This window comes from Enterococcus sp. 1001283B150225_161107_E12 (genome assembly GCF_015556925.1).
In the GTDB taxonomy this organism is placed as follows: Bacteria; Bacillota; Bacilli; order Lactobacillales; family Enterococcaceae; genus Enterococcus_B; species Enterococcus_B mundtii.
Genome location: NZ_JADNNI010000006.1, coordinates 1 through 57,671, shown reverse-complemented (window position 1 = coordinate 57,671; position 57,671 = coordinate 1). Strand labels below are relative to the sequence as shown.

Here is a 57,671-nt window from a genome sequence, read left to right as displayed (position 1 = left end):
TGCTAGCTATGCTTTATTGACACATCTGATTGCACATGAAACTGGATTGGAAGTTGGTGAATTTATCCATACTTTAGGCGATGCGCATCTTTACTCCAATCACGTAGAGCAAATGAAAGAACAATTGTCTCGTGAAGTTCGTCCATTTCCGAAGCTAGTATTGAATACAGAAAAAAACTCTGTGTTTGATTTTGAAATGGATGATATCAAAGTTGAAGGATATGAGCCGCATCCTTCAATAAAGGCACCTATCGCGGTCTAAGAAAGGATGAGAAAATGTTCGCTGCAATCTGGGCACAAGATGAAAATGGCCTGATCGGAAAAGAAGATAGACTTCCTTGGCATTTGCCGAATGATTTGAAATTTTTTAAGCAAATGACTGAAGCGAATGTATTGATCATGGGACGAAAAACATTTATGGGGATGGGCGGTAAGCCACTACCTAATCGTAAAACGATTGTTTTGACAAGAGACCGTGAGTTTACAGCCGAGGGCGTAATAGTGATGCATGATGTCAATGAAGTATTAGCGTATGAAAAAGAAGCAGATGGAATTTTATTTGTTGCTGGAGGGTCAGCAATCTATGAAGAATTTTTACCTTACTGCACGATTTTGTATCGTACGGTGATCCATCATTCTTTCGAAGGAGATACGTATTTTCCTGCTGTAGACTGGCAAGCATGGTCATTGATCAATATCAGTCCGGGAGAAATAGATGAAAAAAATAGTTATGCACATCAGTTTGAGACGTATAAACGTAAAGAAGAACACACAACCGAAGAGATATAATGTCTCGTTGAATCTATAGATTTAAAGCGGAAGAAACCGAAACGGATTTTTTTATCATTTAGGTTTCTTCCGCTTATTTTGTCGTTCCATCAAAAAAAGTAGAGCAGATAAAGAAAACTGAATAGAATCATGTTATCATAACAAACAATTTATTTTAAACTTGTTTATAACTGAATTTGATGAAAAAACAGAAGTTCTTTGGTATACTGAAAGTGGACCTGCCTGAAAAATGCTAGGCACTTTGTGAAAGAAAGAGTGTGAAATAATGACAAACGTAAAAATAGTAACAGATTCTTCTTGTACAATGGAAAAAGCAGTACGAGATCATTTGAATATTCATGTTATGCCATTATCAATTATGATCGATGGCGTTGTATATCCTGATGACGATCAACTAGGCGGAGAGAAATTCATGGAAATGATGGCTAAATCAAAAGCATTACCTAAAACAAGTCAACCGCCGATCGGCGAATTCATTTCAACGTATGATGAATTAGGCCAAGATGGTAGTGAAGTGATTTCCATCCATATGACGAAAGGGTTAAGTGGAACGGTTGAAGCTGCAAGACAAGCAAGCAACCTAACGAAAACAAACGTCACAGTCATTGATAGTGATACGACTGACCAAGGTTTATCTTTCCAAGTGATTCGTGCGGCTGAAATGGCCAAAGAAGGTAAATCAGCAGAAGAGATCCTTGCTGAAATCGAGAAGATCAAAAATAATACAAAACTTTATATCGGTATCTCCACATTGGATAACTTAGTAAAAGGTGGAAGAATCAGTCGTGCAACTGGTTTACTATCAAGTATGTTGAACATTCGTGTGGTGATGAACTTCGCTCACTCAGAGCTGATTCCTGTGACAAAAGGTCGTGGGAAAAAGACTTTCGACAAGTGGTTCGATAGCTTGAAGAAAGAATTGAAGGCTCTACCGAACGTTCGCCAGATCGGTATCTCACATGCAGGTGCGACAGAGCTTGCTCGAGAGTTTGAAGAAGGCTTGAAACAATTGTTTCCCGATATGGACATCCCAGTATTGCATACAAATCCAGTGATTGCTACCCATACAGGGGAAAATGCTTTTGCAATCATGTATTATACCGATTGATGAATGTAAAATAAGAAATAGAAAGACAGATAATGTGAAGACCAATAGACGTGTTCTTTGTGATCTGTCTTTTTATTCGTGCAAGTGCTACTAGCGTAAGGAAGTGAGGAGGAAAAGACATTTTGAGATGCTCCACTTCCTTTAGCAGATGAGAAACAGCCTCTTTCTTTTTTTCAGAAAAGGGCTATTTTTTTAATCGGAATTTTGGTAATATAAGAAACAATCATGGTCTAGAGGTGAAACAATGAAACGAATGAAACAACAGTGGTTGATTGTTTTGATCCCTTTATTCACTGCAGTTTTTCTCTTTGTCGGACTCTCTTTGAGTGTGCCGAAAGCACAGCCTTTGTTAAAACCGGCAGCGTCGGTTACTTCTGAAAGCAATCAAAAAGAAAAGTTACACTATGTAGCAATTGGCGATTCATTAACTGAAGGAGTAGGCGACCAGACGAAACAAGGTGGTTTTGTTCCGTTAGTCGCAAATGACATAAAAGACAGATATGGTTTGACAGCCATTGAAATTGAAAACTACGGTGTAAATGGCGAACGAAGTGATCAAATATTAAAAAGATTGAAAAAAAATGAAGAAATCCAAAAGAATATCGAAACCGCAGACATTATTACATTGACTGTTGGTGGGAATGATTTAATGAAAGTGATCCAAAATAATCTTTTTGGTATCAGTATTCGTTCATTCAATAAACCAATCAAGAATTATCAAGAAAATGTCCAAGCAATCATTGAAGAGATACGAGGGTTAAATAAAGAGGTACCTATCTATATTTTAGGGATCTACAATCCATTTTATTTGAACTTCCCTGAGATCACGGATATGCAAACGATTGTGGATAACTGGAATGAAGGAACACAGCAAGTAGTAAATGAAGCAGAAAATAGCTATTTTATCCCGATCAATGATCTATTGTACCAAGGATTAAATCAAGAGGTCGGAATTACTGAAGCTTCTGATCAGTCAACTTCTAGTGATAGTTCGAACGGGACGAAAAATAATGTGTTATATGAAGAAGATCATTTTCATCCTAATAACTTAGGCTATCAATTGATGGCTAATGCTGTGAGAGATCAATTGATCGAAACGCATGAAAAATGGCTGGTCAAGGAGGGAAACAAGGATGGATAAACGAAGTTCAACAGTTGAAAAAAACAAAAGGCATAACTATTGGAAATACGCCTTTCTGATTTTATTAGGCCTGATCATTGGTTCGACGATTTTCTTAGGTACGCGGATATTCGCCAATCGTGAACCTGATTTGCCAGAAGTACCAGCGATTACAGAAAGACAAGGCGACCCGGTATTGACGATCAATACTCAAAAAGAAAAAGTCAACCAACTGATCAGCTTTTTCTTGACAGATTTCCAAGAAGGACAAGATATCAAGTATAAATTTTATTTAGAAAATGAAGCATTGCTTAATGGTACGTTTGAAGTGTTAGGATTCCCTATCGACTTTTACTTGTATTTTGATCCGTATGTAATGGAAAATGGCAATGTTCAGTTAAAAGCAAAAAGTCTATCGATCGGTACATTGAATCTGCCGATTAGAGATGTGATGAACATGATCAAGCGAAATTACAAACTACCTGAATGGATCGAGATCAATACAGAGGATTTAACGATCATGTTACGATTAGATCAATTCCGTATGCAAAATGGAATGTACATCAAAGCGGACAAAATTGATTTAGTCAACGACGATATTCGCTTTAGTTTGTATTTACCAAAAGATTCCTCGACGACGGAAGAAACGACCGAATCTAGTACTAATTAAGTGATATCTCGAGAGTAAGGGAGGAATCAATGATGGAACGAGCAATATTTGCAGGAGGATGTTTTTGGTGTATGATCCAGCCTTTTGATACATTACCAGGCATCCACACGATCATGTCCGGTTATACTGGTGGGCATGTACCAAATCCAACGTACGAACAAGTGAAGGCCAAAACAACAGGACATACTGAAGCAGTAGAAATCTTGTATGATCCTGAATTGATCTCATACGAAGCATTACTTGAGCTTTATTGGCAACAAACGGACCCTACAGACGCTTTTGGTCAATTTGAAGATCGAGGCGATAATTACCGACCTGTGATTTTTTATACTACAGAAGAACAACGTCAAAAAGCTGAAAAAAGCAAACAACAACTTGCAGCAAGTGGTCGCTTTATTGACCCTATCGTTACGACGATCGAGCCAGCGGAGACCTTTTATTTAGCAGAAGATGAGCATCAAGATTACTACAAAAAAAATCCTGAGAACTTTGAGCGTAATCATGCGCGTCGTGCAGCATTTATTGCTGCCAATTGGGAGGGAAATCAATGAATCGCAGCTTCTATCACTATCTGATGACTCTTCGTGGAGGGAAATCTTCTGATGCGTTATCAACTTTTGCAACCGAAGCTGGAAAAGATATCCAGTTTCCGAAACATAGTACAAGTTATGAAGAAATTTCTGATTATTTAGAAATGAATGTTGATTATTTGCCCTCTATGGATATCTTTGATACGGCTTGGGATCATTATTTAGAGAATAATCATCTCGCCTGATCAATGGAATTTGGTATGAAGAGTATGACTTAAAAAAAGACGAGACAAGTACTGCTTTGGCAATATTTTTGAATAGCCCTATTTGGTCGAGTGATTTTGGACTATTCAATTATTTCTAAAACATAGTACGTTTGTCCGTCTTTTTTCGCACCTATCTGTAAATGATCATTGAACCATTCGCTTTTTCTGTAGTTATTCTATATAATGAGGGTAATAGGTTAAGATTTTACGAGGGATGGATTGATGGGCTTTGACAAAAAAGCAGCTTTATATTGACCGTTTTTGGTTATTTATTAAATTTTTACTTTGTTCCATAGTGATTGCATTTATTTTACGAGGATTTATATTGATCCCAGTACCAGTGGAAGGGAACTCGATGGAGAATGTCCTTAAACAAGGGGATATGGTCGTTATGGAAAAATTCTCTGAAATCAGACGATTTGATGTGGTCGTTTTCCAACTTTCAGATGGAACCATCTATATCAAAAGAGTCATTGGTTTACCGGGAGAAACCATTAGTTATGAAAAGGATCAACTAAAAATCAACGACCAACTAATCGAAGAACCTTATTTAAGTAAAAATATCCGTTCGGACCACGAAAATGCACCTTATACTACCGATTTTACCTTGGAAGAGTTGACAGGATATACAGAATTACCTGAAGATAGCTATTTTGTTTTGGGGGATAATCGCCGTGTGTCAAAAGATAGTCGTTCATTTGGAACAATATCTAGAGATGAAATTTTAGGAAAAGCGAGATTTGTGTATTACCCATTGAATGAAATCAAATGGATCAGATAAAATAAAAGAAAAGAAGACTCTCCAATAACTATATGTTGGAAAGTCTTCTTTTTTGATTATATTTTCATCCACATTGGTTCCAATGTATTTCCATCAGGATCTTGTACTTCAAGAGAATACATTTCTTCTTCCGGTATTCCCATATCGACTGTATGGTAGCTACCACCATTTTCTTTTGCAATTTCACCAAAACGTTTGACTTCAGCAGCATTTGCTAAACTAAAAGCAATCAGTGCACCGCTCATTTTTTTTGTGTCAGCGATTTCTTTGTCTTTTAAGAATTTTTTGTAAAAGTCATGTGTCAAGAGCATCACCCAAAATGTGTCATCCCAAACCATCGCGCTTGCTTCTTCAGTCGAAAATTCTTTATTTTGTTTGAATCCTAATTTTGTATAGAATTCGACCGAGCGACCAACATCTTGCACAGGGAAATTGACAAAAACCATTGTGTTCATCTTGCTACAGCTCCTTTTTAATTTTCCTCTATCATGCGCTCGTCGGTAAGCGTTGTCAAAGTATTTAACTTGGGGAAGAATTTTTTATTTTATTGGACGTATCCGCTAAAAGTATAATCAACAGTACTATAAAATTCGTAATAAAATCTTGAACTTTGATCTGTCATACTAAGAGTACTAGAAATCGTAGAGCCAGCTGGAACGAAGTGTGTTTTTAAGACGGCATGATTGGCAGAATTTCTCATTCGAATTTCTAAGGTTCCGCGACCTTGATTGTGGAAGGAATAATTATACGTATTTTTTCCTAATATATTGTAGTTAGAATATAAATAATATTTGCCACTATAAGTGCCAGATATTGAACAACGTCCTGACGAAGCTACGTTCCAGTTTGCCGTTGGCACATTGGCTCCTCTGACCAACGAAGGGGTCAAGTTGATTAAACTTGATTCTGTATTTGTGGCTTCAACACTTAATTGATCTGCATCTACTGACTGTTGTGGAATGGACAAACCAAATAATAAGAAAATAGTAGAGAACATAAATAATTTTTTCATAAGTACTCCTTTTTGTTATTTTTTAGTGAACGTTCACCTCTTGATAATAAGTGTTTTGTTTCACATTTTCAATAGCAAGAATCCTTGTTTTACAAGGTGTCACAGATTGTGACATCGAATAATAAGAAATATATCGATTCGTTTCAATAATTCGCTTTTAAGTTCTTTTATGAAATGGTTATAATGAGAGATAGAATAAGGAGGCGATGTTGTGGATTTTGGTAAAATATTAAAAGAAAAAAGGCATCAAGCAGGAATTACACAGGAAGAATTGGCAAAGAGATTAAATGTTAGTCGTTCAGCTATTTCTAATTGGGAAATCGGCAGAAATTACCCAGACATACATACACTAGTGGAAATATCGACAAGCTTAGGTGTGTCTTTAGACGAACTATTGGAAAATTCTACTATGACTGACACGATGATTGATACTACTAAAGAAATTGAGGTGAATCAGAAAAAAAAGCGAGGAAAATTGTTTTTTGTAGTAGCACTGTGTTCGAGTGTTTTAGTCATGTCAATTTTATTTTTTTCATTTTCTAATCAACCGACGATTGTCTTGAATGCAGTTGAAAACGCCCATTCAGAAGATGTAGCGCTCTTTAACAAAGAAGATATCAAAGATATTACTCTCAAAGACAAGAAAATGACTATTCTTTTTACTATACCTAAAGACAGTGAATATGTTGGCTACTATGTCGACGGAAGTAATCAAAAAGGATTTGTAAATCTTGATATATATAAGACTGCTAATTCTGATGTCAATCAGCGGAAATTAGTTCATGATGGACTGATTGAAGTAGATTTAGATATGTTTTCAAAAGTGAATAAAATTAGTGTGAATTATAAAAAATAAAGCGTATTGCAAGAAGTATTCATAAATAGCTGTATGAGGACAAATGAAGGAGTTCTATCGTTAGTAAAGGTCATTATGGCAAAATAAAAATCTTCTAAAAAACTTTTAGAAATCAGGTGAATCTTCTTGTCAACGAGCTGTATACTTCGAGTCGGATCAGGTTAAAAAAGTAAGCTTCATGGAACGAATCGTTTAGTCGATTGTTTTACGGAGCTTACTTTTTTTCTTTACTATGCAAGTTATTTTTTCTATTGATTTCTTTCTATCATGGGCTGATTGATCGTTTGACTTTTTCAAAAACTGTCTCATGACGTACGTTAAAAGATCGACTAGGAATCAGAAACATGAAGTATTCCTCTTGTGAGTAGATCGGACAAAGTATTTTATCATGATTAAGGTATTCCATCCTCATCAAATATTTTTGTCCATTGTATGATCTGAATAAGCATATTTTGACTTGCAATAAGCACGCCATCAGTCACTTCCTTGATTGCAGCTTCTGTAGTTCACCTTTCTTGAACAAATTCCCCATAAATTAAGCATGGATTTTCTTCTCCAAAGTCTCTCATCCTCTGTCGTTACACTTTCTGAGATAAGAATGAAATGAAGACTTGGATCAATAGTAAATATTTTTAGGAGAGTAAACATTCTCCTTGATTGACTTTAACAGATGGACACCTGCTTGTTGAATGGATGTCTCTCTTTCTATTTTTTGAACATGAGGTGGAATCAATATGATAAACTGAAGAAAAGAGTTGAAAGTGAGGAGCTAGATGATCGAAAAGAAACCAAAAGGACGAGACGGTGTAGTGATCCAAGAAGAGCAGGTGATTCGTCCTAAGAAAGTCTGGTCGGAGGAGGTCCAAAAATTTTTAAGTTACCTAAGGAACCAAGGTATAACTTATGTGCCAGAACCACTAGGCTATGATGAGAAAGGAAATGAAGTGGTATCTTATCTCGCAGGTGAGGTCTATGATTATCCTTTGCCCCCTCAATTGTTGACGGACAGTGCCATTTGTTCAGCAGGTCGATTGTTAAGAGACTTCCACGACCAGAATCAAGGATACCTTACTTCTTTAAGTGGCACAGAACCGTGGATGCTACATTCATTCGGAGAGCATGAGGTAATGTGTCACAATGATTTTGCGCCATACAACGTGACAACGGAAAATGGTCTAGCCATTGGTATCATTGATTTTGACACGATCACACCAGGACCAAGAATCTGGGATGTAAGTTATGCCGCCTATCGCTGGGTACCTTTAGCGGCAAATCAAGGAGATCCGATCACGGATGAAACGTGTCATCGTTTAAAAAAATTTGTTGAAGCATACAGACTAAATGAGTCTGCGTATCCAGATTTGATCCCCACGATGATCAGACGACTTTCTTATATGATAGATTTCATCACTGACGAAGCAAGTCGCGGAGAAACAAATTTTCAAGCAAATATTCAAGAGGGCCATCTAAAAAAATACGAGCAAGATAGTCAATGGTTGCTCGATAATGAGAAAAAGATTCTTAGAAAGTTGCAAAATGAAGAAACTTGAGAATAAGCCGTTTGATTTTTAGTTTTTTTCTTGTATACTCCTAGAAGTGTAGTTCATTCAAGTACTGTATAGGTAAAAGAGCAAATTTTTAGATTTTAAGTTTCAGAGGAGGAAACACCAATGACTATTCAATGGTTCCCAGGACATATGGCGAAGGCCAGACGTGAAGTTTCAGAAAAGATGAAATATGTTGATATCGTCTTTGAGTTAGTTGATGCACGACTACCTTTGTCTTCACGTAATCCAATGTTAGATCAAATCATCCAACAAAAACCAAGACTTGTTTTATTAAATAAAGCTGATCTAGCTGATCCGCAACAAACGAAATTATGGCAACAATACTTTAGAAATCAAGGACATCAAGCCCTAGCAATCACCGCTCAAGAAAGTAAAGGAATCAAAGCGTTGATCCCTGCGGCAAAAGAAGCACTGAAAGAAAAACGAGAAAGAGACGCAGCTCGTGGCATCAAACCTCGAGCAATCCGCGCGATGGTCCTAGGAATTCCTAATGTAGGGAAATCGACATTGATGAATCGTTTAGTGGGCAAAAAAATTGCACAGACAGGGAATAAGCCTGGGGTAACGAAAGGACAACAATGGCTTCGTTTAGGAAGTGAATTAGAACTATTAGATACACCTGGTATTTTATGGCCTAAGTTTGAAGATGAAGAAATCGGTAAAAAACTAGCCTTGACTGGTGCAATCAAAGACCAATTGGTACACCTTGATGATCTAGCAATTTACGGCTTAGATTTCTTTGCCCGTTACTACCCTAATAAAATCAGCGAACGTTATGGATTATCAATAGAAGAAGAGCAACAAGTTGCACCTGAGTTATTGATGACGATCACGGAACGGAGAGGGTATCGACAAGATTATGACCGTGGGAGCGAGGTAGTTGTTTTTGATATCCGCCAAGGGAAACTAGGTCGCTATACTTTAGATCGTTGTGAAGAAATGGAAGAGACTACTCATGAGTGAATCGATCCAGAGTATCAAAGAAAAACTGAAACAAATCACAACACTTGATGATCCGATAGTTACACAACTAAGATTAGACACAAGAAAAGGTGTCCAACAAGCATTAGGCTCTTTTGAAAAACGCTTAGCAAAGGAAGCTTTGCTTCGTGAAAAATATGAGACGATGTCCTTCTACGAAAATGAAGGATATGCTCAAGGACATGAACTGATTGCAGGGATCGACGAGGTAGGAAGAGGTCCCTTGGCTGGTCCTGTAGTATCCGCAGCTGTTATTTTACCTAAAGGTGTAGAGATTTACGGATTGAACGATTCCAAGCAATTATCTGAAAAAAAACGTGAAGAACTGTATGAACAGATTCAAGAAAAAGCCCTCTCCATCGGGATTGGTGTGATCGATGAGCAGACGATCGATCGTGTCAATATTTACGAAGCAAGTAAATTAGCGATGTGTGAAGCTGTTAAAGAATTGACACCAGAGCCTACGTATTTATTGATCGATGCGATGACTTTAGATCTGCCGATTGCACAAAATAAACTGATCAAAGGAGATGCTCGTTCAATTTCGATTGCTGCTGCCAGTATCATTGCAAAAGTCTATCGTGACCGTTTGATGAAAGAATACGAGTTACAATATCCTGGCTATGGTTTTGCCAAGAATGCAGGTTATGGAACAAAGGAACACCTCTTAGGATTAGCACAACATGGCATCACGCCAATCCATCGTAAAAGTTTTGCACCAGTCAAACAATATTTATCATAAGTGATGCGCCACTTTTCACGTATCTTATAAAAAAGATTAGAAAAGGTGGCGCTTTATGGTTATATACAATGAATTTATTACAAAGTTGGCATTGGTCAAAGGACTGAGCGGAGAGCAAAAATGGCGTGTGATCCGTCATCTATTGAGTGAAAAGAAAGAATGGTTGTCGGTTGATGATATGTTGACAGTTTCGCACTTCAATCGCTCTAGAGCAAGTTTTTATGACTATTGGAGCCAGATCAACTATACTTGGCGGAATAGAATAGGAGAGAATCCATACATAACTTTTCTTGATCCAATCTACCCTTCACAATTGCTTCATTTGGCAAATCCCCCGATCTTATTATTTTATCGAGGTGATCTTTCGCTGATGAAACGAAAAATGATCGCTGTCGTTGGTGGTAGACAAACATCTGGTTATGCGAGAAAAATCGTAGAGCGAGTGATCACTCCTGTGATTGACCAAGACTATATAGTTGTTAGTGGCTGTGCGAAAGGCGTAGACACTTATGCGCATCAAGTAGCGATCCGCTGTTCAGGCAGAACGATTGCAGTGATCGGTACGGGGATCAATCATAGTTATCCGAAAGAAAATCAGCAGTTGCAACGAGGGATTGCTAGAGATCATCTTTTATTAAGTGAGTTTTTACCAGATGTTGGTCCACAAAAATTTCATTTTCCTATGAGAAATCGTCTGATTGCCGCTTTATCAAGTGGAATCTGTGTGATTGAAGCAAAAGCAAAAAGCGGCTCATTGATCACAGCAGAGCAAGGCTTAGAGATTGGACGTCCGATTTTTTCTGTCCCTGGGAATATTTTGACAGGTCAATCCACTGGTTGTCACCAATTGATCCAAGATGGAGCGATATGTACCTTTTCAGGACAAGATATCCTTAATGAATTGGAATCATAACGATTGATTTATTATTGCTTTCCTTGACAAACGATTTCTGAATGGATATGATAAGCTACGATTTGTAAAAGTCCTTGTAACATATATATAGTAGGAACCCGAAAATGGAAAGGAGTCCATTCAGGAATGGCATATAAATATTTAGTGATCGTAGAATCACCTGCAAAAGCCAAGACGATTGAAAAATATCTTGGCCGTAATTATAAAGTAATGGCTAGTGTAGGACATATTCGTGACTTACCTAAAAGTAAGATGGGGATCGATTTTGAAAATAATTATGAACCGCATTATATCTCGATTCGAGGAAAAGGCGACGTCATCAAAAGTCTAAAAGCAGCGGCAAAAAAAGCGCAAAAAGTTTACCTCGCAAGTGACCCGGATAGAGAAGGGGAAGCAATTGCTTGGCATTTGGCTTATTTGTTAGGCTTGGATCTAAATGATAAGAATCGTGTTGTCTTCAATGAAATCACCAAGGATGCAGTCAAGGCAGCATTTAAAGAGCCACGTACGATCGATGTGGATCTTGTCGATGCGCAACAAGCACGTCGAACGCTTGACCGTATCGTTGGTTATTCGATTAGTCCGATCTTATGGCGTAAAGTAAAAAAAGGCTTGAGTGCTGGTCGAGTCCAATCGATCGCATTGAAAATCATCATTGAACGCGAAAAAGAGATCCGTGATTTTACTCCGGAAGAGTATTGGAGTATTGACGGAAACTTTAAGAAAGAACGTAAGAAGTTCAAAGCAAATTTTTGGGGAGTCGATGGCAAAAAGAAAAAATTGTCTGATGCCGAAACTGTCAAAGAAGTGACTGACCGGATCACTGGTAAAGAGTTTGCCGTGACAAAAGTCGAAAAGAAAGAACGCAAGCGAAATCCTGCGAACCCATTCACGACAAGTAGTTTGCAACAAGAAGCCGCTCGTAAATTGAATTTCAGAACACGTAAAACCATGATGGTGGCGCAACAGTTGTATGAAGGAATCTCACTTGGCAAACAAGGCACGATCGGATTGATCACGTATATGCGTACCGATTCTACACGGATCGCCGATACTGCTAAAGCCGAAGTCGCAATGTTCATCGAAGAAACATACGGAAAAGAATTCTCCAGTCATTCGGAACGTAAAGCAACGAACTCTAAAGGGGCACAAGATGCCCATGAAGCGGTACGTCCAACCAGTGCATTACGTACACCAGATGAGTTGAAACAATACTTGGATAAAGACCAATTGAAATTATATACGTTGATTTGGTCACGATTTGTTGCAAGTCAAATGACACCAGCTGTATTGGATACGATGAAAGTCACGTTGGAACAAAATGATGTAAGATTCATTGCGAATGGCTCAAAAATCAAATTCAAAGGGTTCATGCAAGTGTATGTTGAAGGCCGGGACGATGGGAAAGAAGACAAAGAAAACATTTTGCCAGAGTTAGCAGAAGGCGATACGGTGCAATCTGTCGATATCGAACCGAAACAACATTTCACACAACCGCCTGCACGTTATAGTGAAGCGACGTTGATCCGTGCATTGGAAGAAAATGGGGTAGGTCGTCCCTCGACTTATGCGCCAACGTTAGATACGATCCAACGACGATATTATGTGAAGTTGACACAAAAACGTTTTGAACCAACCGAATTAGGTGAGATCGTCAATTCGTTGATCTGTGAGTTTTTCCCACAAATCGTAGATATCCATTTTACAGCTGAAATGGAAGATGACTTAGACAAAGTCGAAGAAGGGAAAGAAGAATGGATCGAAGTCGTCGATCGTTTTTATAAACCATTTGAAAAAGAATTATCGAATGCCGAAGAAAAAATCGAGAAAATCCAGATCAAAGATGAACCAGCTGGTTTTGATTGTGATTTGTGTGGGCATCCGATGGTGATAAAATTAGGGAAGTATGGTAAATTCTATGCATGTAGTAATTTTCCAGATTGCCGAAACACCAAACCAATCGTCAAGGAAATCGGCGTCACTTGTCCCGTGTGTCATGAAGGACAAGTCATCGAACGTAAATCTAAGAAAAATCGTCTATTCTATGGCTGCTCTCGTTTCCCTGAATGTGAATTCACCTCTTGGGAAAAACCAATCGGCAGAAATTGCCCGAAATGTGACCATTACCTGGTCGAGAAAAAAGTCAAAGGCGGCAAACAAGTGGTTTGTACGAATGGCGATTACGAAGAAGATGTTCAAAAATAAAGAAATGAGAAGAGGTTTTTAGTTGAAAATCGTCAATGTAGTAGGTGCAGGTCTAGCTGGAAGCGAAGCAGCATGGCAAATCGCTCAAGCGGGTGTACCTGTAAAGTTATATGAAATGAGACCAGTTAAGAAGACAGAAGCGCATCATACAGATAATTTCGCTGAATTAGTCTGTTCCAATTCTCTAAGAGGGAATAGTCTGGCGAACGCAGTTGGATTATTGAAAGAAGAAATGCGTCGCTTAGATTCAGTGATCATCCATTCAGCAGATGAAACAGCTGTACCTGCAGGCGGTGCCTTAGCAGTTGACCGCGATTCATTTTCTGAAACCATCACTCGTAAGGTCAAAGAGCATCCTTTAGTTACAGTGGTGAATGAAGAAATCACTGAAATACCAGAAGGAATCACGGTGATAGCTACAGGACCTCTGACTTCTCATCCTTTAGCAGAAAGCATCAAAGCATTCAATGGCTCAGACGGTTTCTATTTCTACGATGCTGCGGCACCGATCGTCGACAAATCAACGATCGATATGGACAAGGTGTATTTAAAATCACGTTATGACAAAGGCGAGGCAGCTTACTTAAACTGTCCGATGACCGAAGAAGAATTTAAAGCTTTCCATGAAGCCTTAGTCAATGCGGAAGTCGCTGAATTAAAATCTTTTGAAAAAGAAAAATATTTTGAAGGTTGTATGCCAATCGAAGTAATGGCGCAACGTGGCTTTAAGACAATGCTATTTGGGCCAATGAAACCAGTCGGCCTAGAAGACCCTAAAACTGGAAAAAGACCTTATGCAGTCATCCAATTAAGACAAGATAATGCAGCCGCTTCTCTTTATAATATCGTTGGTTTCCAGACGCATTTAAAATGGGGCGAACAAAAGCGCGTGTTCCGCATGATCCCAGGATTAGAAAATGCAGAATTTGTCCGCTATGGTGTGATGCATCGCAACAGTTTCATGAATTCACCAGAACTCTTGAAGCCGACTTATCAATCGACCAAACGCGAAGATCTATTTTTTGCAGGACAAATGACGGGTGTAGAGGGCTATGTTGAAAGCGCGGCAAGTGGCTTGCTTGCAGGGATCAACGCTGCTCGCTTAGCGAAAGAATTGGAACCTGTGACGTTGCCACAAGAAACAGCAATGGGAAGTATGGCTTACTACATCACACATGCGGAAGGCAAACATTTCCAACCAATGAATGCAAACTACGGATTATTCCCAGAATTACCTGAACGAATCCGTGATAAAAAATCTCGTTATGAAGCAATTGCACAACGTGCCTTAGCAGCCAATGAAAAAGTGAAGCAAGAAGTCTTGAATAAAGAATTTGCTTCTCGTTAAATGGATGTTATGTAATAAGTCGAAGTGTCTCAGGATGGTGATTGCCATTTTTGAGTACTTCGGCTTATTTCTCGGTTATTGACTGAACTCACGCCAATTTATATAATAACTATGGTTTTTTTAACGTTGGTTCTGGTCAGCTTATCCCTTAATTGTCAAGCAAACGAATTGAATTGTGAACAAACTTAGAAATATTAGTTAAATTCTGACAATTTGTTTGTTTTTTCTCTGGGGCTATGCTAAATTTATTTTGGGATCTAAAGGTAGGTGTAAAAAGAATGAAGCCAACTTTACAAGAAGATTTTTTGTGTTATTTAATCATAGAGCGCGGGTATTCAGAAAAAACCAAATCTGCCTACGAAGAAGATATCAATGATTTTCAACGATTCTTGGCGGAATCGGGGGAATCTGATCTACTGAAAGTCAGCTATTTGGATGTACGAGTTTATCTAAGCTATCTATCTGATAAGTCATACAGTCGAAATTCGGTGAGTCGGAAAATTGCGAGTTTACGCTCATTTTATCAATACCTTCTTCGTGAAGAAAAAATCGCTGAAAATCCATTTTCGTATGTTCATTTGAAGAAAAAAAATGTTAAACTTCCTCGTTTTTTTTATGAGAATGAGATGCAAAGCTTATTCGAAAGTGTGACAGGGGATAGTCCTTTAGCACTAAGAGATCGGGCATTATTAGAAGTACTTTATGGATCAGGTATCCGTTTGAGTGAATGTAGCCAATTGACGATGTCTGCCATCGATTTAGGCTCAGAGGTGATGTTGATCCATGGAAAAGGAAACAAAGAACGCTATGCGCCGTTGGGTTCATTTGCGCAAGATGCTTTGCAAGAGTATTTTGCCAAAGGGCGCAGCGTCTTAATGACGAAATACCATAAGTCACATGACTATGTCTTCGTGAATCATCATGGAGAACCGATCACACCTACTGGAATCGAATATGTATTAAATCAAATCATAAAAAAGAGTAGTTTGGATAGTGATATCCATCCTCACATGTTACGTCATACTTTTGCGACGCACTTATTGAATAATGGTGCCGATATGCGTACAGTGCAAGAACTTTTAGGTCATGCAAATTTATCAACGACTCAAATCTATGCGCATGTCACAAAAGAAAGCTTACAAAAAAATTATCGCTCTTTCCATCCACGAGCGTGATCACATTATTAGGAGGAAATATCTATGGTAGAATCACAGTTTCATTCAACAACCATTTGTGCAGTTGAAAAAAATGGGAAATTCGCGATGGCAGGTGATGGCCAAGTAACGATGGGCGAATCTGTCGTGATGAAGGGCAGTGCGAGAAAAGTACGTCGCATTTACAACGATGAAGTAGTCGTTGGCTTTGCAGGGAGCGTTGCTGACGCTTTTACTTTAGAAGAAAAATTTGAAGGTAAGCTAAATGAATACAACGGAAATCTCCAACGAGCAGCCGTTGAATTAGCCCAAGAATGGCGTACACAACAGTCGATGCAAAAGCTAGAAGCGATGTTGATCGTGATGAATGACAAAGAAATGTTACTCGTTTCTGGTACAGGTGAAGTGATTACACCGGATGATGGGATCTTAGCCATTGGTTCTGGTGGAAACTTTGCGTTAGCTGCCGCACGAGCAATGAAAAACTATGCACAAAATGAGATGAGTGCAAAAGAGATTGCTGAAAATGCGTTGAATATTGCAGCAGACATCTGCGTCTTTACAAATCACAACATTATTGTAGAAGAATTATAGAGGTGAATGACATGTATGAATTAAAACAAACACCAAAACAAATCGTCAGTGAATTAGATCAATATATCATTGGCCAACAAGCAGCAAAAAAATCAGTGGCAGTTGCCCTTAGAAATCGTTATCGACGTCTTCAATTAGATGAAAAGATGCAACAAGATATCACACCTAAAAATATGTTGATGATCGGGCCAACTGGGGTCGGTAAAACAGAGATCGCTCGTCGTTTGGCAAAAATCGTCAACGCACCTTTTGTTAAGGTTGAAGCAACGAAGTTTACTGAAGTTGGTTACGTGGGACGTGACGTGGAATCGATGGTTCGTGATCTTGTCGAAAATGCAATCCAGATCGTTGAAAAAGATCAGTATCTTCGTGTTCGCCCGCAAGCCAAGAAAAATGCGGAAAAACAATTAGTGAAGATCCTTGTACCAGGTATCAAAAAAGAACAAAAACAATCAAACAACCAGTTTGAGCAAATGATGAATATGTTCAATGCTTCGCAACAACCAGCAGAAACACAAGAAGAAGTAACGGAAGAGATTCGAGTGAATCGTCGCACGGTGTTAGAGCAATTGCAAAAAGGCTTGCTTGACAATCGAGAAGTGACGATCGAAGTCCAAGATCAAAAGAAACCAGCACCGATGATGAACAATGGACTTGAACAAATGGGGATCGATTTGAACGAAACACTTGGTGCGTTGACGCCAAAGAAAAAAATCGAACGAACAGTGACAGTCAAAGAAGCGTTAGAATTATTGATCAAAGAAGAATCGGCAAAATTAGTCAATGATGCGGATATCCACAGTGAGGCAATCAAATTAGCCGAATCAAGCGGCATCATTTTTATTGATGAAATCGATAAAATCACTTCTAAATCGCAACAATCTGGGGAAGTATCAAGAGAAGGTGTCCAAAGAGATATCTTGCCGATCGTTGAAGGTTCACAAGTCAATACAAAATACGGTACCTTACAAACAGACCACATTTTATTTATCGCTTCAGGAGCGTTCCACTTATCAAAACCAAGCGATTTGATTCCTGAATTACAAGGACGTTTCCCAATCCGTGTTGAGTTAGATGACCTAACTGCTGAAGACTTTGTTAAGATCTTGACTGAACCAAACAATGCGTTAGTCAAACAATATATTGCATTGATTGGTACTGAAAATGTGACTGTCACGTTTACTAAAGAAGCAATCGAACGTATTGCACAAATTGCTTATGATGTGAATCGTGATACCGATAATATCGGGGCAAGACGCTTACACACAATATTAGAGAAATTGTTGGAAGACTTGTTATTCGAAGCGCCAGAAATGCAAATGGGAGAAATTACCATTACAGAAGCCTATGTCAATGATAAATTAGGATCAATTGCGGCAAATGAAGATCTAAGTCGCTATATATTATAAAATCGGAGGAAAAAAATGACGGATTTGTTGACGAACACTCGAAAGATAAACAAATTATTGCAACAAAAAAATACGTTTGATATGCAGGCGGATTTACCTTACGATAAAATGGCGGTCACTTTAGGTGCTGTTTTAGACAGCAATACGTATATCATTGGCAGTGAAGGGGTTTTACTTGGTTATAATGAACGGCACGATGTGAACAATGATCGTGTGAAAACAATGTTTGTGCAAAAACAATTTCCTGATGCCTACACAGAAACAGTCGATATGATCACGAAAACAGAATCCAATATCCCGATCACAAGCGATATGACGGCATTTCCATTTGAAAGTCGTGAAAAATATCCTTTTGGATTGACGACAGTTGTGCCGATCTTTGGCGCAGGTGAACGCTTAGGGACGATCATTTTAGCAAGAATGGAACAAGCCTTTAACGATGAAGACCTTGTTTTAGCAGAATACGGCGCAACAGTAGTAGGGATGCAGATCCTTTATCAAAAATCACGAGATATCGAAGCGGACGTTCGTAGTACGACCGCTGTCCAAATGGCGATCAATACGTTGTCATACAGTGAATTAAAAGCAGTTCAAGCCATTTTTGATGCTTTAGAAGGTAATGAAGGCCGATTGACTGCCTCAAATATTGCGGACAAGATCGGTATTACTCGTTCGGTCATCGTAAATGCCTTACGTAAACTTGAATCAGCTGGAATCATTGAATCCCGCTCTCTGGGAATGAAAGGCACGTATTTAAAAGTATTGAATGCTCGTTTTAAAGATGAGCTGACGAAGCATAGTTATTAAAAGGAAGATTTTTCAGAGGCTTGCTACTCGAAGAAGTGAATGTCTGAGAAAAGATGGAGGATGACGATGACTGTTATTATTCAAAATGATCAGCTGATTGCTGAAATTTCCGAACATGGAGCAGAATTGATCAGTTTGAAATCAAAAGAACATGATCTAGAATATATTTGGCAAGGCGATCCTAAGTATTGGGGAAGACATGCCCCCGTTCTTTTCCCTATTGTTGGACGTTTGAAAAACGATCAATATGTGTACCAAGGAAAAACGTATTCAATGGGTCAACATGGTTTTGCTCGTGATATGGATTTTGAAGTGGTGGAGCACGAACAAGAACGTGCGAAGTTTGTCCTAAAAAGTACCCCTGAAACAAAAGAGAATTATCCGTTTGATTTTGAATTGGTACTTGTTTATGAATTAGGGGGAGACGGGATCACTGTTCATTATCAAGTTGAAAATATTGGGGAAGAAGAGATGTATTTCTCGATTGGCGGTCATCCAGCATTCAATGTGCCATTAGAAGAAGGTTTAACTTTTGAAGACTTTTATTTGGCTTTCTCTCCTAGAAAATCACGTTTGCGTTTACCATTAGCTGGACCGTTCATCGACATGGAACAAAAAACGATTGGACAAACGAATACCAACCTTGCGTTATTTCGGGAGCTGTTTGACCAAGATGCGTTAGTATTTGAAACAAGAGGTTTGAATGCTTACAGTATCCGTAGTGAAAAGTCTAGTCACAGTGTCACCCTCAGTTACAAAGATATGCCTTACGTTGGGATATGGTCGCCATATCCTAAAGAAGCACCATTTGTTTGTATTGAGCCGTGGTTTGGAATCGCAGATACTGTTGATAGTAATGGGCAGTTGAACGAAAAGGCAGGAATCAATCAATTAGGCGCTCACGAATTATTCAAGACGAAATATTCGATCACTGTCAAGTAAACACAAGTCGATTACATGTGTTTTCTTGATCTAGTTCGATGAAACAAACATGCCTTCTGAACAAATGAACGAATTGTTGAGCAATCGATCAGTCATTTGTTTAGAAGGCATTGTTTTTTATCATTCATCAAAAAGATTATTTCTTTTTGCTACTATTCAAACCGAATGGGATTCGGCTTTCTGTTTTATTTTTGATGCGCTTAATATTGTCTTTATGACGGTAAAAAATAAAAGCGGAGACACCACAAGCAATCAACGTCAAAAGTAAATTTGGTTCTGGTAAGATCGCTGGTGCAATGTATGGTAAGAAGATGGTGGATAAAGTGATCAAGACCGCACTGATCATGCTCGTTAAGCTTACCATGCTCGTGCAGTATAAACTGATCACGAAAATTGCTGATGAATAAAGAAAGAACAGTGGATTGAAGCCTAATAACATACCGGCACTTGTCGCCACTGCTTTGCCACCTTTGAACTTAGCAAAGATCGGAAATGTATGTCCTAAGATCGCACAGACACCAAACCATAGCGGATTGACAGAAGAGACATGGAAAATGACGGGTAAGGCAGTAGCTAATGTTCCCTTTAAGATGTCCATGAATAATACCACTGTTCCAGCGGTTTTACCTAGAACACGAAATGTATTCGTCGTTCCCATATTTCCACTACCGTGTTCGCGGATGTCTTTTTTAAAAAAGATTTTACCAACCCATACTCCAGATGGAATGGAACCCAAAAGATATGCTACAATAAACAATAAGATTATTTTCATTTTTTAACCTCTTTCAAGTTGAAACTAATGTATATTTTAGCATGAAAGAATGCTTCAAACAATCGAAAAAATCGAACGATCGAAAGGAGTCATCCACATGTCATTTAAAAATCCAGAACAAGCGAATATCTTTCGCTATCTTCAAGAAGCAAAAACGATCGCGGTCGTTGGTTTAAGTAATAAGCCCGAACGGACAAGTTATCAGATCGCACAATTACTACAAGAACACGGCTATCGTATCATTCCAGTCAATCCTGTATTAGCAGGGGAAGAAGTGTTAGGCGAAACTGTTGTCGCACAGTTGACAGATATCAATGAACCTATTGATATCGTGGATATTTTCCGCCGTAGTGAGTTTTTACCAGAAGTAGCGGTAGATTTTCTGAAAACAGATGCGAAAGTCTTCTGGGCACAGTTAGGCATTGAGAATGAAGAAGCTGCTGAAATGCTCCAAGCAGCTGGAAGAAATGATATCGTCATGGATCGCTGCATCAAGATCGAATTAGCAAAAATGGAACAATAAAAAACAGGAATAACAGAAGCACATATCCTGATAGTCAGTGACACTTTTACTGGCAAATGGTTTAGCTAAGTGATGAAAAATGTTTTGACCTGTTATCAAAAAAGAGTAAGTGATCGTTACCACTGACAAGCTGAGAGAAAAGAAAGAAAAAAGCGGGAGAGTTGGTTGTTTCTTGTAATTCTGACCTTCCCTCTTTTTTTTTGAGGACTTTTCTAGTATGATAAGCGTGGTGCGGTTATATCGCAAGTATTATTGAAGGAGCGTTTGCCTTGGCAAAAAAAATTAAAAATGAATACAATGATGCCTCGATCCAAGTTCTTGAAGGATTAGAAGCAGTAAGAAAACGACCAGGGATGTATATCGGGTCGACTGATAGCCGAGGCTTGCATCATTTAGTCTATGAAATCGTTGATAATGCCGTGGATGAAGCTTTATCAGGCTACGGAAATGAAATCGCTGTGACGATCCACGAGGATAACAGTGTGACTGTTACGGATAGTGGACGTGGTATGCCTGTAGGTATGCATGCTTCAGGGATTCCAACGGTCGAAGTTATTTTCACTGTGCTACATGCCGGTGGTAAATTTGGCCAAGGAGGATATAAAACTTCTGGTGGACTTCATGGTGTAGGTGCCAGTGTCGTCAATGCTTTATCTAAATGGCTGACAGTGACGATCGTCCGAGATGGTATCGAATACCAACAAACATTCAAACAAGGTGGAAAACCAGACGGAACGTTGAAAAAAATTGGCAAAACGAAGAAAGCCAATGGGACGTCTGTTCATTTCTTACCAGATGATAGTATTTTCTCAACCACGAAATTTTCCTATGATACGTTATCTGAACGTTTAAGAGAGTCTGCATTTCTGTTAAAAGGTGTGAAAATCACTTTGACAGATCTAAGAGGTGACGAAACAGTTCAAGAAGTCTTTCATTACGAAGAAGGAATCAAAGAATTCGTTGCGTATTTAAATGAAGAAAAAGATACGTTGACGCCAGTAGTCTATTTCTCTGGTGAAAAAGAAGGAATCGAAGTAGAAGTTGCCTATCAGTATAACGATGGCTATTCTGAAAATGTCCTATCGTTTGTTAACAACGTGCGAACAAAAGATGGTGGGACGCATGAAGTCGGCATGAAAACAGCAATGACCAAAGCCTATAATGAATATGCTCGTAAAGTAGGCTTGTTGAAAGAACGAGACAAGAACCTAGAAGGTAGTGACTTCCGTGAAGGACTTGCGACAGTCTTGTCGATCCGGGTACCTGAACATTTGCTACAATTTGAAGGACAGACAAAAGAAAAACTGGGTACACCGATTGCTCGTTCCGTCGTTGATAATGTCATGAGCGAACAAATGGGCTTCTACTTGCAAGAAAACAGTGAGATGAGCCAAATGCTGATTCGTAAAGCAATCAAAGCGAGAGAAGCACGGGAAGCTGCTCGTAAAGCCAGAGAAGAAAGCCGTAACGGGAAAAAACGTAAAAAGGGCGAATCATTACTTTCTGGAAAATTGACACCTGCACAATCGAGAAACCCTAAGAAAAATGAATTGTATCTTGTCGAAGGAGATTCAGCCGGTGGATCAGCTAAACAAGGGAGAGATCGGAAATTCCAAGCGATATTGCCACTTCGAGGAAAAGTCATCAATACCGAAAAAGCAAAAATGCAAGATATCTTAAAAAATGAAGAAATCAATACGATGATCTATACGATCGGTGCCGGCGTTGGCCCTGAATTTTCACTGGAAGATTGTAACTATGACAAGATCATCATCATGACCGATGCGGATACAGATGGTGCTCATATCCAAGTCTTATTGTTAACATTTTTCTATCGCTACATGAAACCATTGATCGAAGCAGGAAAAGTTTACATTGCTTTACCGCCTCTATATAAAGTGTCCAAAGGCCAAGGAAAAAAACAAGTAGTCGAGTACGCTTGGACCGATGACGAATTAGCTGCAGTCATTAAGACTGTCGGTAAAGGCTATATGTTGCAACGGTACAAAGGTCTTGGGGAGATGAATGCGGAGCAGTTATGGGAAACAACGATGGACCCAACCTCTCGGACCTTGATCCGGGTGAGGATCGATGATGCTGCGCAAGCAGAGCGACGCGTAACCACCTTGATGGGGGATAAAGTCGAACCACGTCGTAAATGGATTGAAAATCATGTCCAATTCAGCTTAGAAGAAGAACGTAGTATTCTAGACAAAAAAGAAGAAACTGAGACTTCCGCGTCTGTTTCTAATGACCTATTAGAAGAAGAACGCGCAGAAGAAAACAAAAATGAACAATCAGTAGAGGTAGAATAGGAGGTCACCTAATGGAAGAACGTCAAGAAATCCAAGAATTAACGTTAGAAGAAGTGATGGGTGACCGCTTCGGACGTTACTCGAAATATATTATTCAAGAACGTGCTTTGCCGGATATCCGTGATGGTCTGAAACCCGTTCAACGTCGTATTTTATTTGCGATGAATAAAGACGGCAATACGTTTGATAAAGGATTCCGTAAATCAGCAAAATCTGTCGGGAATATCATGGGTAATTATCATCCCCACGGTGACAGCAGTATCTATGATGCAATGGTTCGTATGAGCCAGGATTGGAAACTACGAGAAGTACTCGTAGAAATGCACGGAAACAACGGAAGTATGGACGGAGACCCACCAGCGGCAATGCGTTATACAGAAGCACGCTTATCGAAATTGAGCGGCGAGATGCTTGCTGATATCGAAAAAAATACGGTCGACCTTGTGTGGAACTTTGATGACACTGAAAAAGAGCCGACTGTATTACCAGCGAGATACCCCAATCTATTAGTCAATGGATCAACCGGTATCTCTGCGGGCTATGCTACTGAGATACCAACGCATAATCTCGCAGAAGTCATCGATGGAACGGTCTATATGATCGACCATCCACAAGCCAGCTTAGACAAATTGATGGAATTCATTCCAGGTCCTGACTTTCCAACTGGGGGCATTTTACAAGGAAAAGATGAAATCAAGAAAGCTTATGAAACTGGTCGTGGAAAAGTGATCTTACGCTCGAAAACGGCGATTGAATCCATCAAAGGAAACAAGCAACAAATCGTGATCACTGAGATTCCTTACGAAGTGAACAAAGCGACTCTTGTCAAAAAAATGGATGAGATACGCTTGAACAAGAAAATCGATGGGATCGCAGAAGTTCGTGACGAAAGTGATCGTACGGGTCTACAGATCGTTGTGGAATTGAAAAAAGACGCTAACGCTCAAGGAATCTTGAATTATTTATTCAAGAATACCGAATTACAGATCAACTACAACTTCAATATGGTGGCAATCGATCATATGACCCCTCATCAAGTAGGATTGAAGGATATTTTAAGTAGTTACATCGAACACCGCAAGCAAGTGATCACCAAACGTAGTCAGTTTGACTTGGAGAAAGCGCAAAGAAGACAACATATCGTTGAAGGGCTGATGAAAGCTCTATCGATTTTAGATGAAGTCATTGCAACGATCCGTGAGAGTAAAGATAAAAAAGATGCGAAGCACAATTTAGTCCAAATGTTCCAATTTACAGAAGAACAAGCTGAAGCCATCGTGACGTTACAGCTTTATCGTTTGACGAATACAGACATTACTGAACTACGTCGTGAATCGCAAGAATTGATTGCTCTGATCACTGAATTAAATAAAATCCTTTCAAATGATAAAGAATTATTTTCTGTCATGAAAAAAGAACTACGTGAAGTCAAGAAGAAATATGCTTCTTCTCGCTTGACGATGATCGAAGATGAAATCGAAGAAATCAAAATCGATACTCAAGTATTGGTTGCGCAAGAGGATGTCATTGTCAGTGTTACACGTGAAGGCTATGTGAAACGAACAAGTCTTCGTTCCTATAGTGCGTCAAAACCAGAAGAAATCGGTATGCGTGAAGGAGATTATCTTCTATATGCTGGGGAACTGAATACGTTAGATCATTTGTTACTGGTCACCAATAAAGCCAATGTGATCTATCGACCAGTCCACGAACTACCAGATTTGAAATGGAAAGATGCCGGTGAGCATATCTCACAAACGATAGTGAATCTAGCTGTTGATGAATCGATTTTAGCGGTATTCCCCTATCAGAAGATCGATTCCGAAAAAACATTTGTATTTATCAGTAAAAACGGCTTGATCAAACAGACACGGATGACAGATTTTGAACCATGGCGTACGTATAAGAGTCGTCCATTGAGTGGCATGAAGCTAAAAGCCAGTGAAGATGAATTAGTGGCTGTCTATCTTGAAAAAGAACAAACAGATCGTGATGTTTTCCTTGTTACGCATCAAGGAATGGGCCTACGCTATCCGTTGACTGAAGTGCCAGTCGTTGGAACGAAGGCTGCAGGTGTCAAATCGATCAACTTGAAAGAAGAAGATTATGTCGTTAATGGTTTACTTGTCTTGGCAGAAGGGGATACGCCTGTCGTTATCGTTAGTCAGCGTGGGGCAGTAAAACGAATGCTTGCACAAGAAATCAGCCAGACTTCACGTGCCAAACGAGGTGTGACTGTATTGCGAGAATTGAAGAAACAACCACATCGGGTGATCTATATGTCAGAGGGCCACGCCAAAACGATGACGTTGATCAATCAAAAAGGACAAGAATTACCAATCGATCCGACGGATTACCCAATCGGTGATCGTACGTCCAACGGTTCATTTGTATTAGATGAGAAAAAAGGCGGAGAAGTCCAAATGGTGATTGATTCTCCAACGATGGATATCAAGGAATAACTGTTATAGTTTTTTATGAAATAGCTGGCAACTGTATTATTACAGTTGCCAGCTATTTTTATTTATTAACATAAAATTAAGACTTGCACAAACAAAATATGAATAGATTCACAATAGATAAATGCCTATATAACAACTTTAATAACTACTATTATTTTATATTCGCTTTATTTGTTAACAAAAAAACAAGAAAACCCTTGCATTGGAGGTGACATGTGTTATACTTATCACGTAAAAACTGTTACATAAAACAGAAACGGGAGGTCCATACGATGGAACAATGGAATGGATTTAAAGGAACTAAGTGGAAAGAAGGCGTGGATACACGTGACTTTATCCAAAACAACTATACAGAATACCGCGGTGATGACAGCTTTTTAGAAAAACCCACTGAAGCAACAGAAAATTTGTGGGAAAAATTACAAAAATTAAACGATATCCAATTTGAACGTAATGGTGTATATGACATGGATACAGATGTCGTATCAACAATCACTTCTCACGAAGCAGGATACCTAGACAAAGATTTAGAACAAATCGTCGGTCTACAAACTGAAACTCCTTTGAAACAAGCATTCATGCCATTTGGTGGCATCAACATGGCGAATCATGCGTTAACAAGTAACGGCTATGAGCCAAAAGAAGAGTTAACACACATTTTCACAGACTGGAGAAAAACACATAACCAAGGTGTATTCGATGCTTATACAGCAGAAATGCGTGCTGCACGTAAAAACAAGATCATAACTGGACTTCCTGACGCTTACGGACGTGGCCGCATCATCGGTGACTACCGTCGTATCGCATTGTACGGAATCGACTATTTGATGGCTCAAAAGAAAAAAGACCATGACAATACAGGCTACCACACGATGAGTGAAGAGGTCATCCGTCTTCGTGAAGAAATCTCAGAACAATATCGTGCATTAGCTCAAATGAAAGAAATGGCTGCAAAATATGGGTATGACATTTCAAAACCAGCTGCCAACGCAAAAGAAGCCGTTCAATGGTTATACTTTGGTTATCTAGCAGCAATCAAATCTCAAAATGGTGCAGCTATGTCGATCGGACGTATCTCTGCATTCTTAGACATTTATATCCAACGTGATTTAGACAACGGTGTGATCACTGAAAAAGAAGCACAAGAATTGATCGATCATTTAGTAATGAAATTACGTATGGTGAAATTTGCACGTACGCCTGAATACAACCAATTGTTCTCTGGCTTCCCGATCTGGGCAACCTTATCAATCGCTGGTATGGGCTTAGACGGACGTTCATTAGTCACAAAAAATGATTTCCGTATGTTGCACACATTGACAAATATGGGACCTTCCCCAGAACCAAACTTGACTGTTTTATACTCAGAAAACTTACCAGAAGGCTTCAGAACGTATGCAAGTAAAATTGCGATCGAAAGTTCTTCGATCCAATTTGAAAATGATAACTTGCTTCGTGAACAATGGGGTTCAGACGACTGTGCGATCGCATGTTGTGTATCTGGAACTGTTGTTGGTAAAGATATGCAATTCTTCGGTGCTCGCGCAAACTTAGCTAAAGCTTTGTTATATGCGATCAACGGTGGTGTGGATGAAATGACAGGCGCACAAGTAGGTCCTGAGTATCGTCCGATCACAAGCGACACATTAGACTTTGAAGAAGTAAAACACAACTTCATGAACATCATGGACTGGTTAGCTGAGCTTTATGTCAATACGCTAAACATCATCCACTATATGCACGACAAATATTCTTATGAAGCAGCACAATTAGCAGTCATGGATACTGACTTGAAACGTACATTTGCGACAGGTATCGCAGGTATCTCTCACGCAGCAGATAGCTTGTCTGCAATCAAATATGCACAAGTTAAACCAATCCGTAATGAAGAAGGGATCACAGTTGACTTTGAAGTAACTGGTGACTTCCCTAAATATGGTAATGACGATGATCGTGCCGATGAGATCGCTGAATGGATCTTAGAATACTTCATGGGTCAAATCAAACGTCATAAAACTTACCGTAATTCAACTCCGACAACTTCATTATTAACGATCACATCAAATGTCGTTTACGGAAAAAATACAGGGAATACACCTGACGGACGTGAAGCTGGTAAACCTTTAGCACCTGGTGCAAATCCAAGTTATCAAGCAGAACAAAATGGGTTACTTGCAAGCTTGAACTCAACTGCGAAATTCAACTATGCACACGCTCGTGATGGTATCTCTAATACACAAACAATCAACCCTTCTGGTTTAGGGAAAGATGAAGAAACAAGAATCGACAACTTACGTAACGTCTTAGACGGTTATTTCTCAAGAGGAGCATACCACTTGAACGTCAACGTATTCAGTAATGACTTATTGCGTGATGCAATGGAAAACCCAATGAAATATCCAAACTTAACGATCCGTGTTTCTGGATATGCGGTTAAATTCCGTGACTTGACAAGAGAACAACAATTAGACGTATTAATGAGAACGTCACACGACAGAATGTAAGACAATCAATGCAGTGTAAAAAGGAAAGGCAAAAGTTCCGCATGAGCTTTTGTCTTCCCTTTTTTACAACTATATGAAAAAAGCATATATCTAGTGTTAGAGGCGAGTAGATAGATCTTTTCTTCACAGCGTGTTGAGAAGTCGCAACATTGTCCGTGGCTCATAACGAAAGAAACTAAAGAAAAGAAGTGATTAAAATGGAAGAACAAACTAAAGGCTATGTCCATTCGATTGAAACATTTGGGTCTGTAGATGGACCAGGCGTTCGCTTTGTCGTCTTCATGCAAGGTTGTCGCATGCGTTGTGAATTTTGCCATAACCCAGACACTTGGAATATTGGTGGAGGAAAAGAATATACCGCGGATGCAATTTTAGACCAAGCAGAACGTTACCGTTCTTATTGGGGTAAACAAGGAGGGATCACGATTAGTGGTGGTGAACCTTTATTGCAGATCGATTTCCTAATCGAATTATTCCAAAAGGCGAAAGAACGTGGCATTCATACAACAATCGACACATGTGGAAAACCATTTAGCCATGATGAGCCTTTCTTTTCTCGTTTTGAAGAGTTGATGAACTATACGGACTTACTGTTATTCGATATCAAACATATCGATAACGAAGCACATAAAAAATTAACTCATTGGGGCAATGAAAATATCTTAGAAATGGCTCAGTATCTTTCAGATATCAAGAAACCTGTCTGGATTCGTCATGTGTTAGTCCCAGAACGTAGTGACTATGATGAGTATTTGATCCGCCTTGATGCATTCATCAAAACTCTTGATAATGTCGATCGTGTGGAAATCCTTCCTTATCATACAATGGGTAAATACAAATGGGAAACGCTTGGTTTGACGTATCCATTAGAAGGAATCGAACCACCGACAAAAGAACGAGTAGAAAATGCAAAACGTCTTCTTCATATCGAAGATTATACAAAGTATTTAACCAGATAGACGCGAACGGAAGGAAGATAAGTATTGCTTCTTTCCGTTTTTTTGCTATTATTGAATAGGAGAAAACAAAAAGGAGCGAGTCAAATGTCAAAAGTTTTAGTTTTTGGTCATCAAAATCCTGATACAGATGCAATTGGAGCAGCGATTGCATTTTCATATTTGCAAAATCAATTAGGAGTAAACGCTGAGCCTGTCGCTTTAGGCACGCCAAGTGAAGAAACACAATTTGCACTAGATTACTTCAAATTAGAGGCGCCTCGAGTGATCACATCGATCAAAGAGGAACAAGCAGATGTCATGCTTGTCGATCATAATGAATTCCAACAAAGCGTGGTAGATATTGCGGAAGCGACGATTTTAGCAGTAGTTGACCATCATCGTATCGCCAACTTTGAAACAGCGAATCCATTGTATTATCGTGCTGAACCAGTGGGATGTACAAGTACGATCATTCTAAAATTATTTAAAGAAAATCAAATTGAGATTCCGAAAGAAATCGCTGGAATCATGTTATCAGCAATCATTTCAGATACATTGTTGTTCAAATCACCAACTTCAACAGAAGCAGATCAATTGGCTGCAAAAGAGCTAGTTGAAATCTCTGGTGTGGACTTAGAAGCGTATGGTTTAGACATGTTGAAAGCAGGTACAAATCTAAGTGATAAACCAGCAGAAGTATTACTTGATCTAGATGCGAAAAGTTTCCCTATGGGTGAAGCAAGTGTTCGTATCGCTCAAGTCAATACAGTTGATCTAAATGAAGTAATGGATCGTCAAGCTGAACTTGAAACTGCCATGCAAACAGAGATTGCGACGAATGGTTATGATCTTTTTGTTCTTGTTGTAACAGACATCTTGAACAGCAACTCAGAATTATTGATTGCTGGCGAAAGAAAAGAACAAGTTGAACAAGCTTTTGGCGTGAAGTTAGAAAACAATCGCGCATTTTTACAAGGGGTCGTTTCACGTAAAAAACAAGTGGTACCTCAATTAACAGAAGTTTTCAATTAGGCAATGAGATTGGAAGAAGGGAGTGGGAGTGTAACCAGTTGACTGGGACCTCCCGCTTTTTTCATTCAAGGTGTCACATAGAAAGCAGGTAAACAGACATGCAATATTTTTATTCTTTAGAGAACAAACGAAAACTAATTGAGCATCCGCTCTTCCAACCAATGATCGACTATTTGATCGAACAAGGCTCACAAGAGGTGATTTTACGCCAACTAAAGAAAGCATTTCCTCAAAAGAAAATGGAACACTTTCTTGATCAAATGATCGATAGTGGATTGATCATCCGAGAAAATCGCCGTTACCGCTGTGCTTTTCCGGTCTATGACCAAGGAGATTTCCAAACAGAGATCAAGCAACTGACTAAAGAATTAATCAATGAATTAATGAAACAACCGGAACACCGCAGAAATCTCTTCTTATCAGAAGAAATTTGGGATTTCTGTCATGAAACAACGTCTCCTTATTTTTATGCAACTACTTTTTCAGTCCCTACGATTGTGCGGTTGGAAGCAGGGAATGAGAACTATCGCTTCAGGACGCTCACCCAAGGAGAAGAAGTGGTATCTTTACCAACGTACTTCCATCTTCAAAAACAGCAAACACCGCTATCGGAGCAATTTCAGGCGCTAGGACAGTTGCTTGGCGATGTGAATGAAACCTATTTTTTTGACCAAATAGAAATAATTATCGAACGGATTTGTGAAAACAAATACAAAAAACGCCGTGAGTCGATTTTTCTAGATGCCTTATTATTAGCGAGGGTTGTTGCTCAGGAAGAGCAGTATCGATTACTCCTGCCTATAACAGAGGATAGGAAAGACGCATTGCTACAAAAATATGAACCTTCAACGGAAACGCCGATGCAAGCCGCCTTTATTAAAGAACAAGCGTTAGTCGAAGTCATGGGGCAATTGGATTTAAAATCTTATTCTTATATCAAGAAAATATGACCTCAACAATTGTCGGGGAACCCACCGACTAAACCGAAAAAAAGTGAGAACAGAAGTAACCTCTTCGAAAAATCAGGCAGCATCCACAAAAATTAGAAAAATAATTTTTGTGGATGCTGCCTGATTTCAAGAGGCTAAACACTCCTGTCCAGATCTCATTGGGATCATGCTGTTTTACGAAAATGCCACATCATATAAGCCAAATTCCCAATAAACAAGATATCTAGAATATTACTAGTGATTTGGATATTAGCAGAATTGATCGATGGCGCAAAGGCTAGGATGAATAGTGCTACGAGACTATAGCAAAAACAGAAAAAGGTGCTGGTTTGTATGACCATCGGCATTCTTAATTGCTTGGTGATCAATGAAAAAATAAAGAAAGTAAATATCGTTAAAATCACAACTAAACCGTTAATAATGAAGAAAAAAAGTGAATCTTGATTAAACGTATAGAGCATAGCTGTTAAAAGGTTCAGAGATTTCAGTATTACGAAAATAACGTTTACTTCATTAAATGTATTCATCTTTTTTTTAGCAAAATAGGCGGCGAAACATAACGAGAAGATCAGGCCGCAGAAAGTAGAAAGAATCAAGAATGTTGGGTTGTCAGTCGATTGGTTTAGCTCGGAGTGGTCAAGCAATAACCAGCCAAATGAGTTGCAAGGGATGCTTGAAGTCTTAAAATAAGCATAAAAGAAAAAAAGCAAAGCATTCAAAACGGCAAAAACAGATCCCCAATGTAGATAGGTCGTTGTTTTTTGTTGTATTTCCATAAGTACTCCCATAAATTTAATGATATACAATATAATAACAAAATGATGAGGAATTGTCGATGGTTTTTAATAAAACAAATAAATAGACGATGGTCGGATGAAATAAATTCATCGGATCATCGTTTATTTTTTGTATATTCATTTCACATTGCTTCGGCGTTTGCGCACTTTCTTTGTCCAGAATCCGCCAGAAATATATTTTGGTTCGTAGGAGATAATAAAAGCACGTTCTTCGACTTCTTTGATCAAGCGATAAAGCTCACGTTCACTTTTACGTGGAGATAAAATCTCTAAGACTAACCGTTCACCTTCTAAACCAGTTGCTGACGTTTGTGTCACTCCAAACCCATTTTGTCGAAGAATGATCGGCAAATTTTTATCCTCTGAAGTATTTGCTGGTAGGATCGTCGTTACCATGATATATCCTAGTGCTAATTTATCCTCAATGGCAATCCCAACACTGATCCCAACAGCATAGCCTAACGCGTAAACGAACAAATTCAATGGATTATCTAAGCGGTCTAAAACCAGAGATAAACCAACGATATAAATAGTGATCTCAACCATACTAACTAATGGAGCGATGTAGCGATAGCCTTTCATGGTCAACATAAAGCGTAAGGTATTTAATGTGATGTAAGCGAAATTGATGAAAAAGATCATCGCTAACATTTTTGGATCGAACATAATAAGAACTCCTTTCAGTAGCGTCTATGTTCATCATATCAGAAATAATGCGATTGAAGAAAAGAATAAACGTTTATTACTTTAAAAAAATGATAAAATGATTATAATAGAATTATAAAGAGAGTCAGGTGAGCGCGATGAAGCGAATGAACAGGGTCATTGGAGTCAGTCATATATGTAGTATTTTTCTTAGTATGTATTTAGGGACCCATGCGATCCAACAACCCATTGAAGCGAATTCCTTGTTATTCCCAATCTCACTAACTGATGGGGTAATATTAAGTATTTTTCTTTTTCTAATGGTGTTTATTGGTAATATTTTTGGTAGTGTGGCTAGCTTCTTTAACATGTCGATTTCTCCAGCCTTATCCATAGGATTAGGAATCATAGGAATATTCGCCATGTTATTCTTTGTCAAAAGGATGGATTTTTATACTATTGCATTTGGGCTACTATGCCTTGTACAAGTCATGCTAAGTTTATGGTTGTCTTTACGGTCAACCAATCTAATGAAAATCAGGTGAATCAATCAGTGAATCCAATTATTTTGAAACGAACCATCAAAAACATACCCGTATTAGAAGTTGTCCAAAAAGAGTTGAAGACAGAGAAAATCCCAGTAGTGATCTACTATCATGGTTGGCAGACAAGCAAGGAGCTTGTATTGACTCAAGGTAGAAAACTGGCTAAAAAAGGGATGCGAGTTTTGCTTCCAGATGCGATGAATCATGGCGAGCGTAAACAACCCGTTTCAAAAATTCCTTCCTTTACTTTTTGGAGTAGTATCTACGGGAATCTATTCGAGTTTGATACATTGATCGAACATCTAAAAAAACGTGAACTTCTTTCAGATAAATTAGCTGTGGGTGGTGTGTCAATGGGTGGAATGACCACTTGTGCATTGCTAGCCAAACACCCAGAAATCACTGGCGGAATTTGTTTGATGGGATCACCAGCACCACTTGAATATGGCAATGAAATTTCACGCAGAGCGCAAGAATTTCAATATAAGGTGCCAGATGATTATTTTGACTTGATTTCATGGGTCAACCATTATGATCTATCTTTACAACCAGAAAAACTAGCAGGTCGTCCTTTATTTTTCTGGCATGGTGAAAAAGATGAAAAGATTCCTTTTCGACAAGTGTCTAAATTTGTCGAAAAAAACCAAGATAAGTCTTATGGTAAGGGAATCGTCTTTCGTGCTTCTTCGGAAAAACGTCATATGGTAGAAGTCCCATTGATGGAGGAAGCAGCGGATTTTTTGAGCCAAATGATGTCTGTGTCTATATAGTAAGTAAGAGGTCTAACTAGGTAAAACGTCTATCAAAGAGAAAATTTTTTCTTTGGTAGACTTTTTTTTCAGAACTACTTGAGAGTTGCTCTTTTTTAGCACGAATCTTTGCTATAATGACTATAGTTATGTAATTAGGCATGGAAGGGGAGATCTTATGCCAACATTGGCAGATGTAGCGAAACGAGCAAATGTCTCAAAAATGACGGTTTCTCGGGTGATCAATCATCCAGAGCAAGTCACTGATGAGCTAAAGGAACTAGTTTTTACCGCCATGGCTGAATTGGATTATCGTCCGAATATTGCAGCAAAAGCGTTAGTTTCAAACCGTTCACAGATCATCAAGTTGTTTATTCTTGAGGAAATCGATACCACGGAACCCTATTATATGAATTTACTTATGGGGATTGCCAAAAGGATTGGTAAAGAGCACTATTCCTTGCAATTAGTGACCAACGATGCTTTTGATGTTGGGTCCTGCGATGGTTATATCATCACTGGCGTGCGTCAAAGAGATTTTGATTGGATCAATCGTCTAGAAAAGCCAGTTGTGTTATTTGGTGAAAATCGTATGGGCTATGATTATGTTGATAGCGATAATCAATACGGAACCGCCAAAGCGACACAATATGCCTTAGAAGTTGGTTATCAAACGGTTGTTTATATCGGCATCGATGAAGCAGAACCTTTTGAACTATCTAGAGAAGCGGGCTATCTAAAAGTGATGGAAGAGGCTGGGCTAACTCCGAAAATGCTGCGTTTTGATAATCATTCCACCACACCAGAAAAATATATCACAGAACATTGGGATGAATTTTCAGATAAAACGTGTTTTGTTTGTAGTTCTGATCGCTTAGCGCTTGGTATTGTTCGTGGCATCACACAAGTTGGTGGGCAGTTACCCGATCAATTTGGCGTCATTGGTTTTGATGGCGTATTTCTTGATCAAATCAGTTCCCCAAAACTGACTACCGTTAAACAAGACATCATTCGTATGGGGGAAGTGTGCGGCGAAATGTTATTAAAGAAAATTACTGAAAAAGGAGCAAGCCAAGGATATCGCCACTTTTTCCCAGAATTGATCATTCGTGAAACGACAAGAAAGTTAAATAAGACTAACGCTTAGCTATAGAAAATAGACGATTTGTGCTATTATAAGAGAAAGTCCACTTAAAAAGGATGGTTTACATGACAGAAATCAAACGAAAACATTTTCGCTTTCCTGCATACGATGATCATATAGGGGTAAAGTTAAAAAATGAAAATAGACGTGTGCTGTTTGACGGGCAAGATGATCTGATGACCGATACAAGCGACAAACCATTGTTCGAACAAATCAATGAATTTCATTTTGAAGATTATTCAAAAAATGAAAAAAATCCTCATTCGACAGTCAATGTTCGGCATGCTTCGACACAAAAAGCAAATCTAGCAAAACATAAACAAAATTTGCCAGACTATAGACAGAGTAAAAAAACACAAACAAAACGAAACAGTCAGACGAATTTCGGCTATACTCGTCATGCCAGTCCTTCAGAGCAAAGACCAACACAGGAAAAAACAAGCCAATCACGAAGTGTATTCAATCGTTCGGGAAGAGAACGTTCTTATTTTGTACCTAAGTACGTACCAGCTTCGATCATTCCTGATCCGAAAAAAAATAAAATCTCTGAAGAAGAATTGCTCGCTTCGATCAAAAAAGAAAAGAATGCGTATCTTTTATTTGAAACAGAAAATACACCCTATGATGGAAAACAAGGTGTAACAATGAACCAAGAGAAAAGTTCAAGTAAGAAAACTCACGGAGTATTAGATCGTTCGTTGGAAGGCCTGATCAATGACCAAGGTAATTCCTTGAAAGGCAATGGTTATTTCCAATAAGTAGTGACTACTCAAGTATGAGAAAAAGTTGTTCCTTCAAACATTCAGACAAATAAGAAACAAGCAGGACTTGTGAAAAAATGTCTGGAGGTTGGAGTGGAACAGCTTTTTTTTGACCGACTATATTATTGCAGTAGAAAGGAATAGTAAAATGATAAATAGACCCTCATCAATGAAAAGGTTTGGTTTTACTTGTGAGACCCCTTATCCGCAATTGATTGAAGAAGATATTATGGTACCAAAACCTGGCGAACACGACTTATTGATCGAAGTTGTAGCACTTTCGATCAATCCTGTAGATACGAAGCGAAGAGAAATCGTCAAAGAAAAAACATTTACCGTACTCGGCTATGATAGCGTGGGTTATGTTCGGGAAATGGGCTCGGCTGTAAAGGATTTCAAGCTAAATGACCGTGTCTATTATGCAGGAACGACTCAACGTGAAGGGAGTCAACAAGAGTATCAAATCGTTGATGCACGGATCGTTGCGAAAGCTCCTAAGAATCTTAGTGACGAAGCCGCTGCTGGGATTCCATTGACTGCACTTACTGCCTATGAATTGCTATTTGAAAAGTTTCAATTAGTTCCTCAAGAAAAAGCGAATGAAGGGAAAGAGCTTTTGGTGATCAATGGGGGAGGTGGTGTTGGTTCGATCATGACGCAACTAGCGAAGTGGACGGGGATGAAAGTGTATGCTACCGCTAGTCCTCAAAATTTTGGATGGCTTGAAAAAAATGGCGTAGACGTTCCAATTGATTACCATCATTCTCTTTATGACCAATTAAAACAAGCTGGGAGCGATGGTGTTGACTATATCGCAGTGTTGTATGATATTGAATCCTACCTACCAGAAATAAAAAAAATCATTCAACCTTTAGGGCATATTGGCATGATCGTCAATACAAAAGAGAAAATCGATTGGAATGAATATAAAAATGATTCAATCAGCTTCCATTGGGAGTATGTTTTCACAAAAACAGATCATAATAAAGAAATCGCAACACAAGGCGCGATCCTAGAGACATTGACAAAGTTATTTGAAGAAAATAAACTTCATAGCCACGTAACAACTGTTTACTCAGACGGTATCAACCGAGCTTCACTTGAACAAGCGATGAAGTTGGTGAGTGAAGGTGGCCAACAAGGAAAAGTCGTTCTGTCGGGTGGGTTCAAAACCAGTGGTTCACTGGATCTACAAGACATCTAGTAAGGATTACTATAAAAAGCAACTACCTTCTCAAAATAGAAGACTATTTGAGAAGGTAGTTGCTTTTTATGATAATGGTTCAATCTATATATGAATCTTCCAGAGGCTCTAATTGATTGACTGTTGGGGATGGAGCTGTGATTTTTTTGAAAGGATTAGCGAAGCGGAAGTACTTCACTTTATTCAATGTATAAGATAAAATTGAGCAACTCAAAAGAGTATAGGCAAAATGCGTAAAATCCAAATACAACAAAGACACAACTAAAATCCCAAACGTGATAACAAATAGACTTTTCCCGATATTCACATGATAATATTTTTCAATTGCTTGATAAACGATATCTGTTCCGCCAGTGCTGCCCCCAAAACGAAAAACTAAGCCACAACCGATTCCCGAAAGAATGCCAGTCATTAGACTATTCACTAAAAGATTTCCAACAGCAAAGTGGACATTTAAATTTTCCCATACATGCAAGAAGAAGACTAGAGAAAATGTTCCGACGATCGTTCGAATAAATGCATGTTTTCCAAAAATAAACAAGGAAATCAGCAATAAAGGTAAATTTATGATCAGTGAGGTGATGGAAGGCGCAAAGCCAAATAAATGATTAAGTAAAAGAGCAATTCCTGTGACACCACCGTCAGCTAATTTTGAAGGGAGATTGATTCCGGTTACCGCTAATCCATAAAGAGCAGCCCCCAAAATAATTCCACATAAGTCTAATAAAAATTTTACTTGTTTCATCTCTAACCTCTTTTCTTTTTGAAAATTTTCAGCAATCTTTATATTACACTGAACGACTCTATAAATTCAATAGGTAAATAGAAAAAAATATACATAATGAAGCATATTTAATTTCGGTCAATCACTCCTAGTAAAACAATCATTTAAATCAAAAATGATTCTCTGTAAAAAGATGTAGTGCATAATTTAGGGGATAAAAAAAGAGTGAATAAAAGAGCGTGATAAATAAAAAAATATATTTAAAGATAAAAAAACATAAATTATTTTATCAAATTTAACGATTATGATGTTAAAACAACCGATTTTTACTTTTTTGGTCACTGACACACAACTTAAAGTATAATAATTATTGAACAAGCCAGTAAACAAGTATCTCCCCCACGAGATTTTAAAAGTTACTGGCTGTTTTTTTTTGTTCAAAATTCCAACTTCTACTTTACAACGGGAACGATTGTTCGTATAATAAAAGAGCGAACAATTGTTCGGTATAAAATAATAGAGGTGATCAGAGATGCAATCAATGAGACGTTTTGGTGCGATGTTGTTGATTTTATTTTTTGGAATTATTATAGGTAATTATGGGTTACAAACAGCATTATTGATTTTTTTACCTTCGTTTGTATTATGGTTTGTGATGTGGGATGAAAAAAAGTATCGACAAAATGAACGAAAACGCAGGTATGAAGAAACCTTCTATCAACATAGAGCTACGTATGATTCAAAATAACTAAATACAAAAACAAAACTTGCAATCACTTCTCACCATCTAGTCGATTGCAAGTTTTTTTTAAAACAACTTAGTTGGGGATTTACTTCGCTATGTTTATACTTAAAGGAGAACAGAAAGGAAGGTCATATGAATACGTTTATCGAAACGCTCAATGAGAGAAAAGAAGAATTATTCGCAGCAACATTTCAGCACTTATCTATTTCATTGATTGCATTATTGATTGCCGCAGTAATTGCGATCCCACTTGCTATTTGGGCAGTCAACCATAAAAGAATGGCAGAATTTTTGTTACAAGTAACGAGTGTACTGCAAACCATTCCCTCACTTGCACTTTTAGGATTATTGATTCCATTTGTAGGGATCGGCACTTTACCGGCGTTGATCGCCTTGATTTTATATGCCTTATTACCAATATTTCAAAGCACTTATATAGGGTTAGCAGAAATCGATCCATCAATCGAAGAAGCAGCAGTTGCTTTTGGGATGTCTCGTTTTCGAAGATTGATCAAAGTAGAGTTACCCATCGCGCTGCCTGTCATAATCTCAGGTATCCGCACTGCGTTGGTATTGATCATTGGGACAGCAACATTAGCAGCCTTGATCGGTGCAGGCGGGCTAGGAACATTTATCTTGTTAGGGATCGATCGGAATACACCTGTTTTAACTTTGATCGGCGCAATCAGTTCTGCCTTGTTAGCCATTGTTTTCAGTAGCTTGATCCGTCTATTACAACACTTGAAACCTCGTTATACGATGATCACTTTAGGCTTGATTTTGACTTTAGTCGCAGGTGCTTCCATATATCAAACTGGTTTCTTGAAACAAGAGAAAATCACGATTGCCGGTAAGCTTGGTGCAGAACCAGATATATTGATCCAGATGTACAAAGAGTTGATCGAAGAAGAAACCGAAGCGGAAGTCGAATTAAAACCGAATTTCGGCAAAACGAGTTTTTTATTCAGTGCTTTAGAAAACAAACAAATCGATATTTATCCAGAGTTTACTGGAACAGTATTAGAGAGTTTGGTTACAGTTCCTGAATCAGTCAAGGACCAAAAATTAACCAAAGAAGAAACTTATCATGAGGCCAATAAACTGTTAAATGAACAGTTCTCAATGACACTTTTAAGTCCGATGGCTTATCAAAACACATATGCTCTTGCTGTTAAACGTGACTTTGCGGATGAACACCAATTAAAATCAATTTCTGATTTAGCTAAAATCGAGAATCAAATCAAGGCAGGATTCACGTTAGAATTTATCGATCGTGCGGATGGGTACAAAGGGATACAGGAACTTTATCAGTTAGATTTTCCGAGTGTCCAAAGCATGGAACCTAGTTTACGTTACCAAGCAATAAATAATGGTGATGTCAATGTTGTGGATGCCTATTCGACCGACAGTGAACTGAAACAATACAATTTAGTCGTCCTAGAAGATGATCGGGGATTGTTCCCTACGTACCAAGGCGCACCGTTGATGAATGAAGATTTTGCCAATGACCATCCAGAAGTCGTGGCTGCTCTAGAGAAACTTAGCGGTAAAATAACTGAGGAACAGATGCAAACGATGAATTATCAAGTAAATGTCGAGAAAAAACAACCAGCTGAAGTGGCAAGACAATTTCTGGTTGACCAAGGGTTAGTGAAGGAGGGTAACAATTGACCGAACTGATTGAATTTAAAAACGTCCAGAAAATCTTTAATGATAAATATGCAATTAGACAATTAGACCTTTCGATCAATGAGGGAGAGATCTTTGTATTGGTAGGTCCTTCGGGAAGTGGCAAGACAACTTCACTAAAAATGATCAATGGGCTGTCTTTACCAAGTGTGGGGGAGGTATATTTCAAAGGTAAATCATTAAAGGACTATAACTTGCAAAAAATGCGTTGGCAAATGGGGTATGTCTTGCAACAGATCGCATTGTTTCCAACGATGACTGTCAAGCAGAATATCGAAGTGATCCCTGAAATGTTAGGCTGGGAAAAACAGAAACGATCCGAGACTTCGGATCAGTTACTGGCAAAAGTTGGTTTAGATCCCGATGTCTATCGTGATCGAATGCCACAAGAATTATCTGGAGGAGAACAACAGCGTGTAGGGATCATTCGGGCACTAGCAGCAAATCCAGAAGTGATCTTGATGGACGAACCTTTCAGTGCATTGGACCCTCTATCAAGAACTTCCTTACAGGAGCTCGTTTTGTCACTTCATAAAGAATTAGGTACGACAATTGTTTTTGTTACCCATAACATGGAAGAAGCAATCAAATTAGGGGATCGGATCGCTGTGATGAAAGAAGGGGTATTGATCCAATGTGATACACCAGAGCGATTATTGATGCATCCTGAAAATGACTTTGTTCGTAGTTTCTTCGAGGAATCGATCCAAGACAATGACCAGACAGTTGAACAACTTATTCTTGCTGGCTTTTTTGAGAAAGAGATCACTGAACAACGAAGAGTGGTTCAGATTGATACACCATTAAAACAATTATTTGCTCAATTAGAAAAAGTCGAAAAAGTCAACATCTACAAGCAAGAAATACCTATTGGAGAGATATCTAGAGAAAATGTCTTTGCATTTTTAAGTGGGAAGCAGATTTGATTCATTTGGATGTTTTAGATATGTGATCCATGAATTATTTAGATAACTGCACTAAAGAAGGTATAAATCAATAAAAGTTATTTAAAAACGTATTAGAATAACAAATAAAGAAATGATCGAATAAAGGCATAATTTTTTGGATGCTTTTACTCGATCATTTATCATTACGGATATTATTTAGTCAAAAATTAAAAATATCTCACGTTATCTTCATTTTTCTTGTAGACATAAGGGGATTTATATTTTAAAATTATGATTAAGTAATAGTACATATATTTTTGGGGAAATCTTATTTCAATGATAACTTTAAATAAAAATTGAATAATCATATAAGAAAAAAATGGAAAAATCACAGTCGGGGTGTTATTTTTTTGTTTATTACTGTGCTTTTTTATTAGATTTGGGGGAGTAAAATGAAAGGAATATTAAATAAACAAAGTACCAGGCAATTGGCATTATTAGAATTGCTGTGGGAGAATGAATGGTTGACCGTATCAAAAATTGTTCAAGTCATCGGGGGAGTGGAAAAGACGATACGAACGGATATCAAACATTTGAATGAAATAATCAAACCGCTTAAAATTGAAACATCTTTTAAACATGGTGTTTTCTTGGATAAAACACTCGGAGTCTCAAAGACACATCTTTATTCTTTATTTTTACAAAACTGCATCGAATGTCAGATCATTGAAGAAATTTTTATCAATCCGAATCTTACTAAAGGTGAGTTATGTGATTGCTTGTTTATTTCAGAGACACAGTTGAACCGCTTGCTGACCAAGCTAAATTCAGTTTTAGATAAATTTTCGATACAAATCAGTCACGAATTGACGATTGAAGGTTCAGAGATAAATATTCGTAAATTATTTGCTAGTTTGATGTATGAAAAATATCTTTCAGCGGAAACGCTTCTTTTAAAAGAAGAGTTTGAATTAATCGATCGATTGATCCAATGTTTTTATGAGGAAAACATAACGATTATTGAAGCGAATGACCAACATCATTTTTTATTAAATAAAATACATTTAAAAGTACTTGCTGCGCTATATCGATGTAAGCAAGGTGCTTTTATTGAAAAAAAAGCAACTGTGTTTAGCTACAAAACGATTTTGAATGATGAAGAATTAAAACGTAAATGCAAAGAATGCTTTGAAATTAAACTGAACGAAGACGTATTATACAACTTATTTGCCAACTATTGCGAACCTTTTAAAGTGACCGGATCTTGTCAACAGTTAGGTATTTTCCAATCATCCTTACATAGTAAAATTGAACGACTGATCAAAGATTTATCCCAACGATTTAATATTGAGTGTTCCCATAGTGATACATTGATTGCTGACATTTTATGGAGTAGTTTTCGAATCACTGGGCCGACTTTTATATTGAATAATGTGATTGAAGAATTTGTTTTGGAATTAATGGGTGAAAATCAAACGATCATGATTGAATTAAGAGAGTGTTTTGCAGAAATATATGAAGAACTTGAACTTAAAGCATTTGATAAGAAAAATATGGTGTATCAATCGATTTATAGTTTGGTTACGCAGTGGTCTGATTTTAGGATCGAGATGAAAAAGACTCATCAGATCAAAGCCGCATTGATCTTGGATGTACCCATCGGTCATTTGCGTATGTTAAAAGAAGAAATCGAAATGCATTTTAGAAGTACATATTCCGTTGATATCTTGTCACCATTTGATCTGTTTAGCCAAGCAAAATTAGAAAAATATGACTGTGTGTTGACAGATGTTTGTACAATCCGAGGGTCCGTCGAACAATCGAGGGTCATTGGTATTCCCCATTATTTCGATAATGAGTTCATTCACAAATTGCATACTTTTATTATAAACAGAAAAGAAAGTATCCAGTTATTTAGAAAAGAACTTGTGATGCAATCTATTTAATAATCCAATTTATTAGATATGCCTAAACTGGCATATCTTTTCTTGTTCTTAATTAATAAAAATCCAATAAACCATTGGTAAATACTCACTTTGAAAATAGTTGTAAATAGAGCAATCACTGAATAAATGAGAATACCTTATCTTTATTCAACTATACCAATTTTTTTAATGATGGAATTATTGATATTTTCAATACATTTCCCTATAAGTTCTATCGTTATTTTACCAAGCAGTCGGTAGATTGAGATTATTTTTAGATAAATCACTATGTTAAAAATAATGTAGACGTTCAATATTTTTTGTTTGGAGAGGTGGAAACGAAATGAGAGAAATCTTAGATGGACGTTTGAAACGTCAGTTGAAGATTTTGGAAATATTATGGGATACTCAGTGGATGACGACAGCTGAATTAGCCGAAATGATCGAAAGCTCAGAAAAAACAACTCGAAATGATCTTTCGCAAATCAATGAGATGATTGCACCACTGACAATTGAAACCTCCTTTAGATCAGGAGTATTGCTAAAGAAAAATCTGAAAACACCGAAAGCATTCATCTATTCAAAAATTTTGAGTAAGAGTTTGGAATACACCTTACTTGAAACACTATTTTTTAGAAAAGTAAGTTCAAAAGATGATCTAAGTGATAGTTTATATATATCTGAAACACAAGTATCACGTATTATTAATCGAATTAATCAAGTCATCAGTAAGTATGATTTTAAAATCAATAATCATCTCGATATTGTAGGTAATGAAGGGAATATTAGAGATTTTTTTTCTGCTTTCTTTGCAGAAAAATATAATTTACCTGAGAATCTAATGAAAATCGATGATATCTCTCTGATCACGGATATCATCGAAGTATTTGTAAAAGAGAATACGATCTGGGCATTAGTCAATAATGACAGCCACTTGTTTTTAGGAAATATGAAATTTCATTTATTTATATGTTTTATTCGTTTAAAGCAAGATTATAAGTTGATATCGGGGAATGTACCGTTTATTTTTCAACATTTCGCAAATGAAACAGAACTTTTAGGACGTATCGATGAAAATTTTGCTGTCCATCTAAGAGAAGAAAACCTCCAACAACTTTTCTATGAGTTTTATCAACCGATTCATCCAACTTTACGATTACAATATTTAAATGTCCAAGTTGATGCAGTAAATCAAAAAAATAAACTTAATCAAGTAATAGAATACTTAGAAAATAAGTTTGGTATAGTTTGTGAAAATCGTGATCAATTGATTCATGATATTTATTGGACAACCATGAATATGGTAAGACCCACCTATATTTTACATAATAAGAAACGAGAATTCTTTCAAAACGTAAAAAGAGACAGTCCCACACTAGTTAAAGATCTAGAAGAACGTTTTTTTGAGATTTATCAGACATTAGGATCTGCATTTCATAGCTATCTAGATGAAATGATCCATCAATCCGTCTTCAAGTTGTTGACTTCCTGGTCAGAGCTATGGGTACAAGTACGGAAGCAAAAGATAAAACTCCATGTCGCACTATTATTAGATAGTTCTTATGATCATATGCGTATGCTCAAAGAGGAAATCAAATTTTATTTTCGACATAATATCAATATAGAGATTCTCAACCCTGCGACAAAAATACAAAATGATTATTTAAAAAAGTTTGATTGTCTTCTGACAGATATATATTCCAATGACTACTTTGAAGTGCCTACTCTTGGGATTTCTAACTATTTAGATGAAGCGATCATTGATAAATTGGTCGAGTACTATCACATCAAAGTGGATGAACTTGCTGAGATTTGATCTACTATACAAAAATCAGTTGGCAATTGTTTCAGGATAGTTATTCGATTCCGCGATATCTTACTCAATTATTTCTTTTGGTGGGAATTATTAAGAAAAGTTCAGACTGGTTGGTTAAAATAATATGTTATTTATTTTTTCTTGGTTTCATATGGACTCTATAATGCTATCTTATCACTGTTATATATGGGGTATTAGTCAATAAGTGTAAGTCTTGTTTGTATTTGTTACTAAAATAAATAACTATATATTCTTATTTTATTTACCAAACTGGCGGTAAAACTTGGTTTTAAAAGTGTTGGTTTTTTAAGGATAATTGTTTTGTGGGAATCGTGTCGTTTATATTAGGAGGTGAAGGGTAAGATAAAAAAGACGATGTATTACATGATAGGTGTGTTGCTGTTATGCGTTATGAGCCCAACTGTCTATCATGCTCAACAATCAGAAATACAAACAGTTCATGTCGAAGCAACGATCGGTGATTTAGGTAATAGTTCCGAAAATCAAGACGACACAGGGCAGAGTACCCAAAATGAAGAACAGCAAGCTACAGGTCCAACATCAAAAAAAAGTGAAGGTTCTTCCTCTAATTTCCCACAAACTGGGGAACGTTTGACCAATGGAATTGCTTTGATCGGTTTATTGCTTACTCTTTTTTCGATAGGATTGTTTTATACGTTCAATCAAAAAGAAGAACGACTACAAAAAATTTAGTGAAATAATATAGGTTATTTCAGCAAGGAGAGAAATTCAATATGAAGAAGCTAAGTAATTTAGCGATTGTATCTACAATTTTATTAAGTGGTTTGGGACTTGGATCAATGAACGCTGCTGCCAATGATTTGGGATGGATTCCTGGACAACCAGATAATACACCGGGGCAAACGATTAAAGGTGATGACAAAGCCGATGTTCAAGTTTCAGGGTGGATCGGAGAATGGGATCCAGTTGATCCAGAAGATAAACGCTATATCGATATCACGATCCCTACGACTGTAAGATATGCAAATGCGATGGCAGAAGATGGAACGCCTCAACCAGAGATCGTTTCACCATTATATGCAATGACAAATAATTCAACTTCACATAGAGTGATGATCGAAGTAGAAAGTTTTGCGGAGACAAGCTCAACTGGGATCACTCAAGATTTGTTCTTTACACCATTAAATGAAGCAGCGGTTCGTTTGCAAAGTGCTTCTGGACAGTTCTTGGATACTCGTACTTATTTGACAACTATTGGGACAGGCCAAACAAAATCCTTGAAATTTGAAGGAGCAATCACTAGTCCATTCCAACAAGATGTTATTGTGACACCTGCATACACGATGTCATTCCATTTTTCTGCATTGGCTAACTAATCTTAGCAAAGTTGATAAGTATTCCATTACCTAATTTAGTAGAAAGAGTCTGAATGACAGACTTTTCACTTATAATTTGAGAAAGGAGGTTGAGAAAAATGGCACATAGTAATAATATTGAAAAAAAGAATCATAGTAAAAAGAAGAGAACTTATATCTTGTTTTCTTTGCTACTCGTATGTCTTGTAGCAGGGATTGGCGGATACTTTTATTTTTAATCAATCTCCTCCTCAAGTAGTGGCAGGGTTGCCTGATTTAGATGATAATCTGTCAAGATTGAGTAATGAAGATATTTTAAAAGCAATGCAAGATCAAGTGGATAAAGACAAAATGCGTATTCTTTTGAAACATGATATAGAGGTTGATAAAGAAGGAAAAGCAAGTGTCGATGTACGTAATAATGGTCAGAATGCATTCAATATCCAAGTAGAATACTATCTAGCATCCAATAATAAACAATTGTATAAATCAGGATTGATTCCTCCAAACAACCGAATAGACTCTATCCCTTTTGAGAATCTACCTGATGCTGGCAGTCATGATGTTAGAATTTTATACAATATTTATAACGAAGAAAAATTGGTCAATACAACAACGATCGATGGTACAATCAATATTAGTTGATCGCTGATTGAAGTTAACATAAATAAAAAATGGAAGGCTCAGAAAATAGATAATCTATTTTCGAGCCTTCCAATTTTTTATTTATTTTGCTTTTAACTCAATGTTAAATCGTTCTTAGTACCAACCGTTAGCTAACCAGAAAGCTTGTGCAGCTTCCCAAGAGCCATAACGAGAGGCAACATATTGTTCTGCTACTCTTTCTTGATTGGCAGCAGAGTAGTCACCGTTCAAGTAAGAAGAGTCTAATTGGTAACGGCCGATATAGCGTCCGTTTGTTGCTGTGTAAGAACCGCTAGATTCTTTTTGTGCGATCCATTCTTTGGCATCGTTCGTACCAGTTGAAACAGCTACTTCAGTAGCAGGTGCTTGTTCCACAACTGGCGCTTCTTCTACTACAGGAGCTTGTTCCACTACAGGAGCTTGTTCCACTACAGGTGTTTCCACAACTGGAGCTGTTTCTTGAACAGGTTCTACAGGCGCTTGAGTAGCGACAGGAGCAGCTGCTTGCTCACCAGTAGGAATAGTTAGTTCTTGACCTGAAAATATCAGGTGAATGTTTGAGATTGAGTTCGCTTCGGCAATTGTTTGGATCAAGGAGTTGTCACCAACGTATTTTTGAGAAATCGTTGATAAAGTATCACCTGATTGAACAGTGTAGGCTTCGTCTGCGTGTGCAGAAGTACCCATAAATAATGCAGCGCCGGCGGCCAAAGTTGTTCCAAAAAGAATAGTTTTAAGTGATTTCATGAAAGATCTCCTTCGTATTTTAAAAAGTTATTTTGATTAGCTGTTTTCGCTAACGAGTAATACTTTACCATGATGAGACATTTCATAGGTGATAAAAACGTAACAGTTTATGACAAAGCTACCTTTTTTGTAATATTTAACGAAACATATGTAACCGAAAAACGCTTTCTTTCCTTTGATTAAAAGAATGTATGTTCTCGTTTTTTGATAAGAAAAATTAGTTAAGAAAATATTAAGCGGGCAATAAATATGTTTTTTCTATTGTAGAAGATAAAATGGCTGGATATCAATCAATCATAATAGCTATTCTTAAGTCTATAGACGACAATACGAAGAAGTTAATCAATAAAAAAACATGGAGCAAATGTTTGCCCCATGTTCTAAAAAAATCAAATCCCAATTATTGATGTTCTACACGATTGGAGATCATTGGAAAGAATTTCAAACAATAAATAGCACAAATCCCAACAATAATATATATAGCTTTAGCTAAAATAGTCGTAGAGCCGCCTGCAATCGTCGCAACTAAATCAAATTCTAATAAACCGACTAATAACCAGTTCAATCCTCCAACAATCAACAATGTTAAAGCAATCATATCTAATGTTTTCATTGAAATTACCCCTTTCCTATATGACATACTATTATTATAAAACAATTAAAGAATTTGTACTAAAATATTGCTTGTAATTTAATTTATAGTCCTTTCATTTCAACGTTTATAGAATTTGAAAATTAAAAATAGATATGTCTTGACAATAGATAAGTAAAAGATTAGATTTAGCTGGTTATAAAATAATAATATTTATTAAGGAGAAGAACATGAAAAAAAAATGGATGATTACTGGATTGATTGCATTGTTGCTAGGGGGGATTGGTTATACGGGCACACGGTTTGCAGGAGAAGTTTTATTCTGGGGTGGGGAATCTGATATCACTAAGATCAACGAAAATTTAGAAAAACTTGATCAACAGTTAACAAGCCATAACCAAAAAATCACTGACTTGAATAGTCAATTAGCGATAAAAAATCAAGATCTTCAAAACATACAAACAAAAGCGCAAGAATACCAAACAAAGATCACTGACTTGGAAACGCAAAAGAGCCAATTGGTTGCTGAACATGCAAATTTACAAAACCAATTAACCAGTAAAGAAAGCCAACTAAATGACAAACAAATCGAAATCAACAATAAGATCAATGAAATCACTCAAAAAATAAACGAAATCAACACCCTAAATAGTCAATGGAATACTAGACTTCAAGAGATTCAGGGCAAATATACAGAGATGCAAAGTACTGTCAATCAGTTAAACGAGCAAATCAACCAATTAAATCGAGAAAAAACAAATTTACAAACTGATTTAGCAACCACGAAGAAACAATTAGAAACTATTTCAGCAGAAAATAGTAATTTGAGAAGTTATATCGCACAATTAGAAAAAGCGAGAAACGATGCAAAGCAAACGGCGGAAAAATCTCAACAAATCGTTGATCGCCAAGTGAATAAGTAGACGTTAAAGATACTTTTTTAGAGTTTTTTTTCAAGGAAAATCACTTGAAAAACGGAACGTTTGTTCGTATAATGGTGATGAGGGGAGAGATGACAATGGAAAGAAAATATGGCACGGTCTCAAAAATCAGAACGATCAAACTAGGGGAACGACCACTGATCCGTTTTACTTTAGGGTCAGAGAATTGCTTGATTGCTAATCATAGTCTTAATTTTATTGCCGATGTCGATGAAGGAATGAAGATATTTGTGAAAGGCTACTATAATAACCGTAAGCAATTTGTCGTCAAAGACTACACGGTATTAGAAAAACCAAACATTGTTGTCGCTTTTGAAAATAGTCTCTTCCCTAAACAGAAGATCATCGAATGAGAGAACAAAAACAATGTTTGATAGCAATGACGAATGGATTACTCTTATATAGGTAGAAAAAAATGTAAATTGACTCGTTGAACTGCCTTGTTTTTCAAATAAAAACAAAAAAACTCATGGCATAAACCATGAGTTTTACTTATTTATGCAGACGATGGGATTTGAACCCACACGAGCTTGCGCTCACAAGACCCTCAATCTTGCATGTCTGCCGTTCCATCACGTCTGCAAGAAACAACACTTTAATCATAGCGAGTAACGAAATAGATGTCAAGATATGAAAGAGGAAAATCATGAATAAATATGATGGAGAATTTTCCATTTTAGGAATGGTGGCAGGCATGATCATTGGATCAGCATTCGGACAATTGATCATGGGGATATTCTTAGGTGTGATCATTGGGATCGCTATGGATTGGGCAGCAAATCTTTGGAACGATCGACATGAAAGATAAAAGTAAAAAAAGTTGATTTTCATCTAGGATTTTTTTAAAACGGTGGCAAAAATCAGATGAATGGAGTATGATATGGAAATAAATAGGTATAATCAGAAATTTCTAACTTTTTTGAAACGAGGGATTGGATCACTATGAGAGAATTTGAAAAATCCAACAAATTAGAAGGCGTAAGTTACGATGTCCGGGGACCGGTTCTTGAAGAAGCAGAGCGAATGCAAGAAGAGGGCATCAGTATTTTAAAATTGAATACGGGAAATCCAGCACCATTTGGATTTGAGGCACCAAATGAAGTGATCCGTGATTTGATCATGAATGCTAGAGATTCAGAAGGCTATTCGGATTCAAAAGGGATTTTTTCTGCACGAAAAGCGATTGAACAGTATTGTCAATTGAAAAAATTTCCAAATGTGACGATCAATGATATCTATACTGGTAATGGGGTCAGTGAGCTGATCACGATGTGTATGCAAGGGCTACTGGACAATGGCGATGAAGTATTAGTGCCAATGCCAGATTATCCTTTATGGACAGCTTCTGTTTCTTTGGCTGGAGGAAAACCAGTTCATTATGTATGCGATGAACAAGCCGAATGGTATCCAGATATTGAGGATATCAAATCCAAAGTTACTAGCCGGACAAAGGCAATCGTGATCATCAATCCTAATAACCCAACAGGAGCTTTATATCCGAAAGAGTTATTAGAAGAAATCGTGAAAATCGCACGAGAACATCAATTGATCATTTATTCAGACGAAATCTATGATCGTTTAGTGATGGACGGCTTAGAGCATATCCCGATTGCGACTTTAGCACCTGATCTATTCGTTGTCACATTGAATGGCCTATCTAAATCACATCGTGTGGCGGGATTCCGTGTCGGCTGGATGGTGTTGAGTGGTGACAAATCAAATGTAAAAGGCTATATCGAAGGGTTGAATATGCTTTCCTCTATGCGTCTTTGTTCAAATGTCCTGTCACAACAAATCATTCAAACTGCATTAGGTGGCTACCAAAGTGTGGATGAATTGTTATTGCCAGGTGGACGGATCTACGAACAAAGAGAATACATCTATAATGCAATCAACGATATCCCTGGATTATCAGCAGTTAAACCGAAAGCAGCATTTTATATCTTTCCAAAAATCGATACGAAACGCTTTAATATTACCAATGATGAGCAATTCGTATTAGATTTTCTACACGAGCATAAGATTTTACTGGTTCACGGAGGCGGTTTTAACTGGCCTGATCCAGACCACTTTCGAATCGTTTACTTACCAAAATTAGACGATCTAAAAGTAACGGCGAAAAAAATGCGTGAATTCCTGACAACCTACCAACAAAGATAGGAAATGTCATATTTTGGCTGTTGTGCGTGTGTATTAAGTAGGTAGTTTTAAGCGCAAGCGAGTAACTGACGGGACAAATCAAGATTTTATGAAGTAAGTGAATCACTATAAAAATTGGAATCAACGATTCTTATAGGCGTTTGCTTACTTCACTAAATCAACCGTTTTTGTCTGGGGTTTATTCTCACTTAACACCTGCAATAACCATTTTCGAGTAATAGCCAACGAGTAGTAAAAACGATGTGATTGGCAAGTTTTTTTATAAAGTAAATACGACTTCACCTAAAAGCCGTCCGGATACCGAGGCGTTTTTTTAATGTCAATTTTTGAAAAATGATTCGTTGCTATTGGACTTTTCTTGAAGTTTACAAAGTAGTCAAGTACAATACATGTAGTCATGCGAATACGCATATTTTTTTTGAGAGGGGGATACTTATGGAAGCATTAGTCGATTCCTTTGGTACGATCATCAAAGAAATCCGAAAAGAACAAAAAATGACTCAACAAATGCTTTCACAAGGCATTTGTTCTCAAAGTGTGCTAAGTAGAATCGAAAATAACGAAGAGTTACCAAATGTATTAGTGATGGCCCAAATCTGTCACAGGCTTGGTGTAACGATCGATTATGTAATGAACTTATCCAAGGACAAGATGCGAGCAGCAACTAGACAGTTTGATCTTCTGGACCTTTACTTTTTAAAAAGAGATTATCGTAAATTAGAACAAGAACTAAAATCAGCGAAGGTGACAGAGAATCTCTATTCAGCTGAGGATTTTCAACGGTATTATTATTATTTAGGTGTTTGTGAATTTACAATAAGGAAAAACCTAGTAAAGGCACTTAGTTACTTGAAAGAAGCATTGACTTACTCCAGCCAAAAAGATCGGACACATGTCTGTGATATCGAGATCCAATTGATCAGCTGTATTGGTAAAGTTTATGGGGTTGCAGGGAGAAGTACAGAAGCAAGATATTATTTAAGTCGTAGTGTCCAACTCTTGCATGATACGATCAACGAGCACAACAAAAGCGAATTGACGCAGATTTTTTATAATTATGGTAGTTTTCTATTTCATCAAGGAGAACGCCAAGCAGCTCTTGAACAAGTGAATCAAGGGATTCGTTGGGCACAAGAAAAAAATAGCTATTATTATTTAAATGATTTATTTATTCTAAAAAGTTTGATCTACAAACAGCAAAATGAACTATCAAAAGCATTGTTTTATGAAGAATTAGCTCAAGCAGTAAAAAAGATTGCTAAAAGTATATAAATGGTGTAGACCATTCTTGACTTCTTTCGTAAATAAGAGTAATTTAAAGGTAGATCATCAAAGGAGAGAATAGAATGAGAACTTATATCTATGCTGACAAATTCTTTTTAGCATCTGGTGTGAAAAACACTGGATATCTTGAAATCACTGATGGGCTTTTTGGCGAATATCTTTCAGAAAAACCAACAGGTGAAGTAACGATCATTGATCAAAGCGGTAAATGGATCGCCCCTGGACTTGTAGACACACATATTCATGGGTTTATGAATCACGATGTTATGGATAATGACGCAGAAGGAATCAAAGCCATGTCAGAAGGCTTATTATCTTGTGGGGTAACTGCCTTTTTACCTACAACATTAACCTCTAGTAAAGAACGTCTAAAAGATGTGGCAGAGACGATTGGAAATATGTACCATGAAGCTCCTGGCGCTAAAATCAAAGGGATCTATTTTGAAGGACCATTCTTTACAGAAGAGCATAAAGGCGCGCAAAACCCAAGTTATTTTGGCGACCCCGATCTGGCAGTCTTCAATGAATGGCAAGAAGCTTCAGGCGGATTGATCAAAAAAATCGCATTAGCACCAGAACGCGCAGGTGTGGAAGAATTTGTAAAACAAGTAACAGATGAAGGCGTTGTCGTTGCTTTAGGTCATAGTAATGCAACGATCAATGAAGCACAAGCAGCTGTTGAAGCAGGTGCAAGTGTATTTGTTCATGCGTTTAACGGGATGCGCGGCTTGAACCATCGTGAGCCAGGTATGGTCGGCGCGTTATTATCATTGGATCACGTATTTTCTGAGTTGATTTGTGACGGTCACCATGTCCACCCAAATGCAGCACAGATCCTGATGGAAAAAGCAGGACATGAACATGTGGCTTTGATCACGGATTGCATGATGGCTGGTGGGATGCCTGATGGTAACTACAATTTAGGTGAGTTCCCAGTAGTCGTAAAAGATGGAACGGCTCGCTTAGAATCTGGAAATCTAGCTGGAAGTATCCTAAGATTAAAAGAAGCAATCAAAAATGTCGTAGATTGGGGCTTAGCTACACCAGAACAAGCAATCATGATGGCTACGTACGTTCCTGCAGTTAGCTGTAAGATCGACGATACATGTGGAAAGATTGCTAAAGGAAGAGATGCTGATTTCATCGTCTTGAATCCTGACATGACCTTAGATGCCACCTATTTAGATGGTGTTGAACGTTATCATGCGTAAAAAAGCATAAATGAACAGCCAAAAGGAAGAAGCAACTCGTAGCTTTACTCTCTTTTGGCTGTTTTTTTGTGCTGTTTTTTAGATAAATAGTTGGTTACTGGATCAATACTTCTAAGCGTGTAATAAATTCATTCTGGTCATTGGTTTCATGGAAATCTACGAGATAGAGTTCATAAAATGGACTTTTTAATTCTAGTTGATGTGTTTGTGCATATTTTTTTATTTCTTGAATGCCTGTGACTTGTTGCTCGTAGGCTCCTTGGTAAGTGTAGGTCAAGTATTTCCCGGATGGTAACGTGGACACCTCGTTGATCAAAGAGGCAGTTTCTGGATAGAAATAAAAGACTTGATAGGCAAAAGGATCTGACTCTTCATGTAAGATACTTCCAAATAAATTTTGATTGTTGGCACTGAGGTGTTTCTCATGTTTTTTATGCAGCTGTTTCAATGCGTAATCGACATCATCGCTAGTCGTCATTTCATCGTCTTTGATTACTTGACGTAACGGATGTTCCATCACGATCGGTTGATTGAATGGAGTATCTTCTACTTCATAGATCAACTGTAAGCGATCATCTAATAAGGAAATTTTTTCTTTTGATTCTGCAATCAAACGATGCAAGGAGTCAATTTCAAATCGTAAAAGTTCTTTTGTTCGATCGATATTTTTATTATTCAGGTACTCGACGATCTCAGGCAAAGAAACATCAAAATATCGCAGATCGCGAATCGTATTTAGTTGTTCTAATTCTTTGTACGAATAATTTCGATAACCGTTATCGTCATAATCTGGTTGGATCAAACCGATTTTTTCATAGTAACGTAAAGTATGTGGAGTAATATCATATAATTTTGCTAATTCATTGATTTTCAATCGATTCACTTCCGTTTGATTTTATTTATAGTTTATATCTGTCCCTCATTTTACTATTAGTTGATTCAAAAAAGCGAGTATTTTTAAATTATTTACACTGAACTCTTGACCTTAGAGTTACTCTAACCTGTAATCTGATTATAGATTAGTCAGTGTTGGAGGAGAAAAAGTATGGAATGGTATAACAAGTCAACGGAAGAAACAATCAAACAAGTTCAAGTCACAGAATATATCACAGAGAGTGATCGACTGGAACGTCAACAAAAATATGGCAGAAATAAAATGGAAGAAAAGGATCAAACACCAGAATGGCAAAAATTCTTATCTTATTTCCATGATGCGTTGATGTACATCTTATTAGGGGCAGCGATATTGAAAGTAGCAACCGGTGCATTGATGGAAGGTGGCATGATCTTTTTAGTTGTTTTTCTAAATGCGATGATCGGGTACTTCCAAGAACGAAAAGCAGCTTCTTCTTTAGATAGTATCAAAGGATTATTGAGTGATAAAGCAGTGATTTTAGAAGATGGTAAAAAACGAGAGATCGATCCGGCAGACTTGGTTGTTGGCGATCAAGTCGTCTTGACTGCTGGAGATATCGTCCCAGCAGATGTTCGAATCATCGAGTCATTCAATTTACAAGTGGATGAGGCGATTTTAACAGGAGAAACACATTCTGTCAGCAAAACTGTTGAGAGCTTACCTGAAAATACAGAACTAGCTGAACAAGTAAATATGGCTTTTTCGGGCACAAAAGTTGAATCTTGCAATGGATTAGGTGTAGTTGTTGAAGTAGGTTCGAATACTCAAATCGGTAAAATCAGCCATTCTTTATCTACTGTTGAGGAACAAGAAACCCCATTATTGAAGAAAATCAAGGAAATGAATACAAGTATATTTAAAGGAATCAGTGCATTGATTTTGTTAATTGCTCTTGTTTCGTATTTTTATTACGGTATGACATGGGGCTATATTGCTACGGCGATCATTGCTTTGATCGTTTCTTCGATCCCAGAAGGCCTGCCGTCGATTTTAACGATCATTTTGTCGATCGGCGTGAATCGAATGGCAAAGAAGAATGCCATCGTAAAAACATTGCCTACAGTAGAAACCTTAGGTGCGATGACGGTTATTTGTTGAGATAAGACAGGAACATTGACAAAAAATGAAATGTCTTTAGTTCATATAGCGACATTAAATGATTGGTATACGCCTGAAACATTTGCGAAAGTATCGCATACAAAAGTTGAAGAATATTTGTTACAAGCGATGCATAATTGTCAAGAAACACAATTAGCAGATGGGGCTTGTCCTGCAACAGGAAATGCAACAGAACTTGCATTATTACGTTATACAAATACACAAAATGCGATAATCCATTCACCTATTGCCAAAATCCCTTTTGATTCAGCGTATAAATACATGGGGACTGTTCATGAGATCAATGGGAAGAATATCTTGTTCGTAAAAGGTGCACCGGATGTATTGATCGAAAAAGCGGGGCAACAAATGGACGCTAGAGGTATGAGCCAATCGATCGATAAAAAACGTTGGCATAAGAAAAATGAGGAATTAGCGAGTCAAGGGCAACGTGTGTTAGCTTTTGCGATGAAAGAAATCGGCGATAAAGACTTATCTCATGATTCACTAGATGAAGCATTGACGATGATTGGCTTATGCGGCGTGATCGACCCACCAAAAGAGTCAGCGATTGAAGCAGTGAAATCGATGCAACAGGCAGGAATACGTGTCAAAATGATCACAGGCGATCATCCACTGACAGCGAAAGCCATCGCAAAACAACTAGGATTGCAAAATCATCAAACAGCAATCACAGGAAAAGAGCTGAATCAACTGTCAGAGCAACAATGGCAACGAGCAGTAAGTGAAAACGATGTATTTGCGCGAACGACACCAGAACACAAATTGGCAATCGTTTCTTATCTACAAGCGCAAGGTGAAATTGTTGGGATGACCGGTGATGGTGTGAATGATGCACCAGCTTTGAAAAAAGCTGACGTCGGGATTGCTATGGGAATCAAAGGGAGCGATGTCAGTAAGCAAGCAGCAGATATGGTTTTAGTCGATGATAATTTTGAGACGATCGCTTATGCAGTCAAAGAAGGACGTCGGATATTCGACAACTTGAAGAAAACGATTCTCTTTTATTTACCAACATGTTTGGCGCAAGGATTATTGTTACTTTTCTCATTGATCGGAAACTACCCATTACCTTTGACGACTGTGCAAATCTTATGGTTGAATCTAGTTGCTTCGATCACCTTGTCCTATGCTTTAGGATTTGAACGGGCAGAAAAACAAGTGATGAGTCGACGACCACGACCATTGAATGAACGGATTTTGTCACGATATGCGTTGATGCGCATTTTATATGTAGGGATGATCTTAACGATCTTAGGCTTAACTGCGATGGAATATGTCTCAAACGATGCACGTCAGACCGTGTTGATCAATGCAATGGTGTTTGGTCAAGCCTTCTATATGATCAATTGTCGTAGGATTAGCGAATTTAGTTTAGATAGAGGATTATGGAAAAATACAGCATTGTTTTATTCAATTGGGATCATGATCTTGCTTCAAGCCGCGATGATCTGGTTCCCACCATTACGAATGGCTTTAGGAACAAACCTACTATCAAGTACGGAAGTCGTCATCAGTCTTTTACCTGGATTACTTTTATTCTTCTTAGTAGAAATTGAAAAATATGTTTTATCAGCTAGAAGTTACAGGGTAGGTGCTTGATCATTCATATTATTGAAATGAAACATATAAAGATAGCAAAGTAACTAGGTGCTTTTCATTCACACTAAACCCAAGTAACATTGGAAGAGACTAGTTTATAAAATAAGTTAGTAAAAACGAGAGTGGGACAATAGTCCTTTCTCAAAAATAGAAATGAGTCCAATTTTGATGTGTTTTGTCAAAATTGGACTCGTT

General features: G+C 37.7%; 55 protein-coding genes, 1 tRNA gene and 1 pseudogene (1 of these 57 running past the window's edge). 47 read left to right on the top strand and 10 right to left on the bottom strand.

Annotated elements, in window-relative coordinates; genetic code table 11:
• From I2F89_RS06495 to lepB, 8 genes are all read left to right on the top strand, one after another.
• A protein-coding gene (locus tag I2F89_RS06495) for a thymidylate synthase (protein WP_074801154.1) crosses the window boundary here: on the top strand, positions 1–262 show its end. It extends 686 nt beyond the left edge of the window; only the last 262 of its 948 coding nucleotides appear in the window; its start codon lies beyond the left edge, outside the window; the stop codon is at positions 260–262.
• A 14-nt stretch (positions 263–276) separates the two neighbouring features.
• Positions 277–789, top strand: coding sequence for a dihydrofolate reductase (locus tag I2F89_RS06490; RefSeq protein WP_074801151.1), 513 nt, complete (start codon positions 277–279; stop codon positions 787–789).
• Positions 790–1,054: 265 nt separating this feature from the next.
• Complete coding sequence (locus tag I2F89_RS06485; protein ID WP_071866381.1) at positions 1,055–1,897, top strand: DegV family protein; 843 nt, start codon at positions 1,055–1,057, stop codon at positions 1,895–1,897.
• Between the two features lie 244 nt (positions 1,898–2,141).
• On the top strand, positions 2,142–3,038 hold the full coding sequence (locus tag I2F89_RS06480) for an SGNH/GDSL hydrolase family protein (protein WP_074801148.1): 897 nt from the start codon (positions 2,142–2,144) through the stop codon (positions 3,036–3,038).
• Complete coding sequence (locus I2F89_RS06475) at positions 3,031–3,687, top strand: YpmS family protein (RefSeq protein WP_071866383.1); 657 nt, start codon at positions 3,031–3,033, stop codon at positions 3,685–3,687. The genes I2F89_RS06480 and I2F89_RS06475 overlap by 8 nt, the downstream gene beginning before the upstream one ends.
• Before the next feature lie 32 nt (positions 3,688–3,719).
• A complete protein-coding gene (gene msrA / locus I2F89_RS06470; protein WP_071866384.1) occupies positions 3,720–4,238 on the top strand; it encodes a peptide-methionine (S)-S-oxide reductase MsrA in 519 nt (172 codons plus the stop codon).
• Positions 4,235–4,462, top strand: a complete 228-nt coding sequence (locus I2F89_RS06465; RefSeq protein ID WP_019723629.1) for a YozE family protein — start codon at positions 4,235–4,237, stop codon at positions 4,460–4,462. The genes msrA and I2F89_RS06465 overlap by 4 nt, the downstream gene beginning before the upstream one ends.
• Positions 4,463–4,712: 250 nt before the next feature.
• On the top strand, positions 4,713–5,264 hold the full coding sequence (lepB, locus tag I2F89_RS06460; protein ID WP_071866386.1) for a signal peptidase I: 552 nt from the start codon (positions 4,713–4,715) through the stop codon (positions 5,262–5,264).
• A gap of 56 nt (positions 5,265–5,320) precedes the next feature.
• Here lepB and I2F89_RS06455 read toward each other — a convergent pair whose 3' ends face one another.
• Positions 5,321–5,719, bottom strand: a complete 399-nt coding sequence (locus I2F89_RS06455) for a VOC family protein (RefSeq protein WP_071866387.1) — start codon at positions 5,717–5,719, stop codon at positions 5,321–5,323.
• An 89-nt stretch (positions 5,720–5,808) separates the two neighbouring features.
• Positions 5,809–6,276 carry a hypothetical protein gene (locus I2F89_RS06450; protein WP_071866388.1) on the bottom strand — a complete coding sequence of 156 codons (468 nt, stop codon included), beginning with the start codon at positions 6,274–6,276 and terminating at the stop codon, positions 5,809–5,811.
• Positions 6,277–6,487: 211 nt separating this feature from the next.
• Between I2F89_RS06450 and I2F89_RS06445 the strand changes: the two genes are divergently transcribed.
• The 12 genes from I2F89_RS06445 to I2F89_RS06390 all read left to right on the top strand — a co-directional run bounded on the left by I2F89_RS06445 (position 6,488) and on the right by I2F89_RS06390 (position 19,795).
• Positions 6,488–7,132 (top strand): helix-turn-helix domain-containing protein, encoded by a 645-nt coding sequence (locus I2F89_RS06445; protein WP_071866389.1) that lies wholly within the window; start codon positions 6,488–6,490, stop codon positions 7,130–7,132.
• Between the two features lie 773 nt (positions 7,133–7,905).
• Complete coding sequence (locus tag I2F89_RS06440; RefSeq protein WP_161642340.1) at positions 7,906–8,682, top strand: phosphotransferase enzyme family protein; 777 nt, start codon at positions 7,906–7,908, stop codon at positions 8,680–8,682.
• Positions 8,683–8,802: 120 nt separating this feature from the next.
• Positions 8,803–9,663 (top strand): ribosome biogenesis GTPase YlqF, encoded by an 861-nt coding sequence (ylqF, locus tag I2F89_RS06435; protein WP_074799739.1) that lies wholly within the window; start codon positions 8,803–8,805, stop codon positions 9,661–9,663.
• Positions 9,656–10,423, top strand: coding sequence for a ribonuclease HII (locus tag I2F89_RS06430; RefSeq protein WP_071866392.1), 768 nt, complete (start codon positions 9,656–9,658; stop codon positions 10,421–10,423). The genes ylqF and I2F89_RS06430 overlap by 8 nt, the downstream gene beginning before the upstream one ends.
• 55 nt (positions 10,424–10,478) lie before the next feature.
• Positions 10,479–11,336, top strand: a complete 858-nt coding sequence (gene dprA, locus I2F89_RS06425) for a DNA-processing protein DprA (protein ID WP_071866393.1) — start codon at positions 10,479–10,481, stop codon at positions 11,334–11,336.
• A gap of 126 nt (positions 11,337–11,462) precedes the next feature.
• On the top strand, positions 11,463–13,541 hold the full coding sequence (gene topA / locus I2F89_RS06420) for a type I DNA topoisomerase (protein WP_086334565.1): 2,079 nt from the start codon (positions 11,463–11,465) through the stop codon (positions 13,539–13,541).
• A 22-nt stretch (positions 13,542–13,563) separates the two neighbouring features.
• Positions 13,564–14,889, top strand: a complete 1,326-nt coding sequence (trmFO, locus tag I2F89_RS06415; RefSeq protein WP_023519489.1) for an FADH(2)-oxidizing methylenetetrahydrofolate--tRNA-(uracil(54)-C(5))-methyltransferase TrmFO — start codon at positions 13,564–13,566, stop codon at positions 14,887–14,889.
• Between the two features lie 278 nt (positions 14,890–15,167).
• The gene (gene xerC, locus I2F89_RS06410; protein ID WP_195513855.1) at positions 15,168–16,064 is read left to right on the top strand and encodes a tyrosine recombinase XerC; all 897 of its coding nucleotides are present in this window, start codon (positions 15,168–15,170) and stop codon (positions 16,062–16,064) included.
• Between the two features lie 24 nt (positions 16,065–16,088).
• Complete coding sequence (gene hslV, locus I2F89_RS06405) at positions 16,089–16,637, top strand: HslVU peptidase proteolytic subunit (protein WP_010735740.1); 549 nt, start codon at positions 16,089–16,091, stop codon at positions 16,635–16,637.
• A gap of 11 nt (positions 16,638–16,648) precedes the next feature.
• Positions 16,649–18,046, top strand: coding sequence for an ATP-dependent protease ATPase subunit HslU (hslU, locus tag I2F89_RS06400; protein ID WP_010735739.1), 1,398 nt, complete (start codon positions 16,649–16,651; stop codon positions 18,044–18,046).
• A 15-nt stretch (positions 18,047–18,061) separates the two neighbouring features.
• Entirely contained in the window at positions 18,062–18,853 is a 792-nt protein-coding gene (gene codY, locus I2F89_RS06395) for a GTP-sensing pleiotropic transcriptional regulator CodY (RefSeq protein ID WP_010735738.1), read from the top strand.
• Positions 18,854–18,919: 66 nt separating this feature from the next.
• Positions 18,920–19,795: an aldose 1-epimerase family protein gene (locus I2F89_RS06390; RefSeq protein ID WP_071866394.1), complete on the top strand. Its 876-nt coding sequence runs from the start codon at positions 18,920–18,922 to the stop codon at positions 19,793–19,795.
• Between the two features lie 136 nt (positions 19,796–19,931).
• On the opposite strand, the gene plsY is transcribed toward I2F89_RS06390, so the two are convergent.
• The gene (plsY, locus tag I2F89_RS06385; protein ID WP_071866395.1) at positions 19,932–20,567 is read right to left on the bottom strand and encodes a glycerol-3-phosphate 1-O-acyltransferase PlsY; all 636 of its coding nucleotides are present in this window, start codon (positions 20,565–20,567) and stop codon (positions 19,932–19,934) included.
• Positions 20,568–20,664: 97 nt separating this feature from the next.
• Here plsY and I2F89_RS06380 point away from each other — a divergent pair, with 97 nt between their 5' ends.
• The 7 genes from I2F89_RS06380 to I2F89_RS06350 all read left to right on the top strand — a co-directional run bounded on the left by I2F89_RS06380 (position 20,665) and on the right by I2F89_RS06350 (position 31,291).
• Complete coding sequence (locus tag I2F89_RS06380) at positions 20,665–21,090, top strand: CoA-binding protein (RefSeq protein ID WP_010735735.1); 426 nt, start codon at positions 20,665–20,667, stop codon at positions 21,088–21,090.
• Between the two features lie 269 nt (positions 21,091–21,359).
• Positions 21,360–23,405 (top strand): DNA topoisomerase IV subunit B, encoded by a 2,046-nt coding sequence (gene parE / locus I2F89_RS06375; RefSeq protein ID WP_023519491.1) that lies wholly within the window; start codon positions 21,360–21,362, stop codon positions 23,403–23,405.
• 11 nt (positions 23,406–23,416) lie between these two features.
• The gene (gene parC, locus I2F89_RS06370; protein ID WP_074799735.1) at positions 23,417–25,867 is read left to right on the top strand and encodes a DNA topoisomerase IV subunit A; all 2,451 of its coding nucleotides are present in this window, start codon (positions 23,417–23,419) and stop codon (positions 25,865–25,867) included.
• 272 nt (positions 25,868–26,139) lie between these two features.
• Positions 26,140–28,371: a formate C-acetyltransferase gene (gene pflB / locus I2F89_RS06365; protein WP_071866397.1), complete on the top strand. Its 2,232-nt coding sequence runs from the start codon at positions 26,140–26,142 to the stop codon at positions 28,369–28,371.
• 197 nt (positions 28,372–28,568) lie between these two features.
• Positions 28,569–29,330, top strand: a complete 762-nt coding sequence (gene pflA, locus I2F89_RS06360; RefSeq protein WP_074799734.1) for a pyruvate formate-lyase-activating protein — start codon at positions 28,569–28,571, stop codon at positions 29,328–29,330.
• 84 nt (positions 29,331–29,414) lie between these two features.
• Positions 29,415–30,341: a manganese-dependent inorganic pyrophosphatase gene (locus I2F89_RS06355; RefSeq protein WP_019724232.1), complete on the top strand. Its 927-nt coding sequence runs from the start codon at positions 29,415–29,417 to the stop codon at positions 30,339–30,341.
• A gap of 98 nt (positions 30,342–30,439) precedes the next feature.
• Positions 30,440–31,291 carry a DUF1803 domain-containing protein gene (locus tag I2F89_RS06350; protein ID WP_074799733.1) on the top strand — a complete coding sequence of 284 codons (852 nt, stop codon included), beginning with the start codon at positions 30,440–30,442 and terminating at the stop codon, positions 31,289–31,291.
• Positions 31,292–31,455: 164 nt separating this feature from the next.
• Here I2F89_RS06350 and I2F89_RS06345 read toward each other — a convergent pair whose 3' ends face one another.
• Positions 31,456–32,067 carry a hypothetical protein gene (locus I2F89_RS06345; RefSeq protein ID WP_071866399.1) on the bottom strand — a complete coding sequence of 204 codons (612 nt, stop codon included), beginning with the start codon at positions 32,065–32,067 and terminating at the stop codon, positions 31,456–31,458.
• A 138-nt stretch (positions 32,068–32,205) separates the two neighbouring features.
• Complete coding sequence (locus tag I2F89_RS06340; protein ID WP_019724126.1) at positions 32,206–32,754, bottom strand: DUF2179 domain-containing protein; 549 nt, start codon at positions 32,752–32,754, stop codon at positions 32,206–32,208.
• 137 nt (positions 32,755–32,891) lie between these two features.
• On the opposite strand from I2F89_RS06340, the gene I2F89_RS06335 reads away from it, so the two are divergent.
• The 5 genes from I2F89_RS06335 (at position 32,892) to I2F89_RS06315 (ending at position 37,136) form a co-directional block, all read left to right on the top strand.
• The gene (locus I2F89_RS06335; RefSeq protein ID WP_071866400.1) at positions 32,892–33,278 is read left to right on the top strand and encodes a hypothetical protein; all 387 of its coding nucleotides are present in this window, start codon (positions 32,892–32,894) and stop codon (positions 33,276–33,278) included.
• An 8-nt stretch (positions 33,279–33,286) separates the two neighbouring features.
• Positions 33,287–34,048: an alpha/beta fold hydrolase gene (locus tag I2F89_RS06330; protein WP_071866401.1), complete on the top strand. Its 762-nt coding sequence runs from the start codon at positions 33,287–33,289 to the stop codon at positions 34,046–34,048.
• Positions 34,049–34,205: 157 nt separating this feature from the next.
• The gene (locus I2F89_RS06325) at positions 34,206–35,174 is read left to right on the top strand and encodes a LacI family DNA-binding transcriptional regulator (RefSeq protein WP_010735724.1); all 969 of its coding nucleotides are present in this window, start codon (positions 34,206–34,208) and stop codon (positions 35,172–35,174) included.
• Positions 35,175–35,236: 62 nt separating this feature from the next.
• The gene (locus I2F89_RS06320; RefSeq protein WP_066025374.1) at positions 35,237–35,929 is read left to right on the top strand and encodes a hypothetical protein; all 693 of its coding nucleotides are present in this window, start codon (positions 35,237–35,239) and stop codon (positions 35,927–35,929) included.
• 151 nt (positions 35,930–36,080) lie between these two features.
• Entirely contained in the window at positions 36,081–37,136 is a 1,056-nt protein-coding gene (locus I2F89_RS06315; protein WP_086334569.1) for a zinc-binding alcohol dehydrogenase family protein, read from the top strand.
• Between the two features lie 79 nt (positions 37,137–37,215).
• Here I2F89_RS06315 and I2F89_RS06310 read toward each other — a convergent pair whose 3' ends face one another.
• Complete coding sequence (locus I2F89_RS06310) at positions 37,216–37,881, bottom strand: YitT family protein (protein WP_071866403.1); 666 nt, start codon at positions 37,879–37,881, stop codon at positions 37,216–37,218.
• Positions 37,882–38,392: 511 nt separating this feature from the next.
• On the opposite strand from I2F89_RS06310, the gene I2F89_RS06305 reads away from it, so the two are divergent.
• From I2F89_RS06305 to I2F89_RS06270, 8 genes are all read left to right on the top strand, one after another.
• The gene (locus I2F89_RS06305) at positions 38,393–38,608 is read left to right on the top strand and encodes a hypothetical protein (RefSeq protein ID WP_010735720.1); all 216 of its coding nucleotides are present in this window, start codon (positions 38,393–38,395) and stop codon (positions 38,606–38,608) included.
• A gap of 129 nt (positions 38,609–38,737) precedes the next feature.
• On the top strand, positions 38,738–40,276 hold the full coding sequence (locus I2F89_RS06300; protein ID WP_086334570.1) for an ABC transporter permease/substrate-binding protein: 1,539 nt from the start codon (positions 38,738–38,740) through the stop codon (positions 40,274–40,276).
• Positions 40,273–41,220 carry an ABC transporter ATP-binding protein gene (locus tag I2F89_RS06295; protein WP_074799730.1) on the top strand — a complete coding sequence of 316 codons (948 nt, stop codon included), beginning with the start codon at positions 40,273–40,275 and terminating at the stop codon, positions 41,218–41,220. The genes I2F89_RS06300 and I2F89_RS06295 overlap by 4 nt, the downstream gene beginning before the upstream one ends.
• A gap of 413 nt (positions 41,221–41,633) precedes the next feature.
• Positions 41,634–43,127, top strand: coding sequence for a helix-turn-helix domain-containing protein (locus I2F89_RS06290; RefSeq protein WP_074799729.1), 1,494 nt, complete (start codon positions 41,634–41,636; stop codon positions 43,125–43,127).
• 322 nt (positions 43,128–43,449) lie between these two features.
• Positions 43,450–44,922, top strand: coding sequence for a helix-turn-helix domain-containing protein (locus I2F89_RS06285; RefSeq protein ID WP_086334571.1), 1,473 nt, complete (start codon positions 43,450–43,452; stop codon positions 44,920–44,922).
• Between the two features lie 375 nt (positions 44,923–45,297).
• Positions 45,298–45,636 (top strand): LPXTG cell wall anchor domain-containing protein, encoded by a 339-nt coding sequence (locus I2F89_RS06280; protein ID WP_195513846.1) that lies wholly within the window; start codon positions 45,298–45,300, stop codon positions 45,634–45,636.
• Positions 45,637–45,677: 41 nt separating this feature from the next.
• Positions 45,678–46,280, top strand: a complete 603-nt coding sequence (locus tag I2F89_RS06275; protein WP_071866408.1) for a hypothetical protein — start codon at positions 45,678–45,680, stop codon at positions 46,278–46,280.
• 246 nt (positions 46,281–46,526) lie between these two features.
• Positions 46,527–46,904: a hypothetical protein gene (locus tag I2F89_RS06270; RefSeq protein WP_229078057.1), complete on the top strand. Its 378-nt coding sequence runs from the start codon at positions 46,527–46,529 to the stop codon at positions 46,902–46,904.
• 114 nt (positions 46,905–47,018) lie between these two features.
• Here the strand turns inward: I2F89_RS06270 and I2F89_RS06265 are convergent, their stop codons facing one another.
• A complete protein-coding gene (locus tag I2F89_RS06265; protein WP_195513842.1) occupies positions 47,019–47,651 on the bottom strand; it encodes a LysM peptidoglycan-binding domain-containing protein in 633 nt (210 codons plus the stop codon).
• Between the two features lie 400 nt (positions 47,652–48,051).
• Positions 48,052–48,264, bottom strand: coding sequence for a DUF378 domain-containing protein (locus I2F89_RS06260; protein ID WP_010735711.1), 213 nt, complete (start codon positions 48,262–48,264; stop codon positions 48,052–48,054).
• Between the two features lie 209 nt (positions 48,265–48,473).
• Between I2F89_RS06260 and I2F89_RS06255 the strand changes: the two genes are divergently transcribed.
• Both I2F89_RS06255 and I2F89_RS06250 read left to right on the top strand, forming a co-directional pair.
• Positions 48,474–49,166 carry a DNA-directed RNA polymerase subunit omega gene (locus tag I2F89_RS06255; RefSeq protein WP_195513832.1) on the top strand — a complete coding sequence of 231 codons (693 nt, stop codon included), beginning with the start codon at positions 48,474–48,476 and terminating at the stop codon, positions 49,164–49,166.
• Between the two features lie 95 nt (positions 49,167–49,261).
• Positions 49,262–49,537, top strand: coding sequence for a hypothetical protein (locus tag I2F89_RS06250; RefSeq protein WP_195513830.1), 276 nt, complete (start codon positions 49,262–49,264; stop codon positions 49,535–49,537).
• A gap of 146 nt (positions 49,538–49,683) precedes the next feature.
• Here I2F89_RS06250 and I2F89_RS06245 read toward each other — a convergent pair.
• Positions 49,684–49,766 (bottom strand) — tRNA-Leu (locus I2F89_RS06245).
• A gap of 64 nt (positions 49,767–49,830) precedes the next feature.
• Here I2F89_RS06245 and I2F89_RS06240 point away from each other — a divergent pair.
• The 4 genes from I2F89_RS06240 to nagA all read left to right on the top strand — a co-directional run bounded on the left by I2F89_RS06240 (position 49,831) and on the right by nagA (position 53,839).
• Positions 49,831–49,992 carry a hypothetical protein gene (locus tag I2F89_RS06240; RefSeq protein ID WP_169823223.1) on the top strand — a complete coding sequence of 54 codons (162 nt, stop codon included), beginning with the start codon at positions 49,831–49,833 and terminating at the stop codon, positions 49,990–49,992.
• A gap of 134 nt (positions 49,993–50,126) precedes the next feature.
• Positions 50,127–51,344, top strand: coding sequence for a pyridoxal phosphate-dependent aminotransferase (locus I2F89_RS06235; RefSeq protein ID WP_019724414.1), 1,218 nt, complete (start codon positions 50,127–50,129; stop codon positions 51,342–51,344).
• 435 nt (positions 51,345–51,779) lie between these two features.
• Complete coding sequence (locus tag I2F89_RS06230; protein ID WP_195513828.1) at positions 51,780–52,616, top strand: helix-turn-helix domain-containing protein; 837 nt, start codon at positions 51,780–51,782, stop codon at positions 52,614–52,616.
• Between the two features lie 74 nt (positions 52,617–52,690).
• Positions 52,691–53,839, top strand: coding sequence for an N-acetylglucosamine-6-phosphate deacetylase (gene nagA / locus I2F89_RS06225; protein ID WP_195513826.1), 1,149 nt, complete (start codon positions 52,691–52,693; stop codon positions 53,837–53,839).
• A 94-nt stretch (positions 53,840–53,933) separates the two neighbouring features.
• On the opposite strand, the gene I2F89_RS06220 is transcribed toward nagA, so the two are convergent.
• Complete coding sequence (locus I2F89_RS06220) at positions 53,934–54,722, bottom strand: MerR family transcriptional regulator (RefSeq protein WP_324250205.1); 789 nt, start codon at positions 54,720–54,722, stop codon at positions 53,934–53,936.
• A 162-nt stretch (positions 54,723–54,884) separates the two neighbouring features.
• Here I2F89_RS06220 and I2F89_RS06215 point away from each other — a divergent pair.
• Positions 54,885–57,476, top strand: a pseudogene (locus I2F89_RS06215) (HAD-IC family P-type ATPase).
• Positions 57,477–57,671: the final 195 nt, after the last annotated feature.

What these genes read in the sequence shown, in the direction of transcription:
- I2F89_RS06490 (WP_074801151.1), top strand. Translation starts at nt 277, where the DNA reads ATGTTCGCTGCAATCTGGGCACAAGATGAAAATGGCCTGATCGGAAAA.
- I2F89_RS06485 (WP_071866381.1), top strand. Translation starts at nt 1,055, where the DNA reads ATGACAAACGTAAAAATAGTAACAGATTCTTCTTGTACAATGGAAAAA.
- I2F89_RS06480 (WP_074801148.1), top strand. Translation starts at nt 2,142, where the DNA reads ATGAAACGAATGAAACAACAGTGGTTGATTGTTTTGATCCCTTTATTC.
- I2F89_RS06475 (WP_071866383.1), top strand. Translation starts at nt 3,031, where the DNA reads ATGGATAAACGAAGTTCAACAGTTGAAAAAAACAAAAGGCATAACTAT.
- msrA (WP_071866384.1), top strand. Translation starts at nt 3,720, where the DNA reads ATGGAACGAGCAATATTTGCAGGAGGATGTTTTTGGTGTATGATCCAG.
- I2F89_RS06465 (WP_019723629.1), top strand. Translation starts at nt 4,235, where the DNA reads ATGAATCGCAGCTTCTATCACTATCTGATGACTCTTCGTGGAGGGAAA.
- I2F89_RS06455 (WP_071866387.1), bottom strand. Translation starts at nt 5,719, where the DNA reads ATGAACACAATGGTTTTTGTCAATTTCCCTGTGCAAGATGTTGGTCGC.
- I2F89_RS06450 (WP_071866388.1), bottom strand. Translation starts at nt 6,276, where the DNA reads ATGAAAAAATTATTTATGTTCTCTACTATTTTCTTATTATTTGGTTTG.
- I2F89_RS06440 (WP_161642340.1), top strand. Translation starts at nt 7,906, where the DNA reads ATGATCGAAAAGAAACCAAAAGGACGAGACGGTGTAGTGATCCAAGAA.
- ylqF (WP_074799739.1), top strand. Translation starts at nt 8,803, where the DNA reads ATGACTATTCAATGGTTCCCAGGACATATGGCGAAGGCCAGACGTGAA.
- I2F89_RS06430 (WP_071866392.1), top strand. Translation starts at nt 9,656, where the DNA reads ATGAGTGAATCGATCCAGAGTATCAAAGAAAAACTGAAACAAATCACA.
- dprA (WP_071866393.1), top strand. Translation starts at nt 10,479, where the DNA reads ATGGTTATATACAATGAATTTATTACAAAGTTGGCATTGGTCAAAGGA.
- topA (WP_086334565.1), top strand. Translation starts at nt 11,463, where the DNA reads ATGGCATATAAATATTTAGTGATCGTAGAATCACCTGCAAAAGCCAAG.
- xerC (WP_195513855.1), top strand. Translation starts at nt 15,168, where the DNA reads ATGAAGCCAACTTTACAAGAAGATTTTTTGTGTTATTTAATCATAGAG.
- hslV (WP_010735740.1), top strand. Translation starts at nt 16,089, where the DNA reads ATGGTAGAATCACAGTTTCATTCAACAACCATTTGTGCAGTTGAAAAA.
- hslU (WP_010735739.1), top strand. Translation starts at nt 16,649, where the DNA reads ATGTATGAATTAAAACAAACACCAAAACAAATCGTCAGTGAATTAGAT.
- codY (WP_010735738.1), top strand. Translation starts at nt 18,062, where the DNA reads ATGACGGATTTGTTGACGAACACTCGAAAGATAAACAAATTATTGCAA.
- I2F89_RS06390 (WP_071866394.1), top strand. Translation starts at nt 18,920, where the DNA reads ATGACTGTTATTATTCAAAATGATCAGCTGATTGCTGAAATTTCCGAA.
- plsY (WP_071866395.1), bottom strand. Translation starts at nt 20,567, where the DNA reads ATGAAAATAATCTTATTGTTTATTGTAGCATATCTTTTGGGTTCCATT.
- I2F89_RS06380 (WP_010735735.1), top strand. Translation starts at nt 20,665, where the DNA reads ATGTCATTTAAAAATCCAGAACAAGCGAATATCTTTCGCTATCTTCAA.
- parC (WP_074799735.1), top strand. Translation starts at nt 23,417, where the DNA reads ATGGAAGAACGTCAAGAAATCCAAGAATTAACGTTAGAAGAAGTGATG.
- pflB (WP_071866397.1), top strand. Translation starts at nt 26,140, where the DNA reads ATGGAACAATGGAATGGATTTAAAGGAACTAAGTGGAAAGAAGGCGTG.
- pflA (WP_074799734.1), top strand. Translation starts at nt 28,569, where the DNA reads ATGGAAGAACAAACTAAAGGCTATGTCCATTCGATTGAAACATTTGGG.
- I2F89_RS06355 (WP_019724232.1), top strand. Translation starts at nt 29,415, where the DNA reads ATGTCAAAAGTTTTAGTTTTTGGTCATCAAAATCCTGATACAGATGCA.
- I2F89_RS06350 (WP_074799733.1), top strand. Translation starts at nt 30,440, where the DNA reads ATGCAATATTTTTATTCTTTAGAGAACAAACGAAAACTAATTGAGCAT.
- I2F89_RS06345 (WP_071866399.1), bottom strand. Translation starts at nt 32,067, where the DNA reads ATGGAAATACAACAAAAAACAACGACCTATCTACATTGGGGATCTGTT.
- I2F89_RS06340 (WP_019724126.1), bottom strand. Translation starts at nt 32,754, where the DNA reads ATGTTCGATCCAAAAATGTTAGCGATGATCTTTTTCATCAATTTCGCT.
- I2F89_RS06335 (WP_071866400.1), top strand. Translation starts at nt 32,892, where the DNA reads ATGAAGCGAATGAACAGGGTCATTGGAGTCAGTCATATATGTAGTATT.
- I2F89_RS06325 (WP_010735724.1), top strand. Translation starts at nt 34,206, where the DNA reads ATGCCAACATTGGCAGATGTAGCGAAACGAGCAAATGTCTCAAAAATG.
- I2F89_RS06320 (WP_066025374.1), top strand. Translation starts at nt 35,237, where the DNA reads ATGACAGAAATCAAACGAAAACATTTTCGCTTTCCTGCATACGATGAT.
- I2F89_RS06315 (WP_086334569.1), top strand. Translation starts at nt 36,081, where the DNA reads ATGATAAATAGACCCTCATCAATGAAAAGGTTTGGTTTTACTTGTGAG.
- I2F89_RS06310 (WP_071866403.1), bottom strand. Translation starts at nt 37,881, where the DNA reads ATGAAACAAGTAAAATTTTTATTAGACTTATGTGGAATTATTTTGGGG.
- I2F89_RS06305 (WP_010735720.1), top strand. Translation starts at nt 38,393, where the DNA reads ATGCAATCAATGAGACGTTTTGGTGCGATGTTGTTGATTTTATTTTTT.
- I2F89_RS06300 (WP_086334570.1), top strand. Translation starts at nt 38,738, where the DNA reads ATGAATACGTTTATCGAAACGCTCAATGAGAGAAAAGAAGAATTATTC.
- I2F89_RS06290 (WP_074799729.1), top strand. Translation starts at nt 41,634, where the DNA reads ATGAAAGGAATATTAAATAAACAAAGTACCAGGCAATTGGCATTATTA.
- I2F89_RS06285 (WP_086334571.1), top strand. Translation starts at nt 43,450, where the DNA reads ATGAGAGAAATCTTAGATGGACGTTTGAAACGTCAGTTGAAGATTTTG.
- I2F89_RS06280 (WP_195513846.1), top strand. Translation starts at nt 45,298, where the DNA reads ATGTATTACATGATAGGTGTGTTGCTGTTATGCGTTATGAGCCCAACT.
- I2F89_RS06275 (WP_071866408.1), top strand. Translation starts at nt 45,678, where the DNA reads ATGAAGAAGCTAAGTAATTTAGCGATTGTATCTACAATTTTATTAAGT.
- I2F89_RS06265 (WP_195513842.1), bottom strand. Translation starts at nt 47,651, where the DNA reads ATGAAATCACTTAAAACTATTCTTTTTGGAACAACTTTGGCCGCCGGC.
- I2F89_RS06260 (WP_010735711.1), bottom strand. Translation starts at nt 48,264, where the DNA reads ATGAAAACATTAGATATGATTGCTTTAACATTGTTGATTGTTGGAGGA.
- I2F89_RS06255 (WP_195513832.1), top strand. Translation starts at nt 48,474, where the DNA reads ATGAAAAAAAAATGGATGATTACTGGATTGATTGCATTGTTGCTAGGG.
- I2F89_RS06250 (WP_195513830.1), top strand. Translation starts at nt 49,262, where the DNA reads ATGGAAAGAAAATATGGCACGGTCTCAAAAATCAGAACGATCAAACTA.
- I2F89_RS06240 (WP_169823223.1), top strand. Translation starts at nt 49,831, where the DNA reads ATGAATAAATATGATGGAGAATTTTCCATTTTAGGAATGGTGGCAGGC.
- I2F89_RS06235 (WP_019724414.1), top strand. Translation starts at nt 50,127, where the DNA reads ATGAGAGAATTTGAAAAATCCAACAAATTAGAAGGCGTAAGTTACGAT.
- I2F89_RS06230 (WP_195513828.1), top strand. Translation starts at nt 51,780, where the DNA reads ATGGAAGCATTAGTCGATTCCTTTGGTACGATCATCAAAGAAATCCGA.
- nagA (WP_195513826.1), top strand. Translation starts at nt 52,691, where the DNA reads ATGAGAACTTATATCTATGCTGACAAATTCTTTTTAGCATCTGGTGTG.